Source organism: Actinoplanes flavus, from assembly GCF_017592555.1.
GTDB classification, from domain to species: Bacteria; Actinomycetota; Actinomycetes; order Mycobacteriales; family Micromonosporaceae; genus Actinoplanes; species Actinoplanes flavus.
The window spans coordinates 1-54603 of sequence record NZ_JAGFNS010000030.1 but is presented as its reverse complement, the minus strand read 5'-3'; the positions used below and the strand labels follow the sequence as shown (position 1 = coordinate 54603).

Genomic DNA, 54603 nt, shown 5'->3' with positions numbered 1-54603 from the left:
GGCGAGATAGTACGAGCCGGTCGTGCCGCACTGGTTCTCGGCGCCGCCCGGCGCGACCGGGGTGCCGTGCCCGAGTCCAGGCACCCGGTAGAGCGCGACGGCGTCCCGGTAGTACTCGACCGTGGTGCCGCCGGGCAGCGCCGCCGTCGAGGTCGCGGTCTGCGGAACGCCCCACACGTTGGTCCACTGGTCACGCAGTTCGGTGGCGTTCGCCGGGACCACGGTGGTGTCGGCGGTGCCGTACCAGACGCCGATCCGCGGCCACGGTCCGGTGTACCCGGGATGGGCGGCGCGGACCAGGTCACCCCACTGTTTCGGGGTCTTCGACTGGGCCTGGTACTGGCAGATGGTGCCGCAGTCGTAGGGCAGCCCGGCGACCACCGCGCCACCGGCGAACACGTCCGGGTAGGCGGCCAGCATCACCGCGGTCATCGCGCCGCCCGCGGAGAGCCCGGTGACGTAGACCCGGCCGGGATCCGAGCCGTACGCCGTGATCGCGTGATCGACCATCTGTCTGATCGACAGCGCCTCGCCCCGGCCGCGGCCGATGTCGCCGGCGGTGAACCAGTTGAAGCAGGACAGCGCGTTGTTCGACGACGTCTGTTCGGGGAACACGACGGCCGCCCGGTAGAGGTCGGCGTACTTGGGCCAGCCGGAGTGACCGTAGTAGTCGGTGGCGCTCTGGGTGCAGCCGTGCAGCGCCACCACGAGCGGGCGGCCGGCGGGCAACCCGGTCGGCACGTACGAGTACATACGCAACGCGCCCGGGTTGCTGCCGAACGACGAGACCTGGGTGAGGGTGGCGGCCGCGTTCGCGGGGGAGAACGGCGACAGGACGAGACCGGTGAGGGTCAGCGCCGCGGCGAGCAGCGCCGACCCCAATCTGCGGGGATTCATGGTCGCAGACGTTACGATCCGGTTAACCGGGCCGTAACGTGTGCGATCGCCACAACCTCACCCGCGCCTATGTGGACGCCGGGGGACTCAGTGGCAGTGGCCGTCACGGCCGAGGGTGGCCGCCACGGTCACGCCGGGCCGGGTCCACTGCGGCACGGGCCGGCTCGCCGGACCCCAGGACGGGGAGCCGTCCGCCTCCGTGCGCCAGTACCAGCACGGATGGCGCCCTTCGGGACGGCCGTCGGGCTGGTCCTCCCACTCCTCGCCGCGCCCGTAGGCGGTCATGTCGAGCAGCGCGAACGTCGGATTCAGCGCCTCGTTGCCGCGCCCGGTGGTGGAGTAGGTGAGAAACGTGCGGTCGCCGACGCGCAGGTAGGTGGCGAGAACGCCCATGTCCCCGCCGGCCGGGCCGTCCACCCCGCGCACCGAATACCACGGCTGCGTGTAGCCCATGAACGCGGTGTACGCCGCCACCTCCGGCCACCGCCCGGTGGTCACCACCGCGAACGAGACCCCGCGCGCGTTGAGGTAGGCCGCGTCCCGCAGATGCCAGGCGGCGTTGGTGCAGCCTTCGCACTGCCCCTGGTGCGGCGCGCCGTCGTACCACATGTGTTTGTACACGACGAGCTCGTCGCGGCCCTGGAACAGATCGATGAACGGCACGGGTCCGTCGGGGCCGGTCACCTCGACCGTACCGTCGAATTCCACCATCGGAAGCCGGCGGCGGGCCGCCGCGATGGCGTCGCCCTCCCGGGTGTGTGCCTTCTCGCGGACCAGCAGCGCGTCGCGCGCGGCCTGCCAGGTGGCCAGGTCGGCGACGGCCGGATGGCCGGGCTTGATGTCGGTCATGGTTACCTCCGGAGTCGAAGCTTCACCGGGGTAGACCGACGATCGACCCCGAACTCATCGGTACGCGCGCCGCGCGCCCGTGGGAATGTCGGGCCGTGAGCCGACGGGGGCCGTTGTTACCCGCGAACATGCGATCAAGGAATAGTTCGGACCGGCCGATGACCGAGCCGTCCGGGGACGATTTCCGGAGTGGACCCGGGCGGCTGCGATCTGATCAGTTCATTTTCGGACCACATCGGACGGAGCGCTGCTCGGCCGTGTCGGCGAGGAGGCTACCCGATAGGGCGAGCCTGTTCCCGGCACGTTGTGCGCCGCTCCGGGGTGCCGATAGCTTCCAGACTCAGTAACCGCGACTGGTGAAATGGGGCGGCCAGCGGAATGATCAGATCCGGCGGTAAGGAATCCTCGATAAACAAAGCGATCCAGGATCTGGCGAAATGTGATGTCGCCGGGCTCCGGGGCGATTCACGGGACGCGGTCGCGGAGCTGAGAGACATCGTCGACCGGATCGCCCGGATCCGGCGCGGCGAGATCCGGATCGTCGCCGCCGGGGCGGTGGCGTCGATGAAGTCCACCACCTTGGCGTTGCTGCTGGGCCGCCGGTCGGTGTTGCGGGTCGGGCTGGGGCCGGTCACCGCCGCCCCGACCGAATTGCGGCTGCTCCAGGGCGACGAGGCGGCCGGGCCCGGCAGCGTGCAGATGCTCACCGAGACCGAGGCCGCCGGGCGGGCCCGTGAGCTGCTCGGCCTCGGCGTGGACGACACGCGGACGCTGGCCGAGCTGGCCACCGTGGAGCACCGCAATCAGCCGATCCTGGCCGGGATGCTGCACAGTGCGGAGCTGTTCGGGTTTGGGACCCGGCACGATCTGGACACCTTCCTGGCCGCCTGCGAGAAGGCCGGCGGCGACCGGATCGGCGGGCTCGGCGCTCCGCTGATCCAGCGGATCGCGATCGACGTGCCGGTCCCGGCCGAGGTCTGGGACCTGTCCTGGGCCAGGGGCCGGGCGGTGACCCTCGTGGACCTGCCCGGCACCGGCGAGGGCCGGGCGCTGGAGAACCTGTTCCGGGACCGGCAGCAGGAACTGGCCCACATCGCGCTGAACATCGTGGCGGTCACCGGCGGTTCGGCGTTCACCCCGCCGGTGTTGCGCGGCTCGCCCAACTGCGTGTTCGTCGCCACCAAGATCGACCGGGTGGAGCAGCCGGAACACCCCAACGAGGTGCGGGCCATCGAGGAGGCCGTCGCGGAGTGTCTCGCCGAGTGGCGGATCGGCTCCCGGCGGGCCAGGGTCGCGGCGGTCAGTGGCATGTGGGCGTTCGCCGACGAGGCGTCCTGGCTGGAGTTCGACCCGGAGAATCTCGGCTGGCCCGAGGCGCGGGCGAAACGGGAGGCGTGGGCCGCGGCCGGCTGGGGCGACCCGGGCGCGACCGCCGGCGAGTTCCGTGCGGCCGTCGAGGCGGCCCTGACCGACGGCGGCGCCCGGCGTCTGCGCGAGGTGATCGAGGAACTCGCCGATCCCGGCGACGCGCGGATCGACGAGCTGGAGGAGCAGCGGCTGCTGGCCCGCGCCGACGAGCTGATCGGGCAGGTGCTCGCGGGGGACACCGCGCCGGTGACCGGCGATGTGGTGGTCCTGCTGGACCGGTCGGAGAAGGACCCCGAACCGGTCTACGACCTGCGCCGCGTCGCCGAGGAGTGCGCCGTCACGGCGATCTACGACTGCCCGGACTGGGAGACGATCCGCCGGTCGTTCCGGGCCGACGGCTCGCTGCGGGTGCCGTTGGAGGAGGTTCGCGCCGTGCTCGCGGCCATCGACCTGGGTGAGATCGCCGGCGCCGCGATCCGTGACGCGACCGCCGAGATGGACGAGGTTCTGCGGGACTGGGCGCAGCCGTACCTCGACGCGGTGGGCGCCGACGCCAAGCGGCTCAGCGGGACGCGGGTGGAGCCGACGGCCGGCGACCCGGCCGGCCGTTTCGTGGAGCTGTCGCGGGGACTGTTCCGGGTCCTGACCGACAGCCGGCGGGTGGACCTCGGTGACGGCCGTGCCCCGGCCCCGTCGAGTTTCACCTTCCAGCAGGTCGCCAGGGTCCGTGACGAGCTGGCGCTGCTGCTGGCGCGGATGATCATCGAGAGGCTCAAACCGGCGACCGAACTCGCCCGTACCGAGGTGCACAGCGCACTGAACAAGCCGGTCGTCCGGGACACCACCCCCACCGTGCAGCGTCAGCTCAGCCAGGTTCGAGCCTCGCTGCGCCGGATGGTCGTGAGGTCGGCGGCGACATGAGCGCCGAGCCGCCGGGCCCGGAACTGCACCGTTCCGCCGCGGTGGCCCGGCTCGTCCTGCGCCCGGGGACGATTCCCGGCAGCGTGGAACGGGTCGACCTGCTCGACGGCGCGGCGACGGTCTCCACCACCCGGTTCGTGCCGGCCGTCGACGTGGGCGGGCGCGCCGGCCGGCTGGACCTGACCCCCTGGCCGGGCGTCCCGGCTGAACCGATCCTCGTCGTCTACCACCGCACCCGTCAGCCGGGCTGTCGCGGTGTTCCGCCGCTGTCCCGCGCCGCCTTCCGCCTCGACCCGACCGATATCAAGGAGCCGGTGATGACCCACCCGGAAACACCCGAGGACCCGGCCACCGCGCCGGACCGTGCCGTCGTGGGCGTCGCGGCGACGGTCGACTTCGGCAGCACCCGCACCGTCGGCGGCGTGCACGATCTCCGCTCGGTCTTCTACCGCCCCCGGCAGTTGCCGGAGGAGGCCCTGCGGCGGGCGGCCGAGGTGGGCGCCTTCACCTACGACACCGACAGCGACCCGGCCCTGCAGATCGAGGCCAAGACCGACTTCGATCCCACGGTACGGGCGCGCGCGTGGCGCGAGGTGCTCGGCTGGCCGCCGCTGGCCCGTAACCACCTCGCCGCCACCCGTGCGGTGAGCAGCGACATCGTCGTCACCGACGGGGTCGTCGGGTTCGCCGGGGAGACGGTCGGCGACGCGGCGCGGATCCGGGGCAGCAAGCGGTATCTCGCCGACCTCGACCGGGAGGTGCCGGGAACCGGGATGACCGGCCGTGACCTGTTCCCGCGGATCTACCGGAGATTCCTGGAACTGGTCGTCGAGGAGCTCGACCTTCCGGCCGGGCCCCGGTGGCTCAGCGTCACGTTCCCGACCCGGCTGCCACCGGACCGCCGCGACGCGCTTCTCGAACTGCTGGAGAAGGACCAGATCGCGTCGCAGGTCGACATGCGCATCGACGAGGCGGCCGCCGCGGCCAGCTTCTACCTGCTCAAACGGTTCGGCAACGACGCCGTCCTCGGCGTCGAGGCGTTCCGTCTGCACGCCCGCTGCCCGCAGGGTTTCCGGGCCTGGGACGAGCCGCGGACCTGGGACGCCGCCCGGGAATGGCACGAGAACCTGCTGGTGATCGACGTCGGCGGCGGCACCACCGACTGCGCGCTGGTCAAGGTGGCGGTCGCGGACGTCGGCCCGGCCGGCGCCGGAAACGACAGCCCGGGCCGCTACTACCGGCTCCAGCCGCAGGTGATCGCCTCCGGCGGCCGGCTGCATCTCGGCGGCGACCTGCTGACCCTGTCCATCTACACGCTGCTCAAGCAGCGGTACGGGCTGCCGGACAGCGCCACCACGTTCGCGGGTGTGGAGGAGCAGATCGGCGCCGAACGCCGGACCGCCTTCGAGACGCTGTGGAAGGCGGCCGAACAGGTCAAGCGGATCGGACTGCGCGACGAGGAGCCGCGCCGGGTCGACGTCGTCTTCGGCACCGGTGCGGGTGGTGACCGGAACACCGTGCACGTGGCGGCCGAGAAGCTCGGCAAGGGGCACGGCGACGGCACGGCCGACCGGCGGATCACCGTGACCGCCGAGGACCTGGCCGCGATGATCGACGACGTGGCGCTGCGGGTGGCCGCACTGGCCACCGGCATCGCCGCCGGCGGGCTGCACACGCTGCGGCCGAAGGGCGCCAGGACGCCGTACGCCGAGCAGTCGGTCGACGCGGTGCTGCTGTCCGGCGGCTCGATGCTGGGCACCGCCCTGCGGCTGCGGCTCGAGGACGCGCTGCGGGAACGGTTCGCCGGCGACGGCCTGGACCCGGGTTTCGAACTGCACTTCGACGAGACCTACTGCAAGGTCGGCACGGTGCTCGGCGGCATGTACCTCAACGCGGTCAGCCGGTTCAGCCCGCACCCGGAGGACGCCAAGGTGGTCGCCGGGCTGCTCAACGGGCGCTCCTACTTCGGTGTGGACGTGTCCCGGCTGCACACCAACCTGGCCGCCGACTTCTTCGTCCAGCACGACGCCGAGGGCGCGGACTGGTCGGAGCCGATCTTCCGGCGCGGCGACGCGCTGACCGGTCACGGCTCGGCCGCCTATGCCGTCAGCGGTTCCTACTCGCTGATCCCGCACATCCTGGTGCACCGCTTCGACGTGAGCCCGGGCGAGGACGCCGACCAGCACAGCGGCACCGGCACCGCCCTGACGGTGTGGGCCGAGGACGACCTGCCCCACCAGCTCGCCACCGAGCTGGCCGCGCGGAAGATCGGCATGCGCTTCGAGATCGACCAGGAGGAACGGATCACCCTGCAGATCGGCCGGGGAACCCCGCGACCGGTGCTCGACGGTGAACCGGTCGCCCTGGCCGCGGACGCGCCGGCCGACCTGGTCCGGGACCGGGTGCTCGTCCGTGACCTGTGCCTGGACGTGGTCAACGCCGGCATCGGGGTCCTGGATCTGGACCCCGGCGACTACCTGATGCGCGCGGGCACCCCGGTCAGCCCCGGCGGCACCGTGCTGGCCGTCGACGGCCGGCTGCTGTACGCGGCCACCCCGGCCACGGGTGACCCGGACGGGGATCCGGATCGACGGTTCGACCTGCTCCTGGAGATACCGTCCGGGCATCACTGGCTGTCGGTGGACGAGGCGGGCGCGCTGCGAACGCATGAGAAGCGGCCGCTGCCGCAGACCGTCGAACGGCTGGAGGACCTGCTGACCGCGGACGAGGGCACCGTGTTCCAGCGGCAGCTCAACTCGCCGTCGCACTTCGACGAGGAGAAGGACCCGTTCAATGGCAAGCGCTGAACCGCTTGCCGACGACCTGGCCCGGGACCTCAGCGAGGTGCTCGGCCGGCCGGTCGCGGCCGCCGGGTTCACCGGTCGCCGCGACGGCGCGGTCGCCCCGCTGATCGGCCTGCTCGCCGAGGCCGACCCGTTGACCCGGTCGATGGCGGCCCGGCTGGCCGCCGAGTGGACCGCGGCCGGCAGCGTCGACAGTGTCCGCCCGGCCGCGTTCACCGCCTCGGCCGGCTACGAGTTCCCGACGCTGCGCGCCGGCGAGACCACCCTGCTCACCGGCTTGCGGACGGTTGCCCCCACGGACGGCGACGGTGCCGCCGGTACGGTCGGCGGGCTCGCCGACACCGCCGCGATGCTGCTCGGCGGGCTCGCCGAGGTGGTGCTCATCGAACCCGGCCGGCCCGCCACGCAGCGGGTGCCCGGGTGGGTGGCCCGGCTGCGCCTGCTCACCATCCGCGACGGTCTGCGGGCGGAGCCGGCCGACCGGTGGGCGGTGGCGACCCACGAGGCGGTCTCGTCGGTGTACCTGCCGTCGGCGCGGCACGGTTCACTGTGGCGTGATCTGCTGGGTGCGCTCACCGCGTACACGATGAAGGTTCTGATCGAGAACGGCAGTGACGTGCAGGCCGACCTGTTCCGCCGTGACGACCCGAGCTTCCGCAAGTACATCGATCTGGCGCGATGTTCGGTGCTGTCCGGCCATCCCCAGGCCAACGGGCACGTGCTCCAGGTGGTGCGGCTGCCCCGGATGTCCGGCGGCGACCTCACCCCGGGGTACGCGCTGCTCGCGCCGGAGGGAAACTGAGATGCCGGTCTTCCCGATCTACATCCTGGCCGACCGGTCCGCGTCGATGGCGCACACCGCCGGGCCGGTCACCGCGATCACCGTCGTCAACGAGGTCATCCGGGACCTGCTCGCCAGCCTCTCCCGTGACCCGACCATCCGGCACCAGACCCGGATCTGCCTGGTCTCCTTCGCCGCCGACGCCACCGTCGACCTGCCGCTGACCCGGCTGCACTCGACGACCGCCGTACCCGAGCTGACGGCGAGCGGGCCCACCTCGTTCGCGGCGGCGTTCGACCGGCTCGCCGCCGCGCTGCGGGCCGACCTGCCGGCTCTCGGCCCGCACACCGACACGATGGTCTTCATGCTCACCGACGGGCAGGCCAACTCGTCGCGGGACGTGACGTCCGGCTGGCAGACCGAGTACGACGCGATGCTCGCCGCCGCCGGTGGCGCGGGCCGGTTGCGGCTGATCCCGTTCGGGTTCGGCCAGGTGCACACGGCCACCCTCGCCCGGCTCGCCTCGGACCCGGCCGCCGCCTACATCGCCGCGCACGCCGCCCAGCCGAGCGAGGCCATCCGGCGGTTCGGTGAGCTGATCCTCAAGTCGGTGGTGTCGAGTGTGGTGCACGGGGAGCCGCGTACCGTCGCCCCACCCGGCAGCCAGGTCCTCGGCGAGCCGGTGGAGCCGTGATGTCGGACCTGCCCACCCTCGGCGCCACCGACCGGCCCTGGCTGGAACCGCAGCTCTACCGGGGCCCGGTGAACACCGTCCCGCCGGCGCTCGCCTACGACGGCGGGCAGGCCGGAGCACTCACCGTCCGGGCCGGGACGGTCGCCGGCGAGCAGCGGCGGCCCTGGCACACCGGCAACGACGCGTTCGCCGTCTGGACCGACCCGCACGCCCGGCTCTGCCTGCTCGCCGTCGCCGACGGGGTCGGCACCGGCGAGCAGGCGGGCCGCGCCGCCCGGTGGGCCACCGGGTACGCGGTGAAATCCTGCCGGACCCGGCACACCCGACCCGGCATCGATCTGCCCACCCTGCTGCGCGGCATCGTCGGCGACGTCGACGCCAGCCTGTCCGCCCACCTCAGCGAACCGATGACCACGCTGACCATCGCGCTCCTCCCCACCGCGGTGCCGGCCGGCGGTTCGGTCACCGCCGCCGTCGCCGCGGTCGGCGACTCCACCGCCTGGCTGATGCGCGGGGGCCGGGTCACCCCGCTGTTCGGTACGCGCGCGGCGAGCCGGCCGGCCCCGCCCACCTTCGCCCTGCCCGGCCACGGCCACCGGCTCACCCTGCGGGAACCGGTGCTGCACGACGGCGAGACGCTGATCCTCGCCACCGACGGGCTGTTGAGCGGGGAAGCGGAGGAACCGGCGACCGGATTCCTCGCCCGGATGTGGGCGGCGCCGCCGACCCCGCTGGAGTTCCTCGCGGCGCTCGGCGTCCGCCGGGCCGACCGCGACGACGACCGCGCCGCCGCGGTCGCCTGGATCGGCCACCACGAGCTGCCCGCCGGCGTCACGTGATCGAACCGGGCTGGTGGCTGATGGCTCTGGTCGTGGCCGGGCAGATCCTCACCGCGCCGGCCCGGCGCTTGATCGACCGCCGCCGCGCCGAGGCCGGTCATCTCTACCAGGCGGCCGCCGAACTGCGCCGTCGCGCCGCCCGGCGCGCCGATCCGGCCGCCGTCGCCGCCCGCGGGCTGCGGCGACGGGCGCGGCGGGCCCGCTCGGACGCGGTCACCGCTCTCTGCGGGCTGGCCGTCATCTGGATCGGCGCCCAGATCGCCGTGTGGCGTGCCGAGGTCAACGCCGCGTGGGACGGGCTGCCGCTCGACCCCGGCCGGGTGCTCGCCGTCACCGCGGGCACCCTGCTGACCGGGCTGCTGTGGCTGTGGTGGGCGCTGCGCCGCGCCGGCGACCCGGCGGCCCGCGACCGGGCGCTCGCGCACACCCTGTCGCTGGCGGTGGCCGGGGCGGCCGTCGCGCTGCCGTTCGGGCCGGCCCCCGAGACGACCGTGCTCAGCGCCGTAGCGGTCGTGCTGTCACCGGTGTTCCGGCGGGCCGTGGAACTCACCGGCACGCCCCGCGCGACGATCCCGCTCTCCCGCCGGGCGCGGGAGCTGGTGGACCGGCACACCGTCGGTGACGTCGCCGAGCTGCTCGACGTGGTGACGGCCGACCGGGTCCGGGAGCACGGCACCATCGGCTGGCACGAGCACATCCGGGCCGCCACCATCGACGGGGACCCGCGATCGTTCGTGCACAAGCGGTTCACCGCCGGCGGGCGGCGGGAGCTCACGCCGTACCGCGAGATGTTGTCCCGGATCGACCGGCTGCCGCCGGACCGCCGGGATCTCGCCGCCCGGATCCTGCTCTGGCCGGTCGCGGTCGTCGCCGACGGCGACACCGCCACCGGAGTCCTCTACGAACGGATCACCTCACCGTTTCTGCTGGTCGGCGGCGACCTGCAGACCGGTGACTACCTGTGCGACGAGGAACCCGACTACACCGGCAGCCGCCGGACCACCGTCCGGCAGCGGGCCGAGATCGCCCGGGACGTGGCCGCCGCGCACGAGTTGCTGCATTCGCTCGGGCTGGCGCACGGCGACACGGCCTGGAAGAACTTCGCCTACGGGGTACGCGGTGACACCGGTGTGGGTCTGCTGATCGACACCGACGGGGTGGTGGCGGCGGACGACCGGGCGGCGCCGCGGATCCATCAGCCGCTGTGGGAGACCCCCGACGGGCTGACCCCGGCACAGCGCGACGTGGTCCGGGTCGCGTTGCTGACCGCCCGGCTGGCCCACCCGGAACCCGACCTGTCCGCGGCGGGGCCACCGGCGCAAGCGGTGCCGTGGTTCACGCCCGAACTGCGCGGCCTGGTGGAACGCATCCTGGCCGCCCCCGCCCGGGGTTCGATCGGCGACCTCGCGGACGCGCTGCGCGGCGCGGTCACCGCGTCCGAGCGTCCCGTCAGCCCGTCGGGGGCTTCGCCTTCTGCGGGTAGACGGTCTCGTGGCGGGCCAGCATCGCGACGAACTCGGTGATCTTGCGCTGGCGGGTCTCGGCCCGTTTGACGGCGTTGAGGCGGTGGATCAGGGCGAACCGGTTGGTCTTGGTGAGGACGTCGAACATGGCCTGCGCGGCCGGGTCGGCGGCGATCGCGGCCAGCAGGTCGGCCGGCGCCTCGGCCTCCGACGGCGGGGCGTAGGCGGCCGCCCACCGGCCGTCGGCCTTCGCGGCCTCCACCGCGGCGCGGCCGGCGGGCAGCATCCGGCCCTCCGCCTCCAGCCGGGCGACGTGCCCGACGTTGCGCTGCGACCAGGAGCTGCGGGCCGTACGCGGGGTGAACCGGATCCACGACGAGTGCTCGTCGCGTTTGCGGGCCTGCCCGTCGATCCAGCCGGCGCACAGTGCCTCGTCGACGGCCTGCTGCCAGGTGAGCGTGGTGACGGTGCCGCCCTTCCTGGTCAGGGCGAGCCACACGCCGGGGGAGGTGGTGTGGTGCTCGGCCAGCCAGGCCCGTAGCGCCGTGGCATCCGCGACGATCAACTCTTCCAGTTCCGCTTTGCCCATGGCGGCAGGGTAGTTCAGCGGACGCGCCGGACGGGGTGGGCGGGCGTCAGTGTGGTGGGGAGCCGGGCCCGGCGTCGTGGGTGCGGTAGCGGCCGGGGAAGAAGACCGGCGCCTCGGCGGTGACGGTGAACGGCTGCCCGTGGTGCCGGGCGGTCAGCGATTCGCCGTCGCGTATCGAGTAGGTGACCCGGTCGGGCTCGATGTCGACCTCCAGCACCGATTCGCGGATCCGCAGCGGAAACCGCAGCCGGCGGGCCCGGGTCGGCAGCATCGGCGCGAACTCGGGTACCGGTGTGCGCCAGCGGTACCCGGCGAACGCGTAGACGAGCGCCATCCAGGTGCCGCCGGCCGAGGCGATGTGGATGCCGTCGCGCAGGTTGCCGGCGGTGTCGGCCATGTCGACGGCCGCGGCGTCGACCAGGTACTCCTCGGCCGTGCGGTACTTGCCCACGTCGGCCGCCGCGATCGCCTGCACGCATTCCGACAGCGAGGAGTCGCCGGTGGTCAGCGGGTCGTAGTGCTCGAAGATCCGGCGGCGCTGGTCGGCGGTGAACCGCTCCGGGAGCAGGACCGTGGCGAAGACGACGTCGGCCTGCTTGATCACCCGGTGCCGGTAGATGACGAGCGGGTGATAGTGCAGCAGCAGCGGGTACCGGTCGCGTGGTGTGCCGGCGAAGTCCCACGGGGCCTGGTCCATGAAACCGTCGTCCTGCAGGTGCACCCCGGCCTGCTCGTCGTAGGGGATGTAGATCTCGTCGGCGGCCCGCCGCCAGAGCCGCACCTCCGCGTCGTCCAGTCCGGTGCGCTCGACGAGCCGGTGGTGATCCGGCGGCGACTCCCGGCGCAGGCGGTCCACCACGTCCGCGGCGAGCCGCAGGTTCTCGGCGGCCATCACGTTGGTGAACAGGTTGTTGTCGACGACCGTGGTGTACTCGTCCGGCCCGGTCACCTTGTGGATCACGAACCGGCCGTCCCGGCGTTCCGAGAAGAAGCCCAGGTGCGCCCACATCCGGGCGGTCTCCACCAGCAGTTCGGCGCCGTGCCGGAACAGCAGGTCGGTGTCGCCGGTGATCCGGACGTACTGGTCGAGCGCGTAGGCGATGTCCGCGTCGATGTGGTACTGCGCTGTCCCGGCCGCGTAGTACGCCGACGCCTCGTCGCCGCCGATGGTGCGCCACGGGAACAGCGCGCCGGCGCACCCCACCTCGCGGGCCCGGCGCCGGGCGTCGGGCAGCATCCGCACCCGGTGCATGAGCAGGCTGCGCGCCACCTCGGGGCAGGTGTGCACCAGGAACGGCAGGACGTACACCTCGGTGTCCCAGAAGTAGTGGCCCTCGTACCCGGTCCCGGTCAGGCCCTTGGCCGGCATCCCGTGGCCCTCCGCACGCAGCGTGGCCTGCATGACGCTGAACAGGCTGAACCGCAGCGCCTGCTGGGCGGCGGGCGCGCCCTCCCAGACCACGTCACTGTGTTCCCAGAAGGAGCGGACCTGGTCCTGGTGGGCGGCGAGCGCGGCCGGGTAGCCGGTGTCGCGGGCCCGGTGCAGGGTCACCGCGGTGCGTTCGAACAGGTCGGTGCTCTGCGCCGGGCCGTAGTGATAGGCGAGCCACTTGGTCAGCGTGACCGTCCGGCCGACCGGCGCCTCACCTTCGAACGCCACGAGGACACGGTCGTCGTCGACCCTCGTACGGACGTGGGTGAGAATCTCGGTGTCGAACTGGTGATCCATTCCGGCCGCCACCCGCAACCCGCTGCGCGCCGTCCGGTAGCCGCGGATCACCCGTACGCCGTCGGTGCGATCGCCGTCGGGCATCAGCGCCCGGTCGTCGAGCGCCCGGGTCTGCCGCGGGTCGAAGGCCGCCGTCTCGGTCGCCGGACGGTGCAGGACCATCTCCGAGATGATGACGACCCGGCCGGGGGCGTCGAGGGCGGTCAGCTCGAAGCGGATGCCGGCCAGGTGCCGCTGGACGAGTGACACGAACCTGGTGGTCACCAGCCGGAACCGCCGCCCGTCCGCCAGCTGGTAGACGACCGTGCGGTCCAGGACGCCGCGGCGCATGTCCAGGGCCCGCTCGAACTCGCGGACCTCGGTCGTCTCGCAGGTGACCGGGTCGTCGTCGACGTACAGCCGCAGGGCGGTGCCGTCCGGGACCGGGGCGATGGTCTGCCCGGTGGTGGCGAAGCCGTGCGCGTTCTCCGGATAGACGATCGGCCAGGTCTCGTGGAAGCCGTTGAGCAGCGTCGCGGGCCGGAAGGACGGCTCGCGTTCCTCGAACGCGCCGCGGATGCCCAGGTAGCCGTTGGCCACCGCGAACAGGGTCTCGGTCTGCTCGACATAGCCAGGGTTGTACATGTGCTCGACGATCCGCCACGGATCGGTCGAATGGTCGCTGGCGGCGGCCACCAGCCGGCGGCCCGCCGCCAGCAGCCGGTGCTCCTTCGGACCGGCGCGGTGCGCGTCGTCGGTGGCCGCGACCAGCAGCTCGCCGAGGTCGGCGACCACGAGATCGGCGCCGTTTCCGGCGAGCGTCGCCGCGGATCCGTCCCGGTCGACCCCGATGATCAGGCCGAACCCCTCCGCCCGGCCGGCCGCCACACCCTCCGCCGTGTCGTCGACCACCGCCGTGCGTTCCGGCGCCACACCGAGCCGGCGGGCGGCCTCCAGGAGCATGCCGGGGCCCGGTTCGCCGGAGAGGCCCAGCTCCCGTGCGGCCCGGCCGTCGACGCCGGTGTCGAACAGGTTGGTCAAGCCGGTGCCGGCCAGGACGGCGGCGCCGTCCAGGTGGCCGGTCACCACGGCGGTCCGCAGACCCGCCTCCCGCAGCTCACGGACCCAGGCGATGGATCCGGGAAACGCCTCGGCCTCCGGATGGTCCGCCATGCGCGGGATCAGGACGCCGTCCAGGCCGAAGAGCACCGCGTCGAAGTCCCGCCTGATCACTGTCGTCGGCATCGCGTCCCCCGTATACCACGAATACCTCCCATAGCAGACAGAATGGTCCCGGATGGTTCCGGTGCCATCACCCCCAGCGGATGGGATCGCCGCCCGGTGGGCGGTCAGATGCTGAAGACGGTGAAGGCGACCTGATGGGTGGTGCCGCCGGCCCGGAACTGCAGGAACAGGCGCTTGTCGCCGCGTTCGGCGAAGGCGGCGTGGAACGCCAGGACGGCATCGGGCGGGGCGGCGCCGTCCGGGCCGGCCGGGATCGGGTGCAGATGCTTGAGGCCCTGGGTGCGCACCTCGAAGTTCGACAGGTGGGCGTACGCGCCGAGATACGGTTCGAGCACCGCGGGGCGGCCGTCCCGCAACACCTGGAACCGCAACGCCGTCGGGGTGCCGGAGACCAGGTCGGCGGTGCCGTCGAGACGGCGTACGAGGTAGGGGCCGGACCGCGCCTGGGCCTGCGGGGCGGGGACGGGCACCATGCTGGTGTCACCGGCGATGACGAACGGGACCCCGAGAACGGTGGGGTCGGCGCCGGCCGGGCGGCCGTGCGGCACGAACTCGATGTACACCCGGTAGGCGCCGCCGTCGGAGACGGTCACCGGGGCGGTCCACACGCCGTCGGCCACCTCCGGGTGCAGGTGCTGATAGTGGGAGAGGTCGTCGCGGAGCACGTACATGTGCATGGGTTTGGTGTGCACGTGCTGGAAGTCGGTGGCGGCGCCGTCCGGGCCGGTGACCCGCAGCGACACCCGGCCCGGGCCGCGGCCGGTGGGCAGGGCCAGCGCCTCCACCCGGAAGCCGTCGTAGCTGTCGGAGAGCCCGTCGCTGTGAAAGGCGACCGCCGAGGCGGCCGGCGCCGGAACCGTGGCCGGGGACGGGCCGCGGCTGTCGGCGAAGAGGTAGGCGGCCGCCACGAAACCCGCCAGCGTCACCGCCGCCGAGAGGCGGCGGTGACGCGATCCGGCGCCGGTCAGCTGACCGCCGCCGTTCCGGTCGGCCGGACCAGGAACAGCCCGACGCCGATGCTCTGCACGGCGACGACACCGTTCTTCAGGTACGGCAGCGCCATCCAGCTGCCGCTGTATCCGCTGGCGTTGGAGCTGGGGTCGACGTCGAAGTAGCCGACCTCGGGCAGCGAGGCCGAGGCGGCGTTCGTGGTGTCGAGGATGCGCAGGCCACCGCGGTACGAGGCCTGGAAGTGCCGGTTGCCGACGGTGTAGCCGTTGTGGTTGACGAACGTGCCGCGGGTGCCGTTGTCCCGGCCCACGTAGCGCGCGGCGTCCAGCTTCTCGATGTTGTAGACGAAGTCCGGGCTGCCGGATGCGGTGCTGATCGTCTCGTCGTTGACGATCATGTGCTTGTAGTCGCTGGTGGCGAAGCCCTGGTGGATGAAGCTGGCGCCCGGGTGGGTGACGCTGGACAGGACGACGATGTTCGACTTGTTGGTCACGTCGAGGATCTGGAACCGCCGGCCCTGGCCGGTGTAGTTGAACGCGATCTCCCGGCCGGTGTAGCGGGTGTCCGGGCCGGCGTAGGTCACCACGATCGACTCGTGCGAGTAGACCTCACGGCTGTAGCACGCCGCCAGCGTCAGGGTGAGCGGCGTCTTGATGTCGTAGATCGTCAGGCCCTTGCCGCACGTGTTCGCGCCGGAGACGTACAGGAAACCGGTGTTCTGATTGATCTGCAGCGTGTGGCTGTTGGTCAGGCCGGTGAAACGCGCGTCCGCGGTGAACGTCTGCGGGGTGGTCACGCCCTGGAGCCGGTTGAGGTTGAAGATCTGGATGCCGTGCGACACCGAGTCCTTGCCGATGTAGGCGTAGTTCTTGTAGGTGCGCACGTCGCACCAGGAGGAGCTGACCCCGTTCGACGACGGCAGGTTGCCCAGGTAGCGCGGGTTCGACGGGTCGGTGACGTTGACGAACGAGACCCCGTTGGACCGGCAGTACAGGATGTACTCGTTGCTGTCGCGGGTGTCGGTCCAGTACCACATGCTCGACGAGCCGCCGCCGCCCAGCGCCGACTGCGGCAGGAAGCTGAGCAGGTCGACGTTCTTGCACGGGTACTTGTCGGCCTTCCCGTTGACGCAGGTGATCGGTGCGCCGGCGAGGCGCTCGCCGCTGCGCCAGGTGGGCTGGTAGATGCGCAGCATCTCGGCCTGCTCGGCGCGGCCCTCCGGGGTGTCCGGGTCGTGCGCGGTGGCCGGTGGCCCGGCGACGGCGAGCAGCAGCAGGAATCCGGTGACGGCAAGGATGGTGCGACGTACGCCTCGGAGCATGTCGATGCCCTTTCGCGCGGGGGAACCGGCGCGCGCGGGGGGTGTGGCACGCACCGGATGCGTGTGCCTGAACGCTAAGCGTCACTTCGACGGACGTCAATGTTAGCGGGGACCGTTAGTTTTCGATGAGGCGAACCTTAAGGGTTTCTTAGTATCGATCTTCACGCCCGCCGGGGATGAATAGTGAGTCGGCTGCTACCAGGCGAGTCGACGAGGAGTACGTTCGTGCCCACCCCATCCCAACGACGAACCCGCTACGTCCTGACGGCCATCGGGGCCCTGGGACTGATCGGAGCCGGCTCGGCCACGATCGTCGCGGGCGCCGGCACCGGGGACCGGGAGATCCGCCTGGCCGCGACCAACCCGGCCGCCACCACGGCCGGGACCGCCGCGCCGGACGAGACCACGGAGACCGCGGCGACCTCCGCGCCGCCCACGACCTCCGCGCCCGCCACGCCGTCGGCGTCGGCCACACCGTCGGCGAGCAGATCGGCGACCGTACGCCCGAAGAACTCGCAGACGGCGTCCACGACCCGCCGGCGGACCGCGACGGCGAAACCGTCCACGACGACCAAGGCGCCGTCGAGCGGCTCCACCGGCTCCGCCACGGTCAACGCCGAAGTGCTGCGCCTGGTCAACGTCGAACGGGAGAAGGCCGGCTGCTCCGGGCTCAGCCGGGAGTCGCGGCTGGAGGCGGCGGCGCAGAAGCACTCCGACCGGCAGGCCGCGCAGAACACCATGTCGCACCAGCTGCCCGGCGAGGCGAGCATGGGCGACCGGGTCACCGCCGAGGGCTATCAGTGGCGCGGCGTCGCCGAGAACGTCGCGGCCGGCTACACCACCGCGGCCAGCGTCATGGACGGCTGGATGAACAGCCCCGGCCACAAGGCCAACATCCTCAACTGCGACTACACCCAGATCGGCGTCGGCCTGGCGGAGTCCTCCTCCGGAACCCGGTACTGGACCCAGAACTTCGCCACACCGGCCTGACCCTTTTGGTGAGGCGCACATGCGGAAGCGGGGGGGGGGGGGGGGGGGGGCGGGCCCCCCCGCCCGGGGGGGGGGGGGGGCCCCGGGGGGGGCGGGGGGGGGGGGGCCCCCGCCCCCCGCTTCTCTCGGGTCGTGGTACGTCAGACGGTGGGAGCCGGGTCGGTGGCGGGGCGCCGGCCGATCAGGAACAGCGCGTAGCCGGCGAGGGAGATGACGACGCCCAGGCCCATGACCATCGCGGCGATGCCGAACGAGACGACCGAGGTGAACAGCGAGGCGCGCAGGAACGAGCCGTTCATCACGGTGGCCCGGACCGGGTCCTCCTTGTCGAGCTCGGCGTAGGTCTTGCCGCCGCTTGCCTTGAGGGCGTGCTTCTCGATGATCTGGGCCTCGGAGTAGGCGGTCAGCGGGCCGTCGATCTTCTCGCCGGCGAACCATGCGGCGTCGGCCGAGACGGTGATCCGCTCGTCGGCCAGCTGCGACTGGACCGTGAACCAGGTGGTGGCTCCGGCGGCGACCATGACCAGGCCGGCGAATGCCAGCACGACGCCGATCCAGCGAACCGCGCCGCCCTTGCCGCGTGCGGCCTTGCGCGAGCTGCGGACAGCACTGCCGGCGACGGTCCGGCCGACCTCGTGGGCCATAGCGCTCATGATTGACTCCCCCGTTAACAGATGACGTTCTATCCCTCGGTCGGTTCCGCCGGCCTGATGTTCGGCCGGGGTTCGATCGTCGGCTTACGCATATGAGAATGCGGTCCCGCGGCGCCGCGCAGTAGGGCCGACAGGTCCGGGTCCAAGGTCCCGACCTGGCTGCCGGAAGAAGACTCGCCGAACTCTCGATGAATCTCACCGCCTGTCCGTCCCGGCATCCCCGTTCCGGAGTTAGCTTCCAGGCATGCGGCTCGGCGTACTGGATGTCGGATCGAACACCGTGCATCTCCTCGTCGTGGACGCCCACCGGGGCGGCCATCCCGACCCCATGCGGTCCGAGAAGACGCAACTGCGGCTCGCGGAACAGGTCGAGGCGGGACGAGTGACCGACACGGGCGCCGGCCGGCTGGTGCGCGCCGTGGCACGGGCCAGGGCGACCGCGACGATCGCGGGATGCGAGGAGCTGCTCGCCTTCGCGACCTCCGCGCTGCGCGAGGCGGACAACTCGGCGGCCGTTCTCGCCCGGGTGCGGACCGAGACCGGCGTCGACCTCCAGGTGCTGTCCGGCGCGGACGAGGCACGCTACACCTTCCTCGCCGTCCGCCGGTGGTACGGCTGGTCCGCCGGGCGGCTGCTGGTGCTCGACATCGGCGGCGGATCCCTGGAGCTGGCGATCGGCCGCGACGAGGACCCCGACGTGGCGCTGTCGCTGCCACTCGGCGCCGGGCGCCTCACCCGCCAGCGGCTGCCCGGCGACCCGCCGGCCCGTGGGGACGTCGACGCGCTCACCGCGGACCTCGACGCGGCCCTCACCCCGGTCGCCCGCCGGATCCGCGAGGCCGGGCCGTACGATCTCGCGGTCGGCACCTCGAAGACGTTCCGCTCGCTGGCCCGGCTCGCCGGAGCCGCCCCGTCCAGCAGCGGACCGCGGACCCGCCGGGTCCTCACCGAGGTGGGGCTGCGCCAGGTGTTCGGCTTCATCAGCCGGATGGCGTCACCCGACCTCGCCGACCTGGACGGCGTGAGCCCCGGCCGCGCCCACCAGCTCGTCGCCGGCGCCCTGGTGGCCGGGGCAGCGATGCGGGCGCTGGAGATCGGTGAGCTGGAGATCTGCCCCTGGGCGCTGCGGGAAGGGGTGATCCTGCACCGGCTGGACACCCTCGGCGTCCCGACCCCGTCCCACCGGCGGTGGCCCCTCACCGACCGGAAGCCACGACCCGTCCTGAAGATCATGGATGGCATGCGTTGACGAGGTCGTCGATACTCTAAGCATGGATGTGAATACGGGGGGCCATGCCTCCGGCGGCTCCGCGCACGTCGTCGTCGAGCTGACAGCGGCCGAGGCCGCGAACGGTGCGACGAAGGCGGTCGCGGCGCCCCCGAACGGCGAGCCCGTGATGATCTATCTGCCGCCGGGCGCCACGGACGGCGTGATGCTGAACGTCGACCTGCCCTGGGTCGACCCGGCCACCGGCACGACCTCCATGCGGACCGTGCCGGTGCTCATCCGGGTGCAACCCGCCGCCGCCTTCCCCGGCTTCCCGCCGCCCGGCGATCCGCCCGGCTTCGCCGCTCCCGCCCCGTCGCGGTTCGGCCCGCGTACCCGGATCCTCGCCGTCGCCGCGGGAATGGTCCTGCTCAGTGCCATCCTCCTGGCGCCGAGAGTCTTCGGCGCGAGCGACACCGAGACCACCGGCGGCACCACCACCACGACCGCCACCACCACCGCGACCCTGCCGACCGAGCAAGCCGCCGCCGCGGCGCCGCCGCTCGATCCGGTCGCCTTCCAGGCCGCCCTGAACGACGCCGACAAACAGTTGGCCGCGGGCGTCAACAGCCTGCGGGCGGCCACCACACCCGGCGCGGTGGCCGGCGCCGCCGACGCCCTGGCCGAGACGGCACGCACGCAGCAGTCCACACTGTCCGCGCTCACGGCGCCGGCCGCGGCCAGTGCCGCGCACGGCGACCTGGTGTCCGCGCTCTCCGGCCTGGCCGACGAACTGTCCTCGGTGTCCGGATCCGCGGAAGGCCGCAGCATCTGCACCGGCGGCTCCGCGGCCGCCGCGCTCGGCCGCGCCGACGCCGCGACCGACCTGAGAACCGCGATCGCCGCGCTCGCCGCCTCCGACCCGGCCGCGAAGTACCGATTCGGCTCGTTCGTGCCCGCCGCGACGAAGGATCAGAACCGCCGCAAGCCCAACGCGACCTACCTGACCCGCGTCACCGGTGGCAGCGGCCAACTCAAAATCGACAACGGCAACGCGGTGGACACCGTGGTCAAACTGGTGAAGGTGGGCTCGAAGAAGCCGACCGTCGCCGTCTACATCCGGGGCAACAAGAAGGTCACGACCGGCCGCATCAAGGACGGCACCTACCAGGTCTTCATGGCCACCGGCGTGGACTGGGACGGCAAACGCTTCACCCGCGAATGCGGGTTCAGCAAATTCGACGACAGCCTCAAGTTCACCACCACCTCCCGCCAGTACACGATCTGGGAACTCAGCCTGAAAGAGGTCTTCGGCGGCAACGCCTCCTCATCCGACGTCGACCCCGACCAGTTCCCGGGCTGACGTCATCGAAAGCCGTGCCGATCCCTCGCCGATCGGCACGGCAACGCCCGGCGGCCGTCTCCGGTCAGGTGCGTCAGAGGCGGCGGCGCTTCAGAGGCGGGTCTCGACGTGGCCGAGGCCGCCGTCGACCGGCAGTTCGACGCCGGTGGTGAAGGTCGCCTCGAAGCCGAGGAACAGCACCGCGCGGGCGATCTCCCGCACCGTTCCATGCCGGCGCATCGGCGTGATCTGGTCGCCGACCTTCATCAGCGCCGCACGCTCATCGGCCCCCGCATCCGCGAACCCCATCGTCGGTGTGTCGATGAACCCCGGCGCAACCGTGTTCACCCGGACCCCGCGCGGCAGAAGTTCCGCGGCCAGCACCTTCGCGAACGCCCGCACCGCCGCCTTGGTCCCGGAGTACACGCTCATCGTCGGTGACCCGAGACCGTTGGTCACCGCCGTGGTGAACACGATCGACCCGCCGTCGCGGATCATCGGCGCCAGCCGCTGCACGGTGAAGAACACACCCCGGGCGTTGACGTCGAACATGCGGTCGTAGCTGGCCACCGTCACCCGCTCGAACGGTGAAACCTCGGCGACACCCACGTTGACGTGCAGAAAGTCGAAGAGCCCGAAGTGGGCGGCGACCGTCTCACCCAACGCGTCGATGTCGCGCGTACTGGTCACATCGGAACGCGCGGCATGGAGGCCCGGCTGCGCCGCAACCTCGGTCCGGCCGGTCAGCAACACCTGCGCCCCGTCGGCCAGCAGAGTGTCCACCACGGCACGGCCCATGCCGTGGGTCCCGCCGATGACCACAGCCTTCTTCCCCGTGTACGTACCCATCGTGCTCCTTCGCCGGAATTGGAAACGCCGGAACCGATGCTGCCAAGCGGCACCCTCGCCCACGAGTGGCAGTACCGACGTCCTCCGCAAAATTCGTGCCACCATGGCCGTCATGACAGCACCGTCCGTCGCGGTCGTGGTCGTCGACCACACCGACATGCACCCCTGGGACCTGTACGAAGTGGCGATCGCCTCCGCGGTGTTCGGCGTCGCCCAGCCCGACCTCGCCGACCCCTGGTACGACCTGCGCCTGTGCCCCGGCAGCGACCAGGCGGCGCAGCCCCGCAACGGGGTGAGCCTCACCTCGCCGCACCGGCTCAGCGAGATCCTCGAGGCGGACCTGGCCATCGTCACCGCGGTCCCCGAAGCCTGCGTGACGGGTGCCCAAGACTTCGACGACGAACTACTGGACACGCTGCGGCGCGCCGCGGCCGCCGGGGTCCGGCTCATGTCACTGTGTACCGGTGCGTTCGCCCTCGCCGAGGCCGGCCTGCTCGACGGCCGGCGCGCGACCGCACACTGGGCGCACACCGCGATCCTCGCCGACCGATTCCCGCGGGTGACCGTCGACGACGCGGTGCTGTACGTCGACGACGGCCCGGTGCTCACCAGCGCCGGCATGACCGCCGGGCTCGACCTGTGCCTGCACGTGGTGCGCACCGACTTCGGCGCACACGTCGCCAATCAGCTGGCCCGCCGGCTCGTCGTACCGGCGCACCGCCCCGGCGGGCAGGCACAGTTCATCGACCGCGCCGTGCCGGCCCGTGACCACGACGGCGTCGGCGGCGTGCTGCAGTGGGCAATCGCCCATATCGACCGGCCGCACACCGTCGAAGGGTTGGCCCGCCGAGCCGGACTCAGCCCGCGCACCTTCTTCCGGCGAGTGCAGGCCGCGACCGGCACGACGCCGCTGCAGTGGCTGCTGCACCAGCGCCTCGCCCACGCGCAAGTCCTGCTGGAGACCACGGACCTGCCGATCGACGCCATCGGTGAGCGGTGCGGGCTGGGCTCGGCGGCGAACCTGCGCCGCCACTTCGGCATTCACGTCGGCGTGCCACCGCAGCAGTACCGCCGGGCGTTCGCCTCGACACCCGGCAGCCCCGAAAGCGCCATCGGTCGGCACTCCACGATGGCCGGCGCCGGCCGGTGACGGGAGACTGCCACCCCGGGGTGCACCGAAGCCGGAAGCAGCAGGCCGACCTCGACCACGGACGATCTATAGACTCCCGCGCGTGACGACTACCCCCGCACCTGCCGACATCGCCTTCTCGCTGCTGCGGGAGGGGCGATTCGGCGACGCTGAGAACCTGATGGCCCGCGAGGTTCAGGCCGCCGCCGACAAGCACGGGCACGGCAGCCCGCAGTGGGCCTCGGCCCAGTGCGACCTCGGCAACGTGCTGCTCAACGCCGACCAGCTGCCCCGCGCCATCGAGTGCTTCCGGCAGGCCGCGTCGGTGACGCCGGTCGACCAGGAGTCCCACAAGGACCAGCTGACCTACCGGCTCAACGTCGGCATGGCGCTGCGCATGGCGGGACGGCTGGAGGAGGCCGAGGAACAGCTGCGCCAGGGCGTACAGGAACGGCTGGCCTTCTACGGCCGCGAGCACGCCGGATACGCCTTCGGCCTGGAGCCGCTCGCGTCGCTGCTGCTGGAACGGGGCGACGTCGGCGGGGCCCGGCAGGTGGTCGAGGAGACCGTGGCGATCTTCTGGAACAACGGCCACGAACGGGTCGCCTCGGCGCTGGCGCTGCGGGCCGCCGTGGTGCAGGCCGGCGGCACCGGCGAGCCGCTGTTCATCGGCCTGGAGCAACTGCCCGACCACGTCGTCGAGCAGATCGGCCGGGTCGTCACGCAACTTCCGGTGGCCGGCGCGGCGGCCCGCAAGGAGCTGATCACCACCGTGGTCGCGGTGCTGGAGCAGCGGCTCGGGGCCGACCATCAGGGGACGATCAACGCGCTGTCCGCCCTGGCGAACCTTGGCCGCGACAGCGGTGACCAGGCCGGCCGGGTGGAGGCGATCGAGCGGGTGCTGGCCTCCTACGAGCGGCAGGGCCGCACCGAGGAGGCGCTGATGGCGGAGCTGGGCCTGGCGATGGCGCGCGACGACGCCGGCGACAGCGAGGGTTCGCTGCGCGCGTACGCATCGGCTTATGAACGTTCGCAGCTCATCGGGCGTCCGGAGGTGATCAGTCAGGTGCTGCGCAACTGGGGCCTGGCGCTGCGGGACGCCGGCCGGACCGGCCCGGCCGAGCAGCGGCTGACCCAGGCGCTGGAGCAGGCCCGCCGCGGCGCCGACCACGACACGGTCGGCCGGGCGGGGGTGGCGCTGGGCCTGTTCCTGCAGCATGAGGGCCGCCTCGACGAGGCCCGCACGATCCTGGAGGAGGGCCTGGCCGTCATGGACCCGGTGCATCCGGACGCGCTGGTCGGCCGCAGCCACCTGAGCGCGGTCCGCGACGGGCGTACCTGTGGCTGCGGTGACATGCCGTCGACGATCGCCGAGGCGTTCCGCGAGTTCGTGATCACCCGGCTGCCGGGCGACCTGCTCGACCGGCTCGAGGTCGCGATCGTCGACAACGACTTCAAGATCGACGTGCATCTGCGGCGGGAGCCGACGGAGGCCGAACTCGGGCGGCTCAACGAGGTCTTCGCCACCGCCCAGGCCGAATTCCGCCACCGCATCACCGACCGGAGCTGAGCCGCTCCGGCGTCCGCGTGGCTTCCGGCTCCCGCTCGGCGCGTTCTCGCCGGGCCGGCGAGGATAGGCCGGCCGCCCGACCGGGTACGCCGCCGGGATGAGCGACGCACAGACCGAGTATCCGCAGAACGACGTCGACCGGGCGCAGGGACTGATCAGCGACGGACAGGGCGAATTCGTCCAGGAGCGTCCCGGTGGCGCGTTCGATCCCCGCGCGTTCCGGCCCGGGCATCCGGCTTCCTCCCCGGCGCGGGCCGAGGAGGAAGCCCCTGCCGCGGGCGAGCCGCCGATGACCGGACCGCGCATGGCCCCGCCCGAGGAGGAGTCCGCCAAGACCGGGTGATCCGGCTCGCCGGTGCGCGGCCCCGGCCGGTAGTTTGCCACCCCGTGAGGGATTCGACGCGTCTGGAAACGTCCCGGCTCGTGCTGCGCCACTGGACCGACGACGACCTGGAGCCGATGGCCGCCATCAACGCCGACCCGGAGGTGATGCGCTGGATCCGCGACGGGCGGCCGCTCGACCGCGACGGCACCGCGGAACGTCTGGCCACCTGGCGCCGGCACTGGGACGAGCACGGGTTCGGCCTGTTCGCGCTCACCCTGCGCGACACCGGCGAGCTGGCCGGCTTCACCGGGCTGGCGGTGCCCACCTTCCTGCCGGAGATCCTGCCGAACGTGGAGATCGGCTGGCGCCTGGCCCGGCGGCACTGGGGCCGCGGCCTGGCCACCGAGGCGGCCCGGGCGGTGCTCGCGCACGCCCGCGACGACCTGGGCATGAAACACCTGGTGAGCATCCATCAGGTCGGCAACGAGGCGTCCGCCCGCGTCATGCTCAAGATCGGCATGCACCTGGACCGGGAAACCAGCGACCCGACCCTCGGCACACTCTTGCGCGTCTACGCCATCGACCTGACCGAGTAGCCGAAGCCCCGGTGGACGCGGACCAATGGCTCAGGGCCTCCCGCCCGCCCGACCCGCACTCGTCCGGCGGGATTGTCGCTGTCCGCACCCTGCGGTCGCTGTATCAAAACTCAGTCGCAAAACATCAGGTGGTTTTGATACTGCGATAGACGGTTGCCCGGGAGACACCGAACCGCTGGGCGAGTTCATCCACACCCAGACCGCCGGTCTCCCGTAAACGGCGGATCTCGGCTGCTTCCTGCGCGGTCAACGCCGCGGGGCGCCCGCCCGATCGGCGGCGTGCCGACGGCGTGGCGGGGCCGGAGGCCGGGGCGCCGGCTGCCAGGAGCGTGCGAGCACCCTCGAGGATCAGTCGCCGTAGTCGCTCCGGCGGCACATCGTGGAACATCACCACCGGATCGGCGAGGCCGGCGACGACCTGGGCCGCGCGCACCCGTTCGGCGAGACCCGGACGGGGGCCGCTCACCAGCGTGTTGGCCAGCGCGATCGCGGCTTTGACCCGGTCGGCGACCGGCGCCTGCACGAGCAGGGTCATGTCCCGGACCAGCATGAGCAGCGTGTCCCGGTGCCGCAGGTGCACATCGAGGAAAGCCTCGATCGCTCGCCAGCGGACGGTCTCCGGGTCGCCGGCGGCCTCCGCCTCGTTGAGTTCTCGCTCCAGATCGTCGAGCACCGGGGCGGTCAGCTCGTGCAGCAGGTCCTCCTTGGCGGCGAAATGGTAGTACAGCGCGGCCTTGGTGATGCCGACCCGCTCGGCGATCTCCTGCATGGACGTCGCCCGGTAGCCACGCTCGGCGAAGAGCGCCGCCGCGACGGCCATGATGCGCTGTCGTGTCACTCCAGCTACCTACCCTCGGTAAGTAAATATTGCTACGATCCCGACCATGGGTAAGTTTACGGAGGTCGACGTGTCCTTCGCGAGCGACCGTGACCGGCTGTCCGGTCGTCTCTACCGGCCGGTGGTGCTGCAACCGGCGCCCTGCGTGGTGCTGTGCAACGGTTTCGGCAGCACGATGGATCGGCTCTTCCCCTGGGCCGAGGTCTTCGCGGCTGCCGGGCTGGCAGCGCTGGTGTTCGACTACGGCAGCTTCGGCCGCAGCCGAGGCGAGCCACGGCAGATCGTCGACGTCGGCCGGCAGTTGGCCGAGATCCGGGCGGCGGTGGCATGGGCGCGCGCCGACGACGGCATCGACGCCGATCGCGTCATGCTGTGGGGAAACTCCCTCGGCGGCGCCCACGCGATCACGACCGCCGCCGACGACCCGCGGATCACAGCGGTGGTGGCGCAGATTCCGTTCAACGGGTTTCCGCGCCGCGTCGAGGGACGATCGACCGGGCAGGCTCTGCAACTGATGGCGGTCGTCATGTGGGACACGCTGCGCGGCAGGCTCGGCCTGTCGCCCCGTTACGTCCCGCTGATCGGCGCGCCGGGCGAGGTGGCGATCACCAACGCGGCCGAGGCCGAGGAGCACGCGAACACGCTGCCGCCCGGCACGCTCTGGCGCAACCGGGTCGCGCCCCGCGGCATCCTGTCGATGATGCGGTACCACCCGGACGCGGCGGCCGCCCGGCTGGCCGTTCCGCTGCTGGTGTGCACCGCCGTCGCCGACGCCCAGACGCCCGTGGAACTGTGCCGCCGGCTCGCCGATCGCGCGCCGCAGGGCATGCTCAAACTGTATGCGGGCACACACTTCTCCTTCTACAGTGACGCTCGGACCCGCGAGGCCGTCGCCGCGGACCAGATCGCGTTCCTGCACGACCTGCCGGCGTCGTCAGGTGGGCGACGCGGCCACCGGCGTACCGGAGGGGATTAGTCGCCTGATGCTGACGGTCTCACGAGCTTCCCGATCTCCTGACGTACTCCATGGCCGCGCGGCGGAGCAGGATCTCGTCGACCGGCTGTTGTCCGGCGCCGTGGGCGGCCACCCTCGGGCCCTCGTCGTCTGCGGTGAGGCCGGTATCGGAAAGTCGGCTCTGCTGGAGTACGCGGCGGCCCGCACGTCGGCGCGGGTCCTGCGCGTGACCGGGATGCAGTCCGAGGCGGGCTTGTCGTTCGCCGCACTGCACGTCCTGTTGCGTCCCGTGCTCGACCGGGTCCCGGCGTTGCCGCCGCAGCAGTCCGACGCTCTGCTGGGCGCGCTGGGGCTGGGCGCGACCAACCGGGGTGACCGGTTCCTGGTCGGACTGGCAACCCTCAACCTGCTCGTCGAGGTGTCCGCGTCGACGCCGCTGGTGTGCCTGATCGACGACGCGCACTGGCTGGACGGCGAGTCGGCCGACGCCTTGCTGTTCGCCGCCCGGCGGCTGGACGCCGAACCCGTCGCCGTGCTGTTCGCCACCCGGGAGTCCGAGGGCGACTTCTCCGGACGCGGGCTGCCGGAGGTGCGGCTGGGCCGGCTGGAGCCGGAGGCGGCCGCACGGCTCGTTGCCGAGTACGCGGCGGACCTGCCACCGGCCGTCCGCGATCAGCTGGTGGCGGAGGCGCAGGGCAATCCACTGGCGCTGATCGAGCTGCCGTCGATGCTCACGCCCGAGCAGCGCCTCGGCGGCCCCATGCCACTGTCGTTCTCCTTCGGCACGGCGGCGCCGGTGCTGGACCGGGTTCTCACCGGGTTCCGGCAGCGGGTCGAGGCGCTGCCGGAACCCACCCGTGCCTGCCTGCTCGTGGCCGCCCTCGACGACCGTGGTTGCCCGGGTCTGCTGTCCGTGGCGATGGAGTCGCTCGGCGCCGGACTCGGTGACCTCGCCGCGGCCGAAAGAGCCGGGCTGGTCCGCGTAGGAGTGTCGGGTGTGGTGTTCCGGCATCCCCTGGTGCGTACCGCGGTGGTCCTCGCCGGTGACGTGGCGGCGCGGACGGCGGCGCACCGGGCGCTGGCCGCCGCGGTCGACGACGACCGGCGCGCGTGGCATCTCGCCGCGGTCACCGTGCGGCCCGACGACGGCGTCGCCGGCGAACTGGAGAAGCTGGCGTTGCGCGCCCGGCAGCGGGGTGGGCAGGCCGCGGTGTCGGCCGCCTACGCCCGCGCGGCTGAATTGTCCGCTGATCCCGCGCAGGCCACGCGCCGCCGGATCGCCGCGGCCGCCGCGGCGGTCGAGGCGGGGTTGTGGCGGCGGGCCGGGCAACTGGCCGGCGAAGCCCTGAGTCGCGCCGTCGCGCCACCGGCGCCCCCGGTTCTGGCAGAGCTGGCGATGGTCCGGGCCAAGCTGGAGGCCGAAGCGGGCCGGCCGCTCGTGGGGGCGCGGCTATTACACGAGGCGGCGGCGAAGGTCAGCGACGTGCCGACCCTGCTGTCCCTGCTGAGTGTGGCCGGCTACCTCATCTGGTCGAGTGCCCGGCACCCCGACCAGGTGGGTCTCGCACGCCGCACCGAGGAGCTGATTCCGCCGGGCGACGGCCCCGCCGCCCTGCTGCGCAGCATCAACAGCGGAGTTCGGCGGATGCTGGAGGGCGACACGGTGGTCGCCCACAGCTTCCCGCCGCTGGACGACATCACCTCGATGCCGGCCGAGCTGCGTATGGTCGTCGCCCAGCACGCCGTCGTCCGTGCCGATCTCGACGGCATGTCCGACCATGCCGAGGCGATGGTCGAGGAGTGCCGCGCCGAGGGGCGGCTCGGTCGCCTGCCTCAGGCGTTGACGATCCGGGCCGTCGCCGAGGTCCTCGGCGGCCGGCACCGGTCCGCGCGGGCCACCGTGGCGCAGGCGGCCTCCCTCGCCGCCGACGTCGGGCAGCCCCAGTGGTCCGGCTACCTCGCCGGTCTTCAGGCGTGGCTGTCCGCGGCCGCGGGTGCGGAACAGCAGTGCCTGGCGTCGGGGGCGGCCGGGCTACGCGACGCCGAACGCCGGGCGTGGATGCCCGGCGGTTGTTGGGCGGAGTACGCACGCGTGCTGCTCGACCTCGGCGCGGGTCGCTACGAGGCGGTCCTCGACCGGGTCGACCGGGCACAGTCGGGTCCGTCCCGGCATGCGTTCGTCTGGCGGTACGCGTGGCCGGACCAGGTCGAGGCGGCCGTACGGGCAGGGCAGCCGGACCGTGCGGAACCCTCGCTGAACCGGTACGCGCAGTGGGCGGAGACGACGAGCCGTGATCGGCCGTGTGCGGTGCTCTACCGCACTCGGGCGCTGCTCGCCGACGACGCCGAGGCCGACCGCCTGTACCGGCGGGCGTTGGAGCTGCACGCCCGCGCCGGGCAGCCGTTCGACGAGGCTCGCACCCGCCTGGTGTACGGGGAGTGGCTGCGCCGTCAGCAGCGCCGTACCGCGGCCCGAGCCCAGCTTGAAGCGGCACGCGAAGCCTTCGACGCCCTGGACGCGGCGCCGTGGTCGGCGCGGGCCGCCGCGGAGTTGCGCGCCACGGGTGTCTCGGTGCCCGACCGCCGCGCTGCCGAGGACCCGCTCGCCGGACTGACGCCACAGGAGCATCAGGTGGTGCGCCTGGCGGCGACCGGGGCGTCCAATCGCGAGATCGGGGCGCAGCTGTTTCTCAGCCCGCGGACGGTCGCCTCCCACCTGTACAAGGCGTTTCCCAAGCTGGGCGTCACGTCGCGCGCCGAACTGTCCCACCTGATGACAACGCTCGGCGTACGCCTTCGCTGAGGTGGTCGCTGGAGAGCGGCCCCCGGGTGACGAAATGGAACATGAGCCCGTCGACCAGGCAGGTGACGACCTCGGCGTCGAATGCCGGGTCCGGTGACCCGGCCTGGACGGCCACGAGCTCGGCGAGGTCACGGAACTCGGCGCCGCAGCGTCGCATGGCGTCGCGGATGGACGGGTCACGTGCGCCGGCCAGGTCGAGTTCGTATCGGGCGAGCAGCAGTTGCCGGCTCTCGGTCCACCAGCTCTGCAGCAGTGCGGCGATCTGCCGATGGTCCGTCTCCGCCGGCGCGCCGGCCAGCGCACGGACGGCTGCGCGGATCGCCGGACGGGCGCGCTCGCGATCGATCTCGATGATGCGCTCCACGACGGCGAGGACGAGCTGGTCGCGGGTCTTGAAGTAGTACGTCACCGAGCCGTGGGGCAGTCCGGCCGCATCCTGGACGGCCCGATGCGTCAGACCACGCAGGCCACGCTCGGCGATGAGCGTGAGGGCGGTGTCGAGCATCTGCGTACGCCGGTCTGTGGTCACGCTCTCAAGCCTGCCACAGGTCTCTACAAACGAAGAAAATGTCTCTACGATCGGAGGAAAATCTTCTCCATACGTAGAGGTTCTCATGATCAGAAGATGGTTCGCCCGGACGCTCGCGGCGCTCGCCGTCCTTCTTGGCGCCGCGCTGTTCGTCGCATACGCCTGGCAGCCCACCCCGGTTCGCTACGACTCCCCGTACCTCGCCGAGATCCAGTCGCAATACGTGGACACCCCGGTGGCCCGGTTCCACTACACCCGAACCGGTCAGGGTTCCCCGGTGATCCTCGTCGCCGGCGGCGGCCAATGGCTCTACTCCTACCGCCATCTCGTACCGGTCCTCGCCGAACGGCACACCGTGTACGCCGTCGACCTGCCCGGCCAGGGATACACCACGCTCACCGAACCCGGCTTCGGATACGACCTGGACGCCATGTCGGGGGCGCTCGGCGACTTCATGACCGCCGTCGGGCTGCGCCGGGCGAGTCTCGTCGGGCACTCCTGGGGCGGCAGCTGGTCGATGCGCCTCGCCCAGCGCGATCCCGACCGGGTCGACCGTCTCGTGCTGATCGGCTCGACCGGGCTCGACGTGCCGTCCAGCCCGGACTGGCGCCCGCTGGAGGTCCCCGTGCTCGGAGAGCTGATCGGCAAACTCATGCGCGAATCCGACGCGGCCACGATGCAGCGCAAGGCATTCGCCAACCCGATACCGGACGAGGTGGTCGCCGAGAACTGGGCCCCGATCAGCCGCCCGGAGAACCGCGAGGCCATGTGGACACTGCAGCGCAATCTCGACTTCTCGATCACCCAGGAGCACATGCCCCGGATGACCACACCCACGTTCATCCTCTGGGGCGCCGCCGACCGGTTCGACCACCCGTCGCAAGCCCCCGACATGGCCGGCCGCATTCCCGGTGCCACCTACCAGGTGCTGCCCGGCTGCGGGCACAACACCCACGAGGACTGCCCGGCCGAGGCCAACCCGCTCATCGCCGGCTTCCTGGCCCGTTGAGAAAACCGATCACACATCAGTCAATCGACAGAGGCGAACGGAATCACCATCTCCGTAGGGTCCGAAACCATGAGTACGAACAACCGGCCGGAGCCCTACTCCGGCATCATCATGGCGGTGCTGGCCATCGCGTTCAGCACCTGGGCACTGCTCACCGTGCCGCTCCAGGGCGCCTTCGTCCTCGTCGCCGCCAGCGCCCTGGCCTGGAGCGGCTGGGTCACCTTCAGCTATGCCCGCCCGGTCCGATCCCGCCGGGTGATCGCCGTGTACCTCTGTGCCGTCGGGTTCCAGCTCATCCACATGGCCGAGGAGTACACCGGCGGCTTCCCGCACGAGATCGTGGAGCTGTTCCAATCGCCGCGCGACTGGCCGGAGAACGAGTTCCTGCTCGTCTTCGTCTTCGGATTCGGCGCGCTCTACTTTTTCGCCGGAGCCGGGGCGCTCTATCAGATCCGCGTCGCCAACTTCTTCCTCTGGTGGTACGCCCTCGGTGCCGGCCTGCTCAACGGAATCGCACACTTCGTCTTTCCGATCATCAAGGGCGGCTACTTCCCCGGGCTCTACACGGCCGGTGGCCACCTCGCCATGAGCGGCCTGCTCATCTACTGCCTCATCCGCGAGAACCACGAGCTCAAGGCCGCGCAGCAACCGGCACGGCCCGAGACGGTCACGTCGCTCACCTGACCCGTGCGAACGGAGGAACACCGCATGTCCAAGACCGTCCTGATCACCGGCGCGTCCACCGGAATCGGCCGGGCCACCGCACTGCTGCTGGCGCGGGAAGGCTTCACCGTCTTCGCCGGTGTCCGCAAGGACGCCGACGCGGAGGCGCTCGGCGGGACCGTCACCCCGATCAAGCTCGACGTCACCGATACCGGACAGATCACGGCCGCGGCCCAGCGCATCGGAAGGCTCGACGCCCTGGTCAACAATGCCGGCATCGGCGTCACCGGGCCCCTCGAGCACATTCCGCTGGACGCCCTGCGCCGGCAGTACGAGGTCAACGTCTTCGGCCAGGTGGCCGTGACGCAGGCGATGTTGCCGATGCTGCGCGTCTCGCGGGGGCGAATCGTCACCGTCGGGTCCGTGGGCAGCTGGATCACCCTGCCGTTCGGCGGGCCGCTGTGTTCCTCCAAACACGCCATCCGCTCGCTCAACGACGCGCTGCGCATGGAGGTTCGACCCTGGGGAATCCGCGCGGTGCTCATTGAACCCGGGTCGATCCACAGCGACGCCGTCGACAAGCTGGAGGGCGAAGTCGAACCCCGCCTGGAATCGATCGGCCCCGAAGGCCGCCGCCTCTACGAGGCCGCCTACCGCACCATGACCAGCGCGGGCCTCAAGGAGGAACGCTCGGGATCCAGCCCCGACGTGGTCGCCCGGGCCGTGCTGCAGGCGCTCACCGCCCGCAAGCCCCGCGCCCGCTACCCCGTCGGCAAGAAGTCACGGCTGATGAGCACCCTCGGCCGGATCGTCCCTCAGCACACCCTCGACGCCCTTCGCCTGCGGGCGCTCGGCCTGTCCTGAACGGAGCACACCGTGACCCAGCTTGCGGGAGCCGACGCCATCGTTGCCCTCGACCCCCTGTTCGCCCGGCTCGCCGTCGACGCGGGCCACCATCTGTGGGGTCTGACCCACCTGACGGTACGGGAGAAGGCGTTCGTCTGCTTGACCGCGGACCTCTGCCACCCGCACCTGGACACCCCGCTCGCCATGCACGTCGAGATGGCTCTCACCCACGGCGTCGAGCCCGAGGCGATCCGGGAACTGTACCGGCATCTCGCACCCTACGTCGGCTACCCGATCCTCGTGTCCGCGTTCCAGCGCCTCAGCGAACTCGGCCTGCCCCCGGCACGGAACACCGGGCCGCTCGCTCCGGCACCCCCGGACGGGGCGCTGGCCCGCACCGTGGCCGACCTGGAGCGACTCGACCGCGGGCTGGCGGTGTTCACCGAGGACCAGATGGCTCAGCGGTGGGCCCGACCGCACATGAGCGTCCGGGAGCGGGCCATCGCCTGCCTGGTCGTGGATGTCTTCTACCAGACGCTGGGTGAGTCGTTACGGCTGCACGCGGAACTCGCCAGGGGCGCCGGCGCCACCGACGAAACCCTGCGTGACCTGCTGCGGGGAGTAGCGGAGTTCGGTCTGCCCCGAGCCTGGGCCGCCGCCCGCGCGCTCGGGCTGGGTGGCGACGTTCCGCAGTGACAGCGGGTTCGGCACGCTGCTCGCGATCGGTTTCATGCTCATGGTCGTGGCGACCAGATCCGCGACGGCGGCCGCTCTTCCTGATGATGCTGCCGGGCCGCAGGTCCGTCGGGCACGCCGCTGGCCGGCACCTCGAAGTCGGCGTCATCCGAAATCAGACCAGTAGTCACTTTGCGTAATCCTCCTCGCCCGGTGCGGTCAGCGAGGTGAGCCCACCGGGTTGTCCCTTATACCCGGCGAACAGGCGGAATCGGCTGTTCGGTGCCTCGTGAGGTGGTGAGGATGTCGCTCGGATCGAACCGCTCGCCGGCGCCGTGCGTAGTCAGGTTCTGTTCGGGTCCCGGTGACGGAAGGGTTGCTGTGAACACGGTGGTTCTGGTGTTCGATCGCACTGATGTCGGACTGCGTCACATCGCGGACACGTTCGGCGAAGCAGCCTTCGTCGCGGGGAAGGTGGCCACCGTGGAGCCGCCTGGCGGGCGGATGTACGTGTGCGCGATGGCCCCGATCGAGGAGTGGATCTTCGATGAGTGGCCGCCAGAGAGGATTCCCGCCAACCCGACGGCGTTCGTGGTCGACTATCGGGAGACGGAAGCCGTCGTGGACCTGGTCAAGGGCCTCGCGCCGCATTACGAATTCTGGATCGACAGCAATTTCGGCCGGGTCTATTCGCGCGACGAGTTCCTGTGTGTGGCCGCCGATCCAGCCCGGCAGTGGTGGAGGTACGACGACGAATCGCCGACCTGACCCTCGTCACGCCGCCGCGGCGCCCAGCACCGCTTCGGCGGTCAGCGCGACGGATTCGAGGCGGTCGGCGATCCGCGTCGACTGGTGAGCGACGATCAGCTCGTCGGCCTGCGCCTGCTCGGCGAACGAGGTGAGGTAGTCGCTGACCTCGGCCGGGGTGCCGACCGCCGTGTAGGTCAGCATCGCGGCGAGCTGCCGGCCGTTCGGGGTGGTCAGGAAGGCGTCGATCTCCTCGTCGGAGTAGTCGCCCTTGATCAGGCCCCGGACCAGGATGCGGCGGGTGACCTCGAACCGCTGCCGCGCCTCCTCGGACGAGGCGGCGGCCACCACGTTCACCCCGGCGATGACGTACGGTTCCGCCAGCTGGGCCGACGGGGTGAACTCGCTGCGGTAGAGCGCGACCGCCTCGTGCAGCAGGCCGGGGGAGAAGTGCGAGGCGAACGCGTACGGCAGACCGTACGCGGCGGCGAGGCGGGCGCCGAACAGCGACGAGCCGAGGATGTACAGCGGCACGTTCGTCCCCGCGCCCGGTGTGGCCCGTACGCCCTCGACCGGTGACTCGTCGCCGAGATAGCCCTGCAGTTCGCGGACGTCCTGCGGGAAGCTGTCCGCCGACATCGGGGAACGGCGCATCGCCCGCATGGTCACCTGGTCGCTTCCGGGGGCACGGCCCAGGCCCAGATCGATCCGGCCCGGGTAGAGCGAGGCCAGGGTGCCGAACTGCTCGGCGATCACCAGCGGGGAGTGGTTGGGCAGCATGATGCCGCCCGCACCGAGGCGGATCGTGGAGGTGTGGCCGGCCACGTGCCCGATCAGCAGGCTGGTGGCGCTCGAGGCGATCCGGGCCATGTTGTGGTGCTCGGCATACCAGACCCGCTCGTAGCCGTACCGTTCGGCGGCCTGCGCGAGGGCGACGGAGTTCGCGATGGCCTGCGCCACCGTTTCGCCGGGAGCGATCGGTGCGAGATCCAGAATCGAAAGGCGCAGTCCGGCCCGAGAGGTACGTGTCATACGCGCGGCAACATTCAGCTGGCGGCGATCGTTCCCGCCGGTGCGCCAGAACACAGCCACGCCGGGCCGGTAGCGCTGGGTGTCAGCGTTTGCCGAGTGGGGATTCAGTCGCCCGCGGGGACCTTCTTGAGGATCTCCTGCGCCTGCTTCACCACGTCGACGGCATTTTTCAGGTGTGCCGCCGCGGCGGCCAGGCGCGGGTTGTCCGTGACGCGGTCCAGGCGATCGGCGGCTCTGGTCAGTGCCGTGACGTGTTCCGCTAGCAGAATCTGCGAGCGAGCCACCGTGTTGAGGCATTTCTGAACAGCGGCCTCTGTGGTGGTGTCGTTGGTCGACCATTCGAGAGCGAGGTCGTCGAAGTAGGTGGAGCCTTTCGGGTCTGGGACGATTCCGGACGGTGACATGACCATCACGCTAGGTGCGGCTCTGCCTGCCGGTCCATGACGCCATCGTGGCGGCACAGTCCTGCCACGGAGTGGCCGGCTGGCGCACCGGTCCATCCGTCGACAAGGATCAACGGGCGTTCGTTCCGGGTCGGAGGAGGTCACGGTTCCATGCTGGTGCGGATCGCGGTGGCGGATCCCCTGCCCGTCTTCCGGCACGGCGTCGTCGAGATCCTGCGTGACGCCGGGTTCGAGTCGGAGACGCCGGACGATCTCTTGGCATGGGTACGAGACGAGCAGACCACCATCGTCATCCTCACCCTGCAGTCCGAAGCGGATTGGCGCATGCTCGAGGGACTTCGTCGTACCGCCGCCGATCTGGTGTTGGTGGCTCTTCTGGAACAGATGTCGGTGCCGGATTCGGTGCGTGCCTTGCGAGCCGGGGCGGCCTGCGTCATGGCGCGGGACGCCTCTCCGTCGGCATTCCGCGAGCGGTTCCGGGCGGTGGTGCGCGGCGAAAGTGTGGTGCCGGTCGAGGTGCTGCGTGAGCTGGCTGCCCCGGGGGCGGACATCACCGAGCCGAACGAGCCCTCGGCGGCCGAACGGGACTGGTTGCGCAACCTGGCACGAGGCACCACCGTAGGGCGGTTGGCAGCCGAAGCCGGCTACTCCGAGCGCATGATGTTCCGGCTGCTTCGCGATCTGTACACCCGGATCGGCGCGCAGGGCCGCACGGATGCGCTGATCACCGCGCAGCAGCATGGATGGCTCTGATCATCCGAGCAGAGCCTTGATCTCCGGCAACGGGTCGTCCTGGCAGCATGCGGTCAGCGCGGCGAAGAGTTCGCGTCGCCGGAACTTCGCGCCACCCAGGTCGAAGATGCTCTGGGCCGCCCGGTAGGCCGTGACCGCACCCTGCTCGCCCAGCTCCGGTCGCAGCAACGTGAGCCCGGCGAGCGCGAGGGCACGAACTCAGGAAGGCCGGGCACGTCCCGGTCGTCCTCGGCCGGCTCCGGAGCGGCCGACGGTGCTGGGCCGGCATTCTGATGCACATCGCCGTAATAGTTGTTGACTTGCGTCGTCCCGCTGCTGTTGAACTGGTTGATGTTGCCGGCACTGTTGCTGATCCCCGGGGTCGCATCGTCGCCGGATCCGCTGCTGAGACGCCACAACGGGATCGCTACGGTGACCCCGACAAGGGTCAGGACGATCACGGACGGCCAGGGATCTGTTTGGATCATCCGAAGAGGCCCGGGCCATTCGTCACTCTCGTCGCCCGTCGCGCTGTTGACCGCGATGGCGACTAAAGTGGTCAGGATGCCGGCGACAGCCACGAGGAGAGCGGCCGTAAGCGCCCGGAGCGGGCCCTTCGATTGCATCGCCACCTCCCGTGCAGCCACTGGGCACGCTCACGATGTCACGTCCCTGCCATTGATCGCCATCACGCTGTGCACCCGCACGCGCGCGTAGCGTCAGATGCGTGGGTCGCTCCTGGTTGTCCTCGGTACCGCCCGACTTCGGACAGCGGATCCCGCCCGCACACGGCATTGTGGGCCGTATGACCGAAGAGCCGACCGCTCAGGCCCGTGCCATTCTCGCCGCCAACCGATACGCGGTCCTCGGCACCGCCACCCCCGCCGGAGAACCCTGGGTAAGCCCCGTCTACTTCGTCAACCTGGAGATCAACAGGGTGTTGTGGCTCTCCCGCCCCTCCGCGCGGCACTCGGAGCTCATCGCCGAGAACCCCCGGATAGCGGTCACCGTCTTCGACTCGACGGTTCCGATGGGCGGAGCCACCGCCTTCTACGCCCGCGCCACCGCCGCACCCTGCCCGGACAGCGACCTCGCCCTCCACCTGCAGGTCTTCTCCACCCGGTCGGTCGCCGAAGGATTCCCCGCCTGGCGCCTGAACCAGGTCACCGGCGAGGCCCCGCTGCGCCTCTACCGTGCCGACATCACCGAGGCCTGGCTGCTCCCCGCCGACGACGGCCCCGAACGCCGCATCCCACTCCCGCTCTGACCCCTCAGGGCCGGGGTGACTCGGCCGCGGACGGGACGACGGCACGCGGTTGCCCGCCCGCGAACCACAAACCGATCGCGAACGCCGCCGTGGCCTCCAGGTGTCCGGCGCGGGCCAGCCCACGCCACCCGCTACGCCGACGCGGTCGTCGACACCCAGGAACGGTACGCGGCGCGTTCGACCCGACCGGCCGGATAGCGTCTCAACGGCGGCCCTGCCGGCTGGGCGCGGTGCGCCTCCCTCGTCAGTGGACCTCTACGATGGTCGATGCATGTCCGCCTGGGGAAGGCACGAAGCATGGCGCTGTTCGACGACGCGTACCCGGCGAATCCGCATCCGGCGCTGGCCGAGCTGCGGCAGGCCGGCCCGGCGCACCGGGTGACGTCTCCCGCCGGCATACCGTTCTGGCTGGTCACCCGCTGGGACGAGGCGCGCCGGGTGCTGACCGATCCGTCATTGTCCAAACAACAGCCCATGGACGGGCTGCCACCGCACCTGCGTTCGGCGCTGACCACGCAGATGCTGCTGCGCGACCCGCCGGATCACACCCGGCTGCGGCGGCTCGTCTCGGCCGGCTTCACCCCACGCCGCATCGAGGCGCTGCGGCCGGGGATCGAGCGGATCACCGACCGGCTGCTCGACGGGTTCGCCGCGGATGCCGAGGTGGACGTGATCGACCGGCTCGCCGTCCCGCTGCCGTTCGAGGTGATCTGCGAACTGCTCGGTATCCCGGCGGCCGAACGCGGGCCGTTCCGGGCCTGGTCCGACACGATCATCGTGGGCGGCGCCGACCTGGTGGAGGCCCTGTCGCAGAGCGTCGCCTACTTCCGTGACCTGCTCGACCGCAAACGCGCCCAGCCGGCGGACGATCTTCTCAGCGCGCTCGCCGGGATCGTCGACGACGGTGACCGGCTCAGCGACGACGAACTGGTCGGCATGGCGCTGCTGCTGGTGGTGGCCGGCCACGAGACCACGGCGAATCTGATCGGCAACGCGGTCCATCTGCTGAGCCGCAACCCGGAGCAGCGTTCCCGGTTGCGTGACGATCCGGGTCTGGCGCCGGCCGTGGTCGAGGAGGTGCTGCGGATGGCGAGTCCGTCGGCGACCAGCACCTACCGGGTCACCACCCGGCCGATCACGCTGGGGGACACCACCATCCCGGCCGGTGAGCAGGTGCTCGTCTCCCTGCTCGCGGTGAACCGCGACCCGCGACGGTTCGCCGACCCGGACACGTTCGACCCCGGCCGCGGCGACGGCGGGCATCTCGCCTTCGGTCACGGTATCCATTTCTGCCTGGGTGCGCCGCTGGCCCGGCTGGAGGCGCGGATCGCCGTGAGCCGGTTGTTCGCCCGCTACCCCGATGCCGCGGTCGCCGTGGCGCCGTCGGAGCTGCGGTGGCGTACCGGGGTGTTGATGCACGGCCTGCGATCGCTGCCGGTGCGGCTGCACGCCGCAGCCGCACGGTGAGGACGCGTGGATCGGTGTGCGCTCACCCCGTACCGTGGAGAACTGGATTTTGATCTTGTTTTTCGTCACGCGGTAGCCGGCGCAGGACGGCGTCGGCCACCTGATCGGCGGGCGGCGTGCCGTCGATGAACGTGGCGCCGGTCAGGGTGGCGAAGGTGATCAGCGCCTGGCCGACGTGGTCCTGTCGCCATCGCCGCGCCTTGACGTCGACCTCGTCCGCGTCGATCCGGGCGCGTAGCCGGTCCTCCGGAACCGTCAGGATGAATTCGTGGACCTCGATGCCGCGATCGCGGATGCCGTCCAGGATCTCGGCCCGGTAGGACGCGTTGAGCAGGCTCATCGGGGCGATCCACGGGTGTGGGTACTGCTCGGCGAGGCCGGTCATGGTCTCGATCACGAGGTGCCGCCAGAGTGGGAGATCCTGGAAATCGCCGGTCGGTGACGTGAGGAACGGCATCAGCATGTATCCGACGTATTCCGGATCGAACAGCTTCGCCCCGTCCAGCCTTTCGGCCAGCAGGCTCGCCGTCGTCGTCTTGCCGGCGCCGAACGCCCCGTTGATCCAGACAATCACGCCGTGATCGTGTCACCGCGCTGCAAGCGTTTCGAGCATCGTCCTGGACCCGGCGATCAGGACGAGAGTCTTGTGCGGATCTCGTTCAGGCGCTCGACCGGCGTGGGATGGGATAGATTCCCGGCGATTCCGCGAAGGAGCCTCGGGGAGCGCGGCGGGCATGCGTCCCGGAACGGGCGCCGTAGCTATGTCGGCGGTGTCCACTGGTAATGCGGCGCCGGTGACACCGACGTCGCGCGGCGCCCGGACGCGTCCCATGTGCCCGCCGACTATTCGCACGACCGGGCCGTCGTGCTCGTGGGTGATGCCGGACGGGACGGCGCCGGCCGGCATGCGCATGTGCGCGTCGTAGGCGGCCAGCAGAGCGGCGGTTTCGACCATGGCCACACCCTGCCAGATGTCGCCCTCCATCATGCGGCAGGCGGCGTGCCGACCGTCGTCGGTGCCGGCCGGCTGCCCGGCAGGGGGGTCATTCTTTCCAAAGCCGGTGCCAGGACTCGATGATCTGGTGCACGGTGGAGGCGTCGCTCGGCACGATCCGGTTTTGGATGTCGCTGCCGCGTTCGATGTCCAGGCGTACGTTGCTGCGCGTCCACTCGCCCTCGCGGGTGTACGTCTCCGCGTACAGGCCGCCACCGGTGGGCTCCCACTCGCGCAGGACTCCTACCGGTGTGTCGGTCGGGTCGTCGTCCCGTACCAGAAGGAAGAACTTGAAGTTGATCTTTTGCTCCCGCCGTTTCCGGATGCGGGCGGCCGCGCGAGGCGAGATGGACCGGAGCCGGTAGGGTGCCTCGCCGGCTTCGATGCGAGCCAGAAGCGTCGAGCGGACCCAGGCGGCATCCTCGTTGAGCTGGAGAGCAACGGACGACCCGTCGATCATCCGCAGCACGGTGACCGGATTCTTGACGTCGTGCCCGTCGTCGATGACGGCGAGATAGCGAACCATCAGACTCATGGGAGCCGGTATTTCGTGGCGCGCCCCGGGATGACGAACAGCGGCCCGGCCCGCCCGGTGGCGATGAGGTTCGGCAGGGTGTCCGGACGCTTGTTGCCGGTCGCGTCCGGAATCGCCACGGTCCGCCGGCCGGGCACGGTGTCGAGGCGTAACGAGTCGACGGCGCTGGTGGCGAGATCTGGTCGCATCAATTGACCTTAATAGACCTTTGCGGGGTACGGGGAACGCGCGGCCGATGGCATTCTGGGCGGCATGATTGATCTTGATGCCAAGGCGAATCTTCACCGCTATCTGCGGGAGGGGCGCGAGTCGTTGCTCGGGAAGCTGGACGGCCTGTCGGAGTACGACGTCCGGCGGCCGCTCGTGCCCACCGGGACGAACCTGCTCGGACTGGTCAAGCACGTCGCCGTGGTGACCGCCGCCTACTTCGGCGAGGTGTTCGGCCGGCCGTTCCCCGAGCCGCTGCTCAGCCTGGCCGAGGGCGCCGAACCCAACGTGGACATGTGGGCCGGCGCCGACGAGTCCCGCGACGACATCATCGCCCTGTGGCGGCGGGCCTGGGCCCACGCCGACGCCACGATCGAGGCGCTGCCGATCGACGCGCCCGGATCGGTCCGCTGGTGGGGCGACCCGGCGGTGACACTGCACCACGTTCTCGTACACATGCTTGCCGAGCTGAACCGCCATGCCGGCCACGCCGATCTCGTCCGCGAGCTGATCGACGGGCAGGTGGGCTGGCGGCGCCCCGGCGACAACGTCCACGAGGCCGACGAGGCGTGGTGGGCCGCCTACCGGGACCGGCTGGAGGCCACCGCGCGCTCCTTCGCCTGACCCGTCACTCGTCGCGCTTGACGCATGCCGTTATGGGAATATGATGGCTGCCATGGCACGAGCAGCGACGACGTCGGACGCGTTCAACGCCATCGCCGAGCCGCAGCGCCGGGACATCCTGGCGCTGCTGCGGGCGGGCGAGCGGCCGGTGACCGACCTGGCCCGGGAGCTGGGGATGAGCCAGCCGCGGGCGTCCAAGCACCTGCGAGTGCTCCGGGAGGTGGGGCTGGTGCGCGTCCGCGAGGTGGGCAAACAGCGCCTCTACGGCCTGGACGCCCGCGGGTTGCGGCCGATCCACGACTGGGTGGGCGGATTCGAACAGTTCTGGACCGGCGGTTTCGACCGGCTGGAAACGTACGTGCGGGAGCTCAAGCAGACACGGCAGGAGGACTGACTGATGGCGGCAGAAGAGCGGGAGATCGTGATCTCCCGGGTCATCGACGCCCCACGGGAGCTGGTGTTCGAGGCGTTCACCGAGGTCCGCCACCTGTCCCGGTGGTGGGGACCGGAGGGGTTCAGCACCACCACGCGGTCCTTCACGTTCCGCGAGGGCGAGGTGTGGGACTTCGTGATGCACGGGCCGGACGGCACCGACTACTCCGAATGGATCACCTGGACCGAGATCGTCGCGCCGGAGCGGATCGCGCTGCTGCACGGGGAGTTCCGCGACGACCCGAACGCGTTCACGTCGGTTCTGACCTTCACGCCGGACGGCGCGGCGACCCGGATCGAGATGCGCACGGTGTTCCCCACGAAGCAGTCGCGCGACGAGGCGGTCGAGAAATACCACGCTGTCGAGGGCGGCCGGCAGACGCTGGGCAACCTGTCGGCGTACGTCGTCGGGGTTCTGCTGAAGGAAGGGCAGAGCTGATGGCCGGAAAGGTGTTCTTCAGCGTGTCGATGTCGCTGGACGGCTTCGTCGCACCCGAACCCCCGTCCGTCGGCGACTTCCTCACGCCCGCCCGGCAGGACGACCCGGACGTGCGGCGCTGGATGAAACAGTGGGGGGAGTTGCAGCAGTGGATGTTCCCGCTGCGGTTCTTCCGGGAGAACCTGAAGCTGGGCGAGGGCGGCGAGGAAGGACGCGACGACGAGATCGCGCGGGAGACGTACGAGCGCATCGGCGCGAACGTCATGGGCAGGCGCATGTTCGATCTCGGCGAGCAGTCATGGCCGGAGGAGGCGCCCTTCCACACGCCGGTCTTCGTCGTGACGCACACCGGGCGTGAGCCGTGGGAGCGGCCCGGCGGCACCACCTTCCACTTCGTCACCGACGGCATCAAGACCGCGCTCGACCGGGCCCGCGAGGCCGCCGGCAGCCGGGACGTCCGCATCTGCGGCGGCGGAGAGACGATCCTGCAGTACCTGAACGCCGGCCTGGTCGACGAGTTCACGATCGCGCTGGCGCCCGTGCTGCTCGGCGCCGGCACCCGCCTGTTCGACGGCGTCGACGCCTCCCGGATCCGGCTGGAGCCGGTCCGCTCCGAGCCGTCACCGCGGGTCACGCACCTGACCTACGCCGTCCACCCTCGCTGACCTTCGGTGACGGTGGTGCTCATTCGCCCAGCAGGCCGGTGAGGACCCGCGACACCGTGTCCTCGAAACGGGGCGCCGGTGTCGGCGGGCCGCCGGCCAGCGCCGCCGTCAGGTGGGGGTGCCGTCCCGCCGCGATCGCGTGGGCCAGGTAGGCGCCCTGCCGCTGCGGGGCGCCCGAGCTCGCGTTGAGTTCGTTCAGCGTGAGGGCGGCGGTGAGCGTGGTCATCACGGCGAACGCCTCCAGCTTGCGGCCCGCGCCCGCCGGGTGCGCGGCGAGGATCGCCAGCACGTGTTCCAGCAGCTCGGTGGAGTGCGGGCCGAGCGCCGAGCGGGTGAGCAGCAGTTCCGGCAGCCAAGGGTGCCGCAGCATCACCGCGCGGCCCTGCCGGTACACCTCCAGCAGCGCCGGCAGCCACGGGCCGCCCGGCTCGGGCAGTCGGTACTCGGTGGCCATCTCGTCGGTCATCAGGTCGAGCAGGTCGTCCCGGCTGTCCACATAGCGGTAGAGCGAGGCCGGGCCGGTGCCCAGTTCGGCGGCGACGCGGCGCATCGACACGGCGGCCAGGCCCTCCCGGTCGGCCAGGGCGATCGCCGCGGCGGTCACCTCCGCGCGGGATCGTTCGGCGGGCCGGCCCACTCCGGTACGCCGTTCTCGAAGCCACACCGGCACCGTCTCCATGCCGCCCCTCTCCTTGTTGTCCCCACCCTATCGTTCCGAGTACATTGTTCGCGAACACTGTTCCCGAAAGAGTGAGGCGACGATGACCAGGACTCCGTACACCGCACACAACGGCGACGTACGCCTCGCGGTCGACGACCTCGGCGGCGCCGGCGGCGAGCCGCTGCTGCTGCTCATGGGCCTCGGCGTCTCCCGCCTCTGGTGGCCCGACGGCCTGGTCGCCGCACTGATCGACGCCGGGTTCAGCGTCGTCTCGTTCGACGGCCGCGACGCCGGCGGCTCCACCCATTTCGACGACACGCCCGCCGGCAACCCGCTGACCGCCCTGCTGCGCCGCCGCCCGCCCGCCTACACCGCCGAGGACATGGCCGACGACACGGTCGCCGTCCTCGACGCGCTCGGCTGGCAGCGCGCCCACCTCTTCGGCATCTCCCAGGGCGGCCTGGTCGCCCAGCGCACCGCGCTACGCCACCCCGACCGGGTGCACACCCTGACCTCGTACGCCGCCGTGCCCAGCGACGCTCGCGGCGCCGCCGTCCTGCGCTACGTGCGGCTGCCGTTCCTGGCACGCCTGACCCGGATGCGCCACTCCGCCGGGCGCGACGGCGACATCGCTGCCGGCCTCGACCTGCTGCGGGCGGTCGCCTCGCCCGGCTACCCGTTCGACGAGCAGGACGCCCGCCTCCGCGTCGAACGCGAACTCGACGCCGGACTGCCCAGCGGCGTCCGCGACAGCCGTGCCCAGGCCCGGCAGACCGGCGCCAGCTGGCACGGCCCGCGCCTGCGTGACCTCCGCGTCCCCACCCTCGTGCTGCACGGCGAGCGGGATCCGCTGATCCGCCCCGCCGCCGGCCGCCGCATCGCCGCATCGGTGCCGAACGCCCGCTACGTCGAACTGCCCGGCGCCGGCCACGACCTACCCCGGGAGATCTGGCCCACCGTGGCCCGCGAGATCCGGGCCCACGCCGACGAGGCCTCCGGGACCATTCGGGTACGCGGGCCGCGCGCCGAAGCGCAGGAACACGAGGCGCTGACGCGGGTGCGCCCGCGGTGACGCCCTGATCACCGGCCGGCGGGGTCGGGGACGCCGTACCGTGCGTTCAGGACCTGCATCGCGGCGCCCGCCGCGATCGTGCCGGCGCCGAGACCGGCCAGGGTGACCTCGACGGACAGCCAGTCGGCGCGGGGGACCTGGGTGCGGACCGCGTGCTCGACGGCCCGGCGGTAGACGTCGCCGTGCTCCAGCAGGTCGGCCCCGGCGAGGACGATGTGTCCCAGGTCGAGGGTCTGCAACAGGTTGACCACGCCGACGCCGATGACGGCCGCGGCCGCCGCCGGATCACCGGCCCGGTCGTGGACGGCCTCCAGGCAGCCCCGGCGGCCGCACACGCACGGCGGGCCGTCGAGCTGGACGACGGTGTGCCCGAACTCCCCGGCGTTGGTGTGCGCGCCGCGATGGGCGGAGCCGCCGAGCCAGAGCCCGGCGCCGACGCCGCTCTCCACCATGATCAGGGCGGCGTCGCGGAATCCGGCGCCGCGGCGCCACGCCTCGGCGGTCACGCCGGCGGTGACGTCCTTGTCGACGTGGACCGGCAGGCCGAGCCGTTCGGTGGCGAGGGCGGCCAGGGGGATGTCGTGCCAGTGGCGGAGCCGGTGCGCGTCGCGAACGGTGCCGGTGGCCTGGTCGAGCGGCCCGATCATGCCGATGCCGACGCCGGCCAGCCGCCGGGACGGGGGCCCGGGGGAGGCGAGCAGCGCGGTGACTCCGGCGGACAGTTCGCTCAGCAACTGATCCGGGGTGAAGTCGGGTGGCAGGGCGGTCGTGGCGCCGGCCCGGACGGTGCCGGCCAGGTCGGTCAGGGCCAGGCGCAGGGCGCGGCGGGTGACGTGCGCGCCGATCGCCCACCGGCTGTCCGGGACGAGCTGGTAGACGGCGGCCGGTTTGCCCATCGCGGCCCGCCGCACGCCGGCCGGTGCGATCAGGCCCTCCTCCAGCAGCCGGGCGATGACCTTGGAGACGGCCTGCGGGGTCAGGCCGGTGATCTCGGCGACCGTGCCGCGTTCGATGGTCGGCCGGCTGCGGGCCAGGGCGATGACCTGGGCCTCGTGGTAGTCGCGGAGGAAGGCGAGGTGCACGGGCTCACACTACAACTAACGCAACAGCGTTGCTAAAGTCCGGGCCATGAACGACAAACGCAACAGCGTTGCAGAACTCGACGCTGTGGCTCCCCACCCCGGCACCCACCGCCGCTGGCCGGCCCTGCTCGCCCTCGCCTTCGGCGCCGTCGCCATCGGCCTCACCGAGTTCGTCCCCGCCGGCCTGCTGCCCGAGATCGCCCACGACCTGCTCGGCGCCGAATACACCCGGTCCCCGTCCGACGCCGTCGCGCACGCCGGCTGGATGGTCACCGCGTACGCCCTCGGGGTCGTCGTCGGCGCGCCCCTGATCGCCGCCGCGACCGCCCGGGTGCCGCGCCGGCGGCTGGTCCTCGCCCTGCTCGTGCTCTTCGTGGCCGGCACCGTCGCGTCCGCGCTCGCCCCCGGATTCACCCTCGTCCTGGTCGCCCGGTTCGTGGCCGGGCTGCCGCACGGCGCCTACTTCGGCGCCGCCGGCCTGCTGGCCGCCAAACTCATGGGCCCCGGCAGCGAGGGCCGCGGCTTCGCCGTCGTGCTCAGCGGCCTGACCATCGCCAACGTGGTCGGCGTGCCGGCCGTCACCTGGCTCGGCCAGCAGGCCGGCTGGCGGACCGCCTACCTGCTCATCGCCGGAGTCTTCGCCCTCGCGCTGCTGGCCGTGGCCGCCACCGTGCCGGACGCGCCCGCCGCCGACGGTTCCCCCGCCGCCGAACTGCGCTCGCTGCGCCACCCGCTGGTCTGGCTGACCGCCGCGACCGCCGCCATCGGCTTCGCCGGCTTCTTCGCCGTCAACAGCTACATCGCCCCGGTCACCACCGAGGTCACCGGCCTGTCCACCGGCGCCGTGCCGTGGGTGCTGGTCGCCATGGGTCTGGGCATGACCGTCGGCAACGCGCTCGGCGGCTGGTACGCCGACCGTGACCTGCACCGCGCCACCCTGCTCGGCTTCACCGCGATGATCGCCACCGCGGTGCTCTTCGCCCTGACCGCCGGGACCACGGCCGGCCTGTTCACCGGCGCCTTCCTGATCGGCGCGACCAGCCTCTTCCTCGGCCCCGCCCTGCAGTCCCGGCTGATCACGGTCGCGCCCGGGGCACAGTTGATGGGTGCGGCGGTCAACCAGTCCGCCATGAACGTCGCCAACAGTCTCGGCGCGGCCCTCGGCGGCGCGGTCATCGCCGCGGGTCTCGGCTACCGCGCCCCCGCCTGGGCCGGCGTCGCCCTCGGTCTGGCCGGTCTCGCTCTGGCCGCTGCCGGATTCGCGCTGGACCGGCGGCGGGCCGTCTGAAAGATTCCGTTCCGATGGTGTCGTATCAAGGGGCCGCCGTTCGTGGAATGGGTGTACGGCGTCCGCCGGACCGGTAGCAGAGGGAGACGACCATGCCGGAATACCTGATCAGCTTCAACGACGAGTGGGTGCCGCACCACACCGAGGATCAGATCCGCGCGAAGAGCGAGGCGGTCCGCCCCGTGCTCGACGAGATGCTGGCCGAGGGGGTGCTGATCTTCAGCAACGGCGGCCTCGACCGGTCCACCGTGGTGTGCAGCGTCGAGGCCGTCGACGGCCAGGCCGTCTTCACCGACGGGCCGTTCGCCGAGACCAAGGAGCACCTCGGCGGATTCGTCGCCGTGGACGTCCCCGACGACGCGACGGCCCGGTACTGGGCCGGCCGGCTCGCGACCGCGCTCGAGTGGCCGCAGGAGGTGCACCGGTTCCGCGGTCCCGGCGCCGACCGTTCCGGCTATCTCGACAAGAAGTGAGCGCCGGCGCCACCGAGCAGGCGATCGTCCGCGCCCACCGTCAGGAGTGGGCGCGGCTGGTCGCCGGCCTCGCCCGCCGTTTCGGTGATCCCCACCCCGCGGGGGGGGGGGCGGCGGTGGGGGGCGCGGCCGCCGCCCGGGGGGGCCCCCGCGACGGCGTACCGCCGAATCCCGGCGGGTGGCTCGCCACCACCGCGTCCCGCAAGGCGATCGACTGGCTGCGGCGCGAGGCCCAGCGCGACGCCCGACACCAGGCGGCCCTCATCGTGTACGACGACAGCGCACCCGAACCCACCGGCCCCGTCGAGGACGACCGGCTCCGGCTCGTCTTCACCTGCTGCCACCCGGCGCTCGCCATGGACGCCCGGGTGGCGCTCACCCTGCGCCTGCTCGGCGGCCTCACTGTCGCCGAGATCGCCCGCGCCTTCCTGGTCCGCGAGACCACGATGGCGCAACGGATCACCCGCGCCAAGACGAAGATCAGGGCGGCCGGCATCCCCTACCGGGTGCCGTCGGCCGGCGACATCCGCGAGCGGCTCGCCGGCGTGCTCGCGGTCGTCTACCTCGTCTTCAACGAGGGCTATCTCGCCGGTGAGGGCGACGACCCGGTCCGCGCCGACCTCACCGACGAGGCGATCCGCCTCGGCCGGCTGCTGCGCGACCTGCTGCCCGGCGACGGCGAGGTGACCGGGCTGCTCGCCCTGATGCTGTTCACCGATGCCCGGCGCCCGGCCCGGGTGTCCGCGACCGGGGAACTGGTGACCCTCGCCGACCAGGACCGCGGCCTCTGGGACCGCCACCTCATCGCCGAGGGCGCCGCGCTGGTCCGGGAGCGGATCGCGGCGGTGGCGGCCGGCGGCCCACCGGCCGGGCGCTACCAGCTCCTGGCCGCGATCAACGCCGTGCACACCGAGGCCCGGTCGGCCCGGGACACCCGCTGGACGACGATCGTCGCCCTGTACGACCGGATGCTGCGGCTCGACCCGTCACCGATCGTGCGGCTGAACCGGGCGGTCGCGGTCGCCGAGGTCGACGGCCCGGCCGCCGGGCTCGCCGAGATCGACCGGCTCGCCGGTGTCCTCGACGGCTACCACGCCTTCCACGCCGCCCGCGCCGAGCTGCTGCGGCGCCTCGGCGACCGGGCCGCGGCGGCCGCCTACGACCGGGCCGTCGCCCTCACCGGCAACGCCGCCGAGCGGGCCTACCTCATCCGCCGCCGCGACCAGGGCCGGCCAGATGGGCCGCCAACCGATCACGGAGCTCGGTGAGACGGTCGATCTCGGCGTTCATGGTCGCCACCCGGCGCGCGGCGACACCGCCGGGGTTCGCGCAGGCGCCGGGCTCCCCGTACCCCGGAAGGTCTTCGCTCTCGACCAGATCCAGGCGGTCGGCGCAATCGCGCAGATCGGCGACGGTCAGACCCAGCGACAGCAACCGGCGGATCACCCGCAGCCGTGCGACGTCGCGCGCCCCGTAGACCCGCTGGCCGGTGCCGCTGCGCCGCGGCGGTGGCAGCAGGCCGTTGGCCTCGTAGAACCGCAGCGCCCGGGGTGTGGTGCCGGCCGCCGCCGCGGCGTCGCCGATGCGCATGGAACCTCCTGCCGGCAGGCGTCAGACGGCCACCACCATGGTGCCGAGGTGACGCCCGGTCAGCACGTCGTGCAGCGCCTGCGGGGCCGCCTCGATGCCGTCGACCCGGTGGTACGGGAACGTGATGACACCGTCGCGCAGCCACCCGGCGAACCGGCTGATCCACTCGGCGTGAATCCGGTCGTCGCCATGCGCACTGTAACCGGTCATCGACACCTGCCGGAGGATCAGCCGGTAGGTGTCGATCTCCACCGGGGCCTCGCCGCCGTTGCCGGCCGGATCCAGTTGCCCGGACAACGCCCCGACCAGCGCCACCCGCGCCCCCGGATTGGCCAGATCGAGCGCAGCCCGCAGATCCGCGCCACCGACGTTGTCGAAGACCACGTCGATGCCGCCGGGCGCCGCCTTCGCCAGCTGGTCGGCGATCGGGGTCTCGCCGCGCACCACGACCGCGTCGTAGCCCGGCATCCGAGCGGCCTTCCACGCCGATCCGGTGCTGCCGATCACCCGTGCCGCGCCCAGCAGCCGCGCGATCTGCCCGGCCATCGAGCCGACCGACCCGGCGCCACCCGAGACGAACACCGTGTCACCGGGCCGGACCGCCGCGGCCCGGGTCAGCGCCCCGTACGCGGTCGTCCCCTGGGCGAGATGGGCGACCGGATCCGGCAGCTCGGCACCGGCCGGGCGCCACCGGCCGGGTGGCAGCACCGCGTACGTGCGCCAGCCGAGCATGTGCTGGACCAGGTCACCGGGGCGCAGGCCGCTGTCCGCGGGCGCCGTCACGACCGCACCGACCGCGGGGCCGAACAGCGTGTCGCCGACCCGCAACGGCGGCATCGGCGCGCCCTGGACGCCGCCGAGCAGCGTGCGCAGCGCGGCGAAGACCGTGAAGAACCGGTTGCGCACCAGCACCTCGCCCGCTGCGGCGCTCGGCACCGGCGCCGGGACGACGGTCAGGTCGGCCGGCTGCGGCAGGCCTCGGGGGAGGGTGGCGACTTTCACCTCGTACGACATCATCCGGACTCCTTCGACTGCTGGAGTCCGGACGGTAGACCCTGACCCGCGCGTCAAAGGCAAGCCCGGACAGCCGGGCCGCAATACCCTAGGGGGGTACGGGTACTGTTGCCTTCGTGGACGACAAGGAGAACGTGATGGCTGTCAAGACCTACACCGTGACCGGCATGACCTGCTCACACTGCGTCAACTCGGTGACCGGGGAGGTCGGCCGGATCCCCGGCGTCACCGACGTCCAGGTCGACCTGACCTCTGGCGCGGTCACCGTCACCAGCGACCGGCCCGTCGACGACACCGCGGTGGCCGCGGCCGTCGACGAGGCCGGTTACGAACTGGCGAGCCAGCCGTGAACGACGGCGGCGCTCCCCCCCCCCGACCGGTGCGGGACAGCGCCGCCGCTGTCAGGCCAGGCGCCTGACGACGTAGTTCGAACTCCAGATCTTCTGCTTGCTCACCGTCTTACCGGTCCGCGGCGCCGACCACATCTTGCCGTCGCCCGCGTAGATGCCGGCGTGGATGCCGTACGAGCCCCTGCGGATGATGATGAGGTCACCGGGACGGGCGTTGGCCTTGCTGACCGCCTTGCCGTACTTCTGCTGCAGGTTCGCCTTGTGCGGCAGCTTCTTGCCGGCCGTCTTCTTGTAGACGTAGAGCGTGAAGCCCGAGCAGTCGAAACGATTCGGGCCGACGGCGCCGAACAGGTAGCGCTTGCCCTTGTGCCGGGCCGCCTCGGTCACGACCCGCGTGCCGATCGCCTGCGCCGCGGTCACCACCCGGGTGCCGGTCGCGGCCTCGACGGTGACGGTACGGGTGACCGTCACGTTCGTCCGGACGGCGGCGACGCTCGGCGCCTGTGGGGCGGCGGAGACGGCCCGCGGTGTGGCGAGGGCTCCGGTGAGAAGACCGAGACCCACGGACAGGGCGATGGTGCCGGCGCTCAGGGTACGGATGCGCTGGCTCGAAGTGCGTACGTGCACGGTGAAGGAATCCCTCCGGCACGCCTGCGAGGTTAGCTGTCGGGTTCGGGCGGGAAGGATGCCCGGCCGCGGATGGCGGCTTCACCCCGAGATCCATCACCTGGCGGCGCTGGATCGATATGTGGGTCCCCCGTCCCTGCCCCCGATTGCCTCATGACTCGCCAAGTGGCTCGTGTCGCCGGACCGGGGCAGGGCTCGGCGTGGTCCGTGCTGACACGACCGGCGAGCAGGTGCCCGCCGCCCCTCCTTGATATCCCAGGTCCCGGGCCCGTCAATCCGCCACGGCATCGGCGGACGTCGATCACCCCGGCGAGCGGCGTCCCGGTTGCAGAACGGGTGCGAAGTTTTCCGACACGCTGCGTCGACGGGTGGTGACACCCCGGTGATGATCTTGTGTGAAACTGATCACGATAAATCCGGATCGTCCTTCCGGCCGCCTCGCCGGCGGTCATCCGCTCCGCCGAGGTGAGGCCGCCGAACCGGCTCACCGGGCATGGCCGGGTGGCCGAATGCCGTCACCCGCGGGTCGGGTCGCCAACGCCCGGGCGCTCACCGCACCCGCCTCCTCGGCCTTCGCGTCAAGATCCCTCCGGCCGGTTGCGGTCGCGGCGGCGGGCACGTCCGGGTCTCCGTGACTCCCGCTTTTCACGATCGATTTCGTACGCCGGAAGCGCTCGCAGACGACGCCGGGCGAGGTCCGATCGCGGCAACCATTCGGAAACCGGCAAACACCGATTCTGTGATCGTCGCGTCCGGCGCCCCGTCGAAGTGAATGGCGAGCCCGCAAACAGCGGGCAGCACATTTCCGAAAGGGTCTGCTCTTGCGCCAGCTTCTTCGCCGCTTCGCTGTGACCGCCCTCCTCGCCCCGGTCGCCGCCGTCGGCGCAACCACGATGATCGCGAACCCGGCCGAGGCTGCTGCGGCGAAGCCCGGCCCGACCCAGCCCGGCTACGAGCAGTACGGCTCCTGGTACGGCAACTACGACTCGGGCCGGTACGGCTCCGGGAACTACGACTCGGGCCGGTACGGCTCCGGCAACTACGACTCCGGCCGTTACGGCTCCTGGAACCCCGACCGTTTCCAGCGCCCGTCGCAGCCGGCTCCGACCACGCCCGCCCCGAGCCGCCCGGCCCCGAGCCAGCCCGCGCCGACGACGCCCGCCCCGGGCAACACCACGCCGGCGAAGTCGAACGAGCAGGCCCTGCAGGACGAGATCAACCGTCTGATCAACGTCGAGCGTGGCAAGAACGGCTGCTCCGCCCTGACCGTCAACGCGCAGCTCACCAAGGCCGCCCGTGACCACAGCGCCTGGATGGCCCAGACCGGCACGTTCTCGCACACCGGCAGCGGCGGGTCCAGCTTCGTCGACCGCGCCAAGGCGGCCGGCTACACCCAGCCGTCGGCCGAGAACATCGCCTACGGCTACCGCACCGCCGCCGAGGTGGTCAACGGCTGGATGAACAGCTCCGGCCACCGCGCCAACATCGTCAACTGCAAGTCCAAGACCGTCGGTGTCGGCGTGGTCTTCAAGGCCGACGGCACCCCGTACTACACCCAGGACTTCGGTTACTGACGCTCGACGCCTGATGCCCCAGCCGCCCCGCGCGGCTGGGGCATCTCGCTTCAGTGCCCCGGCGGACCCGTTCGGTAGGGTGATCCACTATGGAGCACCGTCGCCTCGGTCGTAGTGGCCTCTACGTCAGCGAGATCACGTACGGCAACTGGCTGACCCATGGCGAGCTGGTGGCGCGGGATGCCGCGCTCGCCTGCATCCAGGCCGCGCTGGACGCCGGAATCACCACCTTCGACACCGCCGACGTGTACGCCCAGGGCGCGGCCGAACAGGTTCTCGGCGACGCGCTGCGCACGGTCCGGCGGTCGTCGGTCGAGATCGCCACGAAGGTCTGCCTGCCGACCGGTGACGGCCCCAACGATCGCGGGCTGTCCCGCAAGCACATCATGGAGTCGTGTCACGCCTCGCTGCGGCGGCTCGGCACCGACTACGTCGACCTCTACCAGGCGCACCGGTTCGACGAGCGCACCCCGCTCGAGGAGTCCCTGATCGCCTTCGACGATCTGGTACGCCAGGGCAAGGTGCTCTACCTGGGCGTCTCGGAGTGGACCGCCCCGCAGATCGAGGCCGCACTGCGAATCGCCGCCGACCTCGGGCTGCGCAGCCGGATCGTCGCCAACCAGCCGCAGTACAACATGCTGTGGCGGGTGATCGAGCCGCAGGTGCTGCCGCTGTGCGAACGCGAAGGCATCGGGCAGGTGGTCTTCCAGCCGCTCGCCCAGGGTGTGCTCACCGGCAAGTACCAGCCGGGTCGGCCGCTGCCGGAGAACTCCCGCGCCACCAGCGGCGGGCGGGCGCCCCGGTTCATCAGCCGGGTGCTCGGCCCGGTGCTGCTCGAACGCGTGCAGCGGCTGCGCCCGCTCGCCGAGGAGGCCGGCCTCTCGATGGCGCAGCTGGCCGTCGCCTGGACCCTGCAACGCGGCAGTGTCAGCTCGGCGATCATCGGCGCCTCCCGGCCCGGGCAGGTCACCGAGAACGCCCTCGCCGCCGGGGTCCGGCTGCCCGCCGAGCTGCTGGCGAGGATCGACGAGGTGCTGGACGACCTGATCGACCGCGACCCCACCAAGACCGCCCAGATGATGTCCGTCAAGCCCGAATGGAACCGCCCGGCATCCTGACCGTCTCCGTCGTCCGGTAACCCACATCCGCCCAGGTCATGAGAGGCCGCGGCTCCGGCCGCCGGTATCATCCGGCGACAGTTCGAGTCCTGGAGCGTTGATGACCTACCCTTCGCCGCCCGGTGAACCGCTTCCCCCGCCCGTCGACCCCTACGAGACGCCGCAGCACACCGCGCCGCTCTACGAACAGCCCGGCTACGGAAACCCGGGCTACCGCCCGCTCGACCACGGATATTCCGGCGTCCCGGCGGCCCCGTCTCAGTCCGAGGGACAATCGCGAACGGTCGCGATCACCCTGTTGTCGGCGGCGATCGCGTTCGTCGTACTCGTCGGTGGTGGCATCGTCTTCTATCTGGTCGGTGAGAAGTTCTCCCAGAACGAGAAGGCGACTCCCGGGCCGAGCGAAACGGCGAAGACCGACATCAGCATCCGTGAACCGGGCACGCTGAACGGCCATTCCAAAATCGAGGCCGCCGAACTGTCCTCGCTCACCACGGACCTGGCGAAGGAACTGGAAGGCTATCCCGGCGCCGCGAACGCGTTCGGAGCCTTCTACGGGTCCCTGGCCGACAAGAAGATGATCGGCGTCCTCGCGGCCGAGGTCGACATCGACGACCCGCAGCGCATGCTCGACACCATGTTCCAGTCGTTCAGCAGTTCATAAGGCGGGAACCCCGGCCGTTCACGGCCGGGAGGAACGCCGTCACCCACCTGGACGTTTCTGGTTTTCGATGTATTCGCGGACGACCGCGAGTGGTGCGCCGCCGCACGATCCGGCGAAGTATGACGGCGACCAGAGG

The 54603-nt window shown here is 71.6% G+C and carries 57 protein-coding genes, 1 pseudogene and 1 riboswitch (1 of these 59 only partly in view); of the genes and pseudogenes, 35 read left to right on the top strand and 23 right to left on the bottom strand.

Going from position 1 to position 54603, the window contains the following annotated elements:
* Both J5X75_RS34645 and J5X75_RS34640 read right to left on the bottom strand, forming a co-directional pair.
* Positions 1-897, bottom strand: the 5' portion of a protein-coding gene (locus J5X75_RS34645; RefSeq protein ID WP_208471856.1) for an extracellular catalytic domain type 1 short-chain-length polyhydroxyalkanoate depolymerase. The gene continues 276 nt to the left of window position 1, outside the view; only the first 897 of its 1173 coding nucleotides appear in the window; its start codon is at positions 895-897; its stop codon lies off the left edge, out of view.
* A gap of 87 nt (positions 898-984) precedes the next feature.
* Positions 985-1746 carry a DUF899 family protein gene (locus J5X75_RS34640; protein ID WP_208471855.1) on the bottom strand — a complete coding sequence of 254 codons (762 nt, stop codon included), beginning with the start codon at positions 1744-1746 and terminating at the stop codon, positions 985-987.
* A gap of 378 nt (positions 1747-2124) precedes the next feature.
* Between J5X75_RS34640 and J5X75_RS34635 the strand changes: the two genes are divergently transcribed.
* The 6 genes from J5X75_RS34635 to J5X75_RS34610 are packed head-to-tail and all read left to right on the top strand — an operon-like array spanning position 2125 to position 10676.
* Positions 2125-4035, top strand: a complete 1911-nt coding sequence (locus J5X75_RS34635) for a GTPase family protein (protein WP_208471854.1) — start codon at positions 2125-2127, stop codon at positions 4033-4035.
* Positions 4032-6842, top strand: a complete 2811-nt coding sequence (locus tag J5X75_RS34630) for an acetate and sugar kinases/Hsc70/actin family protein (protein ID WP_208471853.1) — start codon at positions 4032-4034, stop codon at positions 6840-6842. Before J5X75_RS34635 ends, J5X75_RS34630 begins: the two co-directional genes overlap by 4 nt.
* Positions 6829-7641: a serine/threonine-protein kinase gene (locus J5X75_RS34625; RefSeq protein WP_208471852.1), complete on the top strand. Its 813-nt coding sequence runs from the start codon at positions 6829-6831 to the stop codon at positions 7639-7641. The genes J5X75_RS34630 and J5X75_RS34625 overlap by 14 nt, the downstream gene beginning before the upstream one ends.
* 1 nt (position 7642) lies before the next feature.
* Complete coding sequence (locus tag J5X75_RS34620; RefSeq protein ID WP_208471851.1) at positions 7643-8314, top strand: vWA domain-containing protein; 672 nt, start codon at positions 7643-7645, stop codon at positions 8312-8314.
* Positions 8314-9153 (top strand): protein phosphatase 2C domain-containing protein, encoded by an 840-nt coding sequence (locus J5X75_RS34615; protein WP_208471850.1) that lies wholly within the window; start codon positions 8314-8316, stop codon positions 9151-9153. Before J5X75_RS34620 ends, J5X75_RS34615 begins: the two co-directional genes overlap by 1 nt.
* A gap of 20 nt (positions 9154-9173) precedes the next feature.
* On the top strand, positions 9174-10676 hold the full coding sequence (locus tag J5X75_RS34610; protein ID WP_208471849.1) for a protein kinase family protein: 1503 nt from the start codon (positions 9174-9176) through the stop codon (positions 10674-10676).
* Here the strand turns inward: J5X75_RS34610 and J5X75_RS34605 are convergent.
* The 4 genes from J5X75_RS34605 to J5X75_RS34590 form a co-directional block, all read right to left on the bottom strand.
* On the bottom strand, positions 10603-11205 hold the full coding sequence (locus tag J5X75_RS34605) for a YdeI/OmpD-associated family protein (RefSeq protein ID WP_208471848.1): 603 nt from the start codon (positions 11203-11205) through the stop codon (positions 10603-10605). The two genes, J5X75_RS34610 and J5X75_RS34605, sit on opposite strands and share 74 nt — an antisense overlap.
* Before the next feature lie 46 nt (positions 11206-11251).
* A complete protein-coding gene (locus J5X75_RS34600; RefSeq protein ID WP_208471847.1) occupies positions 11252-14158 on the bottom strand; it encodes a glycosyl hydrolase family 65 domain-containing protein in 2907 nt (968 codons plus the stop codon).
* A gap of 104 nt (positions 14159-14262) precedes the next feature.
* A complete protein-coding gene (locus tag J5X75_RS34595) occupies positions 14263-15084 on the bottom strand; it encodes a DUF8832 domain-containing protein (protein ID WP_307798450.1) in 822 nt (273 codons plus the stop codon).
* A gap of 38 nt (positions 15085-15122) precedes the next feature.
* On the bottom strand, positions 15123-16430 hold the full coding sequence (locus J5X75_RS34590) for a choice-of-anchor B family protein (RefSeq protein ID WP_208471846.1): 1308 nt from the start codon (positions 16428-16430) through the stop codon (positions 15123-15125).
* Between the two features lie 225 nt (positions 16431-16655).
* Between J5X75_RS34590 and J5X75_RS46200 the strand changes: the two genes are divergently transcribed.
* The gene (locus J5X75_RS46200) at positions 16656-17420 is read left to right on the top strand and encodes a CAP domain-containing protein (RefSeq protein WP_208471845.1); all 765 of its coding nucleotides are present in this window, start codon (positions 16656-16658) and stop codon (positions 17418-17420) included.
* A gap of 140 nt (positions 17421-17560) precedes the next feature.
* Here J5X75_RS46200 and J5X75_RS34580 read toward each other — a convergent pair whose 3' ends face one another.
* Positions 17561-18073: an aromatic ring-opening dioxygenase LigA gene (locus tag J5X75_RS34580; RefSeq protein ID WP_208471844.1), complete on the bottom strand. Its 513-nt coding sequence runs from the start codon at positions 18071-18073 to the stop codon at positions 17561-17563.
* Between the two features lie 244 nt (positions 18074-18317).
* Here J5X75_RS34580 and J5X75_RS34575 point away from each other — a divergent pair.
* Together J5X75_RS34575 and J5X75_RS34570 are read left to right on the top strand one after the other, a co-directional pair.
* Positions 18318-19235 (top strand): annotated as a pseudogene (locus tag J5X75_RS34575) (Ppx/GppA family phosphatase); the annotation flags it as partial.
* 109 nt (positions 19236-19344) lie between these two features.
* Positions 19345-20643 (top strand): hypothetical protein, encoded by a 1299-nt coding sequence (locus J5X75_RS34570; protein ID WP_208471842.1) that lies wholly within the window; start codon positions 19345-19347, stop codon positions 20641-20643.
* Between the two features lie 90 nt (positions 20644-20733).
* Here J5X75_RS34570 and J5X75_RS34565 read toward each other — a convergent pair whose 3' ends face one another.
* Positions 20734-21471 carry an SDR family NAD(P)-dependent oxidoreductase gene (locus J5X75_RS34565; RefSeq protein ID WP_208471841.1) on the bottom strand — a complete coding sequence of 246 codons (738 nt, stop codon included), beginning with the start codon at positions 21469-21471 and terminating at the stop codon, positions 20734-20736.
* A 112-nt stretch (positions 21472-21583) separates the two neighbouring features.
* Here J5X75_RS34565 and J5X75_RS34560 point away from each other — a divergent pair, with 112 nt between their 5' ends.
* The 4 genes from J5X75_RS34560 (at position 21584) to J5X75_RS34545 (ending at position 25091) form a co-directional block, all read left to right on the top strand.
* Positions 21584-22621, top strand: coding sequence for a GlxA family transcriptional regulator (locus J5X75_RS34560; protein WP_208471840.1), 1038 nt, complete (start codon positions 21584-21586; stop codon positions 22619-22621).
* 82 nt (positions 22622-22703) lie between these two features.
* Positions 22704-24170 (top strand): tetratricopeptide repeat protein, encoded by a 1467-nt coding sequence (locus J5X75_RS34555; RefSeq protein WP_208471839.1) that lies wholly within the window; start codon positions 22704-22706, stop codon positions 24168-24170.
* Between the two features lie 97 nt (positions 24171-24267).
* Positions 24268-24513, top strand: a complete 246-nt coding sequence (locus J5X75_RS34550; RefSeq protein WP_208471838.1) for a hypothetical protein — start codon at positions 24268-24270, stop codon at positions 24511-24513.
* 44 nt (positions 24514-24557) lie between these two features.
* Positions 24558-25091 (top strand): GNAT family N-acetyltransferase, encoded by a 534-nt coding sequence (locus J5X75_RS34545; RefSeq protein WP_307798449.1) that lies wholly within the window; start codon positions 24558-24560, stop codon positions 25089-25091.
* 124 nt (positions 25092-25215) lie between these two features.
* Here J5X75_RS34545 and J5X75_RS34540 read toward each other — a convergent pair whose 3' ends face one another.
* A complete protein-coding gene (locus tag J5X75_RS34540; protein ID WP_208471837.1) occupies positions 25216-25929 on the bottom strand; it encodes a TetR family transcriptional regulator in 714 nt (237 codons plus the stop codon).
* Positions 25930-25975: 46 nt separating this feature from the next.
* Between J5X75_RS34540 and J5X75_RS34535 the strand changes: the two genes are divergently transcribed.
* A complete protein-coding gene (locus tag J5X75_RS34535) occupies positions 25976-26905 on the top strand; it encodes an alpha/beta hydrolase (RefSeq protein ID WP_208471836.1) in 930 nt (309 codons plus the stop codon).
* 7 nt (positions 26906-26912) lie between these two features.
* Positions 26913-29687, top strand: coding sequence for an AAA family ATPase (locus J5X75_RS34530; protein ID WP_238490479.1), 2775 nt, complete (start codon positions 26913-26915; stop codon positions 29685-29687).
* Here the strand turns inward: J5X75_RS34530 and J5X75_RS34525 are convergent.
* Positions 29629-30216, bottom strand: coding sequence for a TetR/AcrR family transcriptional regulator (locus tag J5X75_RS34525; protein WP_208471834.1), 588 nt, complete (start codon positions 30214-30216; stop codon positions 29629-29631). The genes J5X75_RS34530 and J5X75_RS34525 overlap by 59 nt on opposite strands.
* A gap of 85 nt (positions 30217-30301) precedes the next feature.
* On the opposite strand from J5X75_RS34525, the gene J5X75_RS34520 reads away from it, so the two are divergent.
* The 5 genes from J5X75_RS34520 (at position 30302) to J5X75_RS34500 (ending at position 34177) form a co-directional block, all read left to right on the top strand.
* Complete coding sequence (locus J5X75_RS34520; protein ID WP_208471833.1) at positions 30302-31225, top strand: alpha/beta fold hydrolase; 924 nt, start codon at positions 30302-30304, stop codon at positions 31223-31225.
* 69 nt (positions 31226-31294) lie between these two features.
* Entirely contained in the window at positions 31295-31909 is a 615-nt protein-coding gene (locus J5X75_RS34515; RefSeq protein ID WP_208471832.1) for an HXXEE domain-containing protein, read from the top strand.
* Positions 31910-31933: 24 nt separating this feature from the next.
* Complete coding sequence (locus tag J5X75_RS34510) at positions 31934-32752, top strand: SDR family oxidoreductase (protein WP_208471831.1); 819 nt, start codon at positions 31934-31936, stop codon at positions 32750-32752.
* A gap of 12 nt (positions 32753-32764) precedes the next feature.
* Entirely contained in the window at positions 32765-33430 is a 666-nt protein-coding gene (locus J5X75_RS34505; protein ID WP_208471830.1) for a carboxymuconolactone decarboxylase family protein, read from the top strand.
* A gap of 360 nt (positions 33431-33790) precedes the next feature.
* Complete coding sequence (locus tag J5X75_RS34500) at positions 33791-34177, top strand: hypothetical protein (RefSeq protein WP_208471829.1); 387 nt, start codon at positions 33791-33793, stop codon at positions 34175-34177.
* Positions 34178-34183: 6 nt separating this feature from the next.
* Here the strand turns inward: J5X75_RS34500 and J5X75_RS34495 are convergent, their stop codons facing one another.
* Positions 34184-35188, bottom strand: coding sequence for an LLM class flavin-dependent oxidoreductase (locus J5X75_RS34495; protein ID WP_208471828.1), 1005 nt, complete (start codon positions 35186-35188; stop codon positions 34184-34186).
* A gap of 104 nt (positions 35189-35292) precedes the next feature.
* Positions 35293-35592 carry a hypothetical protein gene (locus J5X75_RS34490; RefSeq protein WP_208471827.1) on the bottom strand — a complete coding sequence of 100 codons (300 nt, stop codon included), beginning with the start codon at positions 35590-35592 and terminating at the stop codon, positions 35293-35295.
* Between the two features lie 150 nt (positions 35593-35742).
* On the opposite strand from J5X75_RS34490, the gene J5X75_RS34485 reads away from it, so the two are divergent.
* Positions 35743-36345 (top strand): helix-turn-helix domain-containing protein, encoded by a 603-nt coding sequence (locus J5X75_RS34485; protein ID WP_208471826.1) that lies wholly within the window; start codon positions 35743-35745, stop codon positions 36343-36345.
* Here J5X75_RS34485 and J5X75_RS34480 read toward each other — a convergent pair whose 3' ends face one another.
* Entirely contained in the window at positions 36346-36513 is a 168-nt protein-coding gene (locus tag J5X75_RS34480) for a hypothetical protein (RefSeq protein ID WP_208471825.1), read from the bottom strand.
* 616 nt (positions 36514-37129) lie between these two features.
* Between J5X75_RS34480 and J5X75_RS34475 the strand changes: the two genes are divergently transcribed.
* Positions 37130-37591, top strand: a complete 462-nt coding sequence (locus J5X75_RS34475; protein ID WP_208471824.1) for a pyridoxamine 5'-phosphate oxidase family protein — start codon at positions 37130-37132, stop codon at positions 37589-37591.
* A gap of 297 nt (positions 37592-37888) precedes the next feature.
* The gene (locus tag J5X75_RS34470) at positions 37889-39058 is read left to right on the top strand and encodes a cytochrome P450 family protein (RefSeq protein WP_238490478.1); all 1170 of its coding nucleotides are present in this window, start codon (positions 37889-37891) and stop codon (positions 39056-39058) included.
* 22 nt (positions 39059-39080) lie between these two features.
* On the opposite strand, the gene J5X75_RS34465 is transcribed toward J5X75_RS34470, so the two are convergent.
* From J5X75_RS34465 to J5X75_RS34450, 4 genes are all read right to left on the bottom strand, one after another.
* A complete protein-coding gene (locus tag J5X75_RS34465; protein ID WP_208471822.1) occupies positions 39081-39632 on the bottom strand; it encodes a P-loop nucleotide/nucleoside kinase family protein in 552 nt (183 codons plus the stop codon).
* Positions 39633-39644: 12 nt separating this feature from the next.
* Entirely contained in the window at positions 39645-40013 is a 369-nt protein-coding gene (locus J5X75_RS44870; RefSeq protein ID WP_238490477.1) for a hypothetical protein, read from the bottom strand.
* An 88-nt stretch (positions 40014-40101) separates the two neighbouring features.
* Positions 40102-40578 (bottom strand): hypothetical protein, encoded by a 477-nt coding sequence (locus J5X75_RS34455; protein ID WP_208471821.1) that lies wholly within the window; start codon positions 40576-40578, stop codon positions 40102-40104.
* A 5-nt stretch (positions 40579-40583) separates the two neighbouring features.
* Positions 40584-40775, bottom strand: a complete 192-nt coding sequence (locus tag J5X75_RS34450; protein WP_208471945.1) for a hypothetical protein — start codon at positions 40773-40775, stop codon at positions 40584-40586.
* Positions 40776-40839: 64 nt separating this feature from the next.
* On the opposite strand from J5X75_RS34450, the gene J5X75_RS34445 reads away from it, so the two are divergent.
* From J5X75_RS34445 to J5X75_RS34430, 4 genes are read left to right on the top strand one after another with little or no spacing between them, the layout of a single operon-like run.
* Positions 40840-41418, top strand: a complete 579-nt coding sequence (locus tag J5X75_RS34445) for a DinB family protein (protein ID WP_208471820.1) — start codon at positions 40840-40842, stop codon at positions 41416-41418.
* 52 nt (positions 41419-41470) lie between these two features.
* Positions 41471-41812 (top strand): ArsR/SmtB family transcription factor, encoded by a 342-nt coding sequence (locus J5X75_RS34440; RefSeq protein WP_208471819.1) that lies wholly within the window; start codon positions 41471-41473, stop codon positions 41810-41812.
* Between the two features lie 3 nt (positions 41813-41815).
* Positions 41816-42289: an SRPBCC family protein gene (locus J5X75_RS34435; RefSeq protein WP_208471818.1), complete on the top strand. Its 474-nt coding sequence runs from the start codon at positions 41816-41818 to the stop codon at positions 42287-42289.
* Positions 42289-42954: a dihydrofolate reductase family protein gene (locus J5X75_RS34430; RefSeq protein ID WP_208471817.1), complete on the top strand. Its 666-nt coding sequence runs from the start codon at positions 42289-42291 to the stop codon at positions 42952-42954. The genes J5X75_RS34435 and J5X75_RS34430 overlap by 1 nt, the downstream gene beginning before the upstream one ends.
* A gap of 19 nt (positions 42955-42973) precedes the next feature.
* Here J5X75_RS34430 and J5X75_RS34425 read toward each other — a convergent pair whose 3' ends face one another.
* Positions 42974-43633 carry a TetR/AcrR family transcriptional regulator gene (locus J5X75_RS34425; RefSeq protein ID WP_208471816.1) on the bottom strand — a complete coding sequence of 220 codons (660 nt, stop codon included), beginning with the start codon at positions 43631-43633 and terminating at the stop codon, positions 42974-42976.
* Positions 43634-43715: 82 nt separating this feature from the next.
* Between J5X75_RS34425 and J5X75_RS34420 the strand changes: the two genes are divergently transcribed.
* On the top strand, positions 43716-44687 hold the full coding sequence (locus J5X75_RS34420; protein ID WP_208471815.1) for an alpha/beta fold hydrolase: 972 nt from the start codon (positions 43716-43718) through the stop codon (positions 44685-44687).
* Between the two features lie 8 nt (positions 44688-44695).
* Here J5X75_RS34420 and J5X75_RS34415 read toward each other — a convergent pair whose 3' ends face one another.
* Positions 44696-45769 carry an ROK family transcriptional regulator gene (locus J5X75_RS34415; RefSeq protein ID WP_208471814.1) on the bottom strand — a complete coding sequence of 358 codons (1074 nt, stop codon included), beginning with the start codon at positions 45767-45769 and terminating at the stop codon, positions 44696-44698.
* A 46-nt stretch (positions 45770-45815) separates the two neighbouring features.
* Between J5X75_RS34415 and J5X75_RS34410 the strand changes: the two genes are divergently transcribed.
* The 3 genes from J5X75_RS34410 (at position 45816) to J5X75_RS34400 (ending at position 48798) form a co-directional block, all read left to right on the top strand.
* Complete coding sequence (locus J5X75_RS34410) at positions 45816-47057, top strand: MFS transporter (protein ID WP_208471813.1); 1242 nt, start codon at positions 45816-45818, stop codon at positions 47055-47057.
* 92 nt (positions 47058-47149) lie between these two features.
* Positions 47150-47530 carry a YciI family protein gene (locus tag J5X75_RS34405; protein WP_208471812.1) on the top strand — a complete coding sequence of 127 codons (381 nt, stop codon included), beginning with the start codon at positions 47150-47152 and terminating at the stop codon, positions 47528-47530.
* Positions 47527-48798 carry an RNA polymerase sigma factor gene (locus J5X75_RS34400; RefSeq protein ID WP_208471811.1) on the top strand — a complete coding sequence of 424 codons (1272 nt, stop codon included), beginning with the start codon at positions 47527-47529 and terminating at the stop codon, positions 48796-48798. The genes J5X75_RS34405 and J5X75_RS34400 overlap by 4 nt, the downstream gene beginning before the upstream one ends.
* Here the strand turns inward: J5X75_RS34400 and J5X75_RS34395 are convergent.
* Positions 48737-49120 (bottom strand): MerR family transcriptional regulator, encoded by a 384-nt coding sequence (locus J5X75_RS34395; RefSeq protein WP_208471810.1) that lies wholly within the window; start codon positions 49118-49120, stop codon positions 48737-48739. The two genes, J5X75_RS34400 and J5X75_RS34395, sit on opposite strands and share 62 nt — an antisense overlap.
* Before the next feature lie 21 nt (positions 49121-49141).
* A complete protein-coding gene (locus J5X75_RS34390) occupies positions 49142-50137 on the bottom strand; it encodes an MDR family NADP-dependent oxidoreductase (RefSeq protein ID WP_208471809.1) in 996 nt (331 codons plus the stop codon).
* 134 nt (positions 50138-50271) lie between these two features.
* Here J5X75_RS34390 and J5X75_RS34385 point away from each other — a divergent pair, with 134 nt between their 5' ends.
* On the top strand, positions 50272-50484 hold the full coding sequence (locus tag J5X75_RS34385) for a heavy-metal-associated domain-containing protein (protein WP_208471934.1): 213 nt from the start codon (positions 50272-50274) through the stop codon (positions 50482-50484).
* Positions 50485-50535: 51 nt separating this feature from the next.
* Here J5X75_RS34385 and J5X75_RS34380 read toward each other — a convergent pair whose 3' ends face one another.
* On the bottom strand, positions 50536-51111 hold the full coding sequence (locus tag J5X75_RS34380; protein ID WP_208471808.1) for a C40 family peptidase: 576 nt from the start codon (positions 51109-51111) through the stop codon (positions 50536-50538).
* 6 nt (positions 51112-51117) lie between these two features.
* Positions 51118-51285: riboswitch (cyclic di-AMP (ydaO/yuaA leader) on the bottom strand.
* Between the two features lie 647 nt (positions 51286-51932).
* Here J5X75_RS34380 and J5X75_RS34375 point away from each other — a divergent pair.
* From J5X75_RS34375 to J5X75_RS34365, 3 genes are all read left to right on the top strand, one after another.
* Positions 51933-52685, top strand: a complete 753-nt coding sequence (locus J5X75_RS34375; RefSeq protein ID WP_238490476.1) for a CAP domain-containing protein — start codon at positions 51933-51935, stop codon at positions 52683-52685.
* Positions 52686-52774: 89 nt separating this feature from the next.
* Positions 52775-53803, top strand: a complete 1029-nt coding sequence (locus J5X75_RS34370) for an aldo/keto reductase family protein (protein WP_208471807.1) — start codon at positions 52775-52777, stop codon at positions 53801-53803.
* A gap of 100 nt (positions 53804-53903) precedes the next feature.
* Entirely contained in the window at positions 53904-54467 is a 564-nt protein-coding gene (locus J5X75_RS34365; protein WP_208471806.1) for a hypothetical protein, read from the top strand.
* Positions 54468-54506: 39 nt separating this feature from the next.
* Here the strand turns inward: J5X75_RS34365 and J5X75_RS34360 are convergent.
* The coding region (locus J5X75_RS34360) for a transposase (protein ID WP_208467988.1) at positions 54507-54603 on the bottom strand (97 nt) is incomplete at its 5' end.

Coding starts and splice junctions, on each gene's coding strand:
- J5X75_RS34485 (WP_208471826.1), top strand. CDS start 35,743: ATGCTGGTGCGGATCGCGGTGGCGGATCCCCTGCCCGTCTTCCGGCAC.
- J5X75_RS34580 (WP_208471844.1), bottom strand. CDS start 18,073: ATGAGCGCTATGGCCCACGAGGTCGGCCGGACCGTCGCCGGCAGTGCT.
- J5X75_RS34625 (WP_208471852.1), top strand. CDS start 6,829: ATGGCAAGCGCTGAACCGCTTGCCGACGACCTGGCCCGGGACCTCAGC.
- J5X75_RS34610 (WP_208471849.1), top strand. CDS start 9,174: ATGGCTCTGGTCGTGGCCGGGCAGATCCTCACCGCGCCGGCCCGGCGC.
- J5X75_RS34390 (WP_208471809.1), bottom strand. CDS start 50,137: ATGATGTCGTACGAGGTGAAAGTCGCCACCCTCCCCCGAGGCCTGCCG.
- J5X75_RS34605 (WP_208471848.1), bottom strand. CDS start 11,205: ATGGGCAAAGCGGAACTGGAAGAGTTGATCGTCGCGGATGCCACGGCG.
- J5X75_RS34440 (WP_208471819.1), top strand. CDS start 41,471: ATGGCACGAGCAGCGACGACGTCGGACGCGTTCAACGCCATCGCCGAG.
- J5X75_RS34640 (WP_208471855.1), bottom strand. CDS start 1,746: ATGACCGACATCAAGCCCGGCCATCCGGCCGTCGCCGACCTGGCCACC.
- J5X75_RS34425 (WP_208471816.1), bottom strand. CDS start 43,633: ATGGAGACGGTGCCGGTGTGGCTTCGAGAACGGCGTACCGGAGTGGGC.
- J5X75_RS34470 (WP_238490478.1), top strand. CDS start 37,889: ATGGCGCTGTTCGACGACGCGTACCCGGCGAATCCGCATCCGGCGCTG.
- J5X75_RS34565 (WP_208471841.1), bottom strand. CDS start 21,471: ATGGGTACGTACACGGGGAAGAAGGCTGTGGTCATCGGCGGGACCCAC.
- J5X75_RS34515 (WP_208471832.1), top strand. CDS start 31,295: ATGAGTACGAACAACCGGCCGGAGCCCTACTCCGGCATCATCATGGCG.
- J5X75_RS34495 (WP_208471828.1), bottom strand. CDS start 35,188: ATGACACGTACCTCTCGGGCCGGACTGCGCCTTTCGATTCTGGATCTC.
- J5X75_RS34410 (WP_208471813.1), top strand. CDS start 45,816: ATGAACGACAAACGCAACAGCGTTGCAGAACTCGACGCTGTGGCTCCC.
- J5X75_RS34370 (WP_208471807.1), top strand. CDS start 52,775: ATGGAGCACCGTCGCCTCGGTCGTAGTGGCCTCTACGTCAGCGAGATC.
- J5X75_RS34395 (WP_208471810.1), bottom strand. CDS start 49,120: ATGCGCATCGGCGACGCCGCGGCGGCGGCCGGCACCACACCCCGGGCG.
- J5X75_RS34600 (WP_208471847.1), bottom strand. CDS start 14,158: ATGCCGACGACAGTGATCAGGCGGGACTTCGACGCGGTGCTCTTCGGC.
- J5X75_RS44870 (WP_238490477.1), bottom strand. CDS start 40,013: ATGGTCGAAACCGCCGCTCTGCTGGCCGCCTACGACGCGCACATGCGC.
- J5X75_RS34385 (WP_208471934.1), top strand. CDS start 50,272: ATGGCTGTCAAGACCTACACCGTGACCGGCATGACCTGCTCACACTGC.
- J5X75_RS34445 (WP_208471820.1), top strand. CDS start 40,840: ATGATTGATCTTGATGCCAAGGCGAATCTTCACCGCTATCTGCGGGAG.
- J5X75_RS34520 (WP_208471833.1), top strand. CDS start 30,302: ATGATCAGAAGATGGTTCGCCCGGACGCTCGCGGCGCTCGCCGTCCTT.
- J5X75_RS34490 (WP_208471827.1), bottom strand. CDS start 35,592: ATGTCACCGTCCGGAATCGTCCCAGACCCGAAAGGCTCCACCTACTTC.
- J5X75_RS34560 (WP_208471840.1), top strand. CDS start 21,584: ATGACAGCACCGTCCGTCGCGGTCGTGGTCGTCGACCACACCGACATG.
- J5X75_RS34630 (WP_208471853.1), top strand. CDS start 4,032: ATGAGCGCCGAGCCGCCGGGCCCGGAACTGCACCGTTCCGCCGCGGTG.
- J5X75_RS34435 (WP_208471818.1), top strand. CDS start 41,816: ATGGCGGCAGAAGAGCGGGAGATCGTGATCTCCCGGGTCATCGACGCC.
- J5X75_RS34420 (WP_208471815.1), top strand. CDS start 43,716: ATGACCAGGACTCCGTACACCGCACACAACGGCGACGTACGCCTCGCG.
- J5X75_RS34535 (WP_208471836.1), top strand. CDS start 25,976: ATGGGTAAGTTTACGGAGGTCGACGTGTCCTTCGCGAGCGACCGTGAC.
- J5X75_RS34450 (WP_208471945.1), bottom strand. CDS start 40,775: ATGCGACCAGATCTCGCCACCAGCGCCGTCGACTCGTTACGCCTCGAC.
- J5X75_RS34510 (WP_208471831.1), top strand. CDS start 31,934: ATGTCCAAGACCGTCCTGATCACCGGCGCGTCCACCGGAATCGGCCGG.
- J5X75_RS34620 (WP_208471851.1), top strand. CDS start 7,643: ATGCCGGTCTTCCCGATCTACATCCTGGCCGACCGGTCCGCGTCGATG.
- J5X75_RS34635 (WP_208471854.1), top strand. CDS start 2,125: ATGATCAGATCCGGCGGTAAGGAATCCTCGATAAACAAAGCGATCCAG.
- J5X75_RS34475 (WP_208471824.1), top strand. CDS start 37,130: ATGACCGAAGAGCCGACCGCTCAGGCCCGTGCCATTCTCGCCGCCAAC.
- J5X75_RS34550 (WP_208471838.1), top strand. CDS start 24,268: ATGAGCGACGCACAGACCGAGTATCCGCAGAACGACGTCGACCGGGCG.
- J5X75_RS34570 (WP_208471842.1), top strand. CDS start 19,345: ATGGATGTGAATACGGGGGGCCATGCCTCCGGCGGCTCCGCGCACGTC.
- J5X75_RS34430 (WP_208471817.1), top strand. CDS start 42,289: ATGGCCGGAAAGGTGTTCTTCAGCGTGTCGATGTCGCTGGACGGCTTC.
- J5X75_RS34615 (WP_208471850.1), top strand. CDS start 8,314: ATGTCGGACCTGCCCACCCTCGGCGCCACCGACCGGCCCTGGCTGGAA.
- J5X75_RS34455 (WP_208471821.1), bottom strand. CDS start 40,578: ATGGTTCGCTATCTCGCCGTCATCGACGACGGGCACGACGTCAAGAAT.
- J5X75_RS34590 (WP_208471846.1), bottom strand. CDS start 16,430: ATGCTCCGAGGCGTACGTCGCACCATCCTTGCCGTCACCGGATTCCTG.
- J5X75_RS34530 (WP_238490479.1), top strand. CDS start 26,913: ATGCTGACGGTCTCACGAGCTTCCCGATCTCCTGACGTACTCCATGGC.
- J5X75_RS34365 (WP_208471806.1), top strand. CDS start 53,904: ATGACCTACCCTTCGCCGCCCGGTGAACCGCTTCCCCCGCCCGTCGAC.
- J5X75_RS34405 (WP_208471812.1), top strand. CDS start 47,150: ATGCCGGAATACCTGATCAGCTTCAACGACGAGTGGGTGCCGCACCAC.